The organism is Granulicatella sp. zg-ZJ, from assembly GCF_010892355.1.
Classification (GTDB): domain Bacteria; phylum Bacillota; class Bacilli; order Lactobacillales; family Aerococcaceae; genus WM01.
Genome location: NZ_WNJY01000010.1, coordinates 1 through 57,671, shown reverse-complemented (window position 1 = coordinate 57,671; position 57,671 = coordinate 1). Strand labels below are relative to the sequence as shown.

At 33.8% G+C, this 57,671-nt stretch carries 50 protein-coding genes; 14 read left to right on the top strand and 36 right to left on the bottom strand.

The features are described from left to right. Positions 1-135: 135 nt before the first annotated feature. From GMA11_RS04425 to GMA11_RS04410, 4 genes are all read right to left on the bottom strand, one after another. Complete coding sequence (locus GMA11_RS04425) at positions 136-3,714, bottom strand: Spy0128 family protein (protein ID WP_163546014.1); 3,579 nt, start codon at positions 3,712-3,714, stop codon at positions 136-138. Positions 3,715-3,900: 186 nt separating this feature from the next. Further along, a complete protein-coding gene (locus GMA11_RS04420) occupies positions 3,901-4,515 on the bottom strand; it encodes an Ig-like domain-containing protein (protein ID WP_163546013.1) in 615 nt (204 codons plus the stop codon). Positions 4,516-4,804: 289 nt separating this feature from the next. Beyond that, entirely contained in the window at positions 4,805-6,232 is a 1,428-nt protein-coding gene (locus GMA11_RS04415; protein WP_163546012.1) for a 6-phospho-beta-glucosidase, read from the bottom strand. 73 nt (positions 6,233-6,305) lie between these two features. Beyond that, on the bottom strand, positions 6,306-8,144 hold the full coding sequence (locus GMA11_RS04410; RefSeq protein WP_163546011.1) for a beta-glucoside-specific PTS transporter subunit IIABC: 1,839 nt from the start codon (positions 8,142-8,144) through the stop codon (positions 6,306-6,308). 182 nt (positions 8,145-8,326) lie between these two features. On the opposite strand from GMA11_RS04410, the gene GMA11_RS04405 reads away from it, so the two are divergent. Further along, the gene (locus tag GMA11_RS04405; protein ID WP_163546010.1) at positions 8,327-9,205 is read left to right on the top strand and encodes a MurR/RpiR family transcriptional regulator; all 879 of its coding nucleotides are present in this window, start codon (positions 8,327-8,329) and stop codon (positions 9,203-9,205) included. A 79-nt stretch (positions 9,206-9,284) separates the two neighbouring features. Here GMA11_RS04405 and GMA11_RS04400 read toward each other — a convergent pair whose 3' ends face one another. The 8 genes from GMA11_RS04400 to GMA11_RS09305 form a co-directional block, all read right to left on the bottom strand. Then, entirely contained in the window at positions 9,285-9,905 is a 621-nt protein-coding gene (locus tag GMA11_RS04400; protein ID WP_163546009.1) for a recombinase family protein, read from the bottom strand. A gap of 367 nt (positions 9,906-10,272) precedes the next feature. After that, positions 10,273-10,581, bottom strand: coding sequence for a branched-chain amino acid transporter permease (locus GMA11_RS04395; RefSeq protein ID WP_163546008.1), 309 nt, complete (start codon positions 10,579-10,581; stop codon positions 10,273-10,275). Then, positions 10,578-11,264 (bottom strand): AzlC family ABC transporter permease, encoded by a 687-nt coding sequence (locus GMA11_RS04390; protein WP_163546007.1) that lies wholly within the window; start codon positions 11,262-11,264, stop codon positions 10,578-10,580. The genes GMA11_RS04395 and GMA11_RS04390 overlap by 4 nt, the downstream gene beginning before the upstream one ends. Before the next feature lie 111 nt (positions 11,265-11,375). Further along, positions 11,376-12,167 (bottom strand): TIGR00282 family metallophosphoesterase, encoded by a 792-nt coding sequence (locus GMA11_RS04385; protein ID WP_163546006.1) that lies wholly within the window; start codon positions 12,165-12,167, stop codon positions 11,376-11,378. A 1-nt stretch (position 12,168) separates the two neighbouring features. Then, positions 12,169-12,711, bottom strand: coding sequence for a cysteine hydrolase family protein (locus GMA11_RS04380; RefSeq protein WP_163546005.1), 543 nt, complete (start codon positions 12,709-12,711; stop codon positions 12,169-12,171). Further along, positions 12,711-13,400, bottom strand: coding sequence for a 5'-methylthioadenosine/adenosylhomocysteine nucleosidase (locus tag GMA11_RS04375; protein ID WP_163546004.1), 690 nt, complete (start codon positions 13,398-13,400; stop codon positions 12,711-12,713). The genes GMA11_RS04380 and GMA11_RS04375 overlap by 1 nt, the downstream gene beginning before the upstream one ends. A 141-nt stretch (positions 13,401-13,541) precedes the next feature. Next, complete coding sequence (locus GMA11_RS04370) at positions 13,542-14,672, bottom strand: site-specific integrase (RefSeq protein WP_163546003.1); 1,131 nt, start codon at positions 14,670-14,672, stop codon at positions 13,542-13,544. Positions 14,673-14,829: 157 nt separating this feature from the next. Beyond that, complete coding sequence (locus GMA11_RS09305) at positions 14,830-15,495, bottom strand: helix-turn-helix domain-containing protein (protein WP_240332467.1); 666 nt, start codon at positions 15,493-15,495, stop codon at positions 14,830-14,832. 119 nt (positions 15,496-15,614) lie between these two features. Between GMA11_RS09305 and GMA11_RS04360 the strand changes: the two genes are divergently transcribed. The 9 genes from GMA11_RS04360 (at position 15,615) to GMA11_RS04320 (ending at position 21,210) form a co-directional block, all read left to right on the top strand. Then, a complete protein-coding gene (locus tag GMA11_RS04360; protein ID WP_163546002.1) occupies positions 15,615-15,821 on the top strand; it encodes a helix-turn-helix transcriptional regulator in 207 nt (68 codons plus the stop codon). Between the two features lie 180 nt (positions 15,822-16,001). Next, positions 16,002-16,598 (top strand): Rha family transcriptional regulator, encoded by a 597-nt coding sequence (locus GMA11_RS04355; RefSeq protein WP_163546001.1) that lies wholly within the window; start codon positions 16,002-16,004, stop codon positions 16,596-16,598. A gap of 13 nt (positions 16,599-16,611) precedes the next feature. Beyond that, positions 16,612-16,908: a hypothetical protein gene (locus tag GMA11_RS04350; protein ID WP_163546000.1), complete on the top strand. Its 297-nt coding sequence runs from the start codon at positions 16,612-16,614 to the stop codon at positions 16,906-16,908. 184 nt (positions 16,909-17,092) lie between these two features. Further along, positions 17,093-17,362 carry a hypothetical protein gene (locus tag GMA11_RS04345; RefSeq protein ID WP_163545999.1) on the top strand — a complete coding sequence of 90 codons (270 nt, stop codon included), beginning with the start codon at positions 17,093-17,095 and terminating at the stop codon, positions 17,360-17,362. Positions 17,363-17,375: 13 nt separating this feature from the next. Continuing rightward, a complete protein-coding gene (locus GMA11_RS04340) occupies positions 17,376-17,645 on the top strand; it encodes a hypothetical protein (protein ID WP_163545998.1) in 270 nt (89 codons plus the stop codon). A gap of 13 nt (positions 17,646-17,658) precedes the next feature. Then, complete coding sequence (locus tag GMA11_RS04335) at positions 17,659-18,090, top strand: hypothetical protein (RefSeq protein ID WP_163545997.1); 432 nt, start codon at positions 17,659-17,661, stop codon at positions 18,088-18,090. A 5-nt stretch (positions 18,091-18,095) separates the two neighbouring features. Continuing rightward, on the top strand, positions 18,096-18,329 hold the full coding sequence (locus GMA11_RS04330) for a hypothetical protein (RefSeq protein WP_163545996.1): 234 nt from the start codon (positions 18,096-18,098) through the stop codon (positions 18,327-18,329). 1 nt (position 18,330) lies between these two features. Beyond that, complete coding sequence (locus GMA11_RS04325; RefSeq protein WP_163545995.1) at positions 18,331-18,747, top strand: DUF4373 domain-containing protein; 417 nt, start codon at positions 18,331-18,333, stop codon at positions 18,745-18,747. A gap of 2,283 nt (positions 18,748-21,030) precedes the next feature. Beyond that, positions 21,031-21,210 carry a hypothetical protein gene (locus tag GMA11_RS04320; protein WP_163545994.1) on the top strand — a complete coding sequence of 60 codons (180 nt, stop codon included), beginning with the start codon at positions 21,031-21,033 and terminating at the stop codon, positions 21,208-21,210. A 376-nt stretch (positions 21,211-21,586) separates the two neighbouring features. Here GMA11_RS04320 and GMA11_RS04315 read toward each other — a convergent pair whose 3' ends face one another. Next, positions 21,587-21,856 (bottom strand): hypothetical protein, encoded by a 270-nt coding sequence (locus tag GMA11_RS04315; protein ID WP_163545993.1) that lies wholly within the window; start codon positions 21,854-21,856, stop codon positions 21,587-21,589. A gap of 158 nt (positions 21,857-22,014) precedes the next feature. On the opposite strand from GMA11_RS04315, the gene GMA11_RS04310 reads away from it, so the two are divergent. Together GMA11_RS04310 and GMA11_RS04305 are read left to right on the top strand one after the other, a co-directional pair. Next, complete coding sequence (locus GMA11_RS04310) at positions 22,015-22,887, top strand: cation diffusion facilitator family transporter (protein WP_163545992.1); 873 nt, start codon at positions 22,015-22,017, stop codon at positions 22,885-22,887. A 215-nt stretch (positions 22,888-23,102) separates the two neighbouring features. After that, positions 23,103-23,423 carry a hypothetical protein gene (locus GMA11_RS04305; protein WP_163545991.1) on the top strand — a complete coding sequence of 107 codons (321 nt, stop codon included), beginning with the start codon at positions 23,103-23,105 and terminating at the stop codon, positions 23,421-23,423. Positions 23,424-23,480: 57 nt separating this feature from the next. Here the strand turns inward: GMA11_RS04305 and GMA11_RS04300 are convergent, their stop codons facing one another. From GMA11_RS04300 to GMA11_RS04260, 9 genes are all read right to left on the bottom strand, one after another. Continuing rightward, complete coding sequence (locus tag GMA11_RS04300; protein ID WP_163545990.1) at positions 23,481-25,421, bottom strand: fructose-specific PTS transporter subunit EIIC; 1,941 nt, start codon at positions 25,419-25,421, stop codon at positions 23,481-23,483. 15 nt (positions 25,422-25,436) lie between these two features. Then, positions 25,437-26,357: a 1-phosphofructokinase gene (pfkB, locus tag GMA11_RS04295; protein ID WP_163545989.1), complete on the bottom strand. Its 921-nt coding sequence runs from the start codon at positions 26,355-26,357 to the stop codon at positions 25,437-25,439. A 1-nt stretch (position 26,358) separates the two neighbouring features. Further along, complete coding sequence (locus GMA11_RS04290; RefSeq protein WP_163545988.1) at positions 26,359-27,105, bottom strand: DeoR/GlpR family DNA-binding transcription regulator; 747 nt, start codon at positions 27,103-27,105, stop codon at positions 26,359-26,361. A 173-nt stretch (positions 27,106-27,278) separates the two neighbouring features. After that, positions 27,279-28,487 (bottom strand): ATP-binding protein, encoded by a 1,209-nt coding sequence (locus GMA11_RS04285; RefSeq protein ID WP_163545987.1) that lies wholly within the window; start codon positions 28,485-28,487, stop codon positions 27,279-27,281. Positions 28,488-28,681: 194 nt separating this feature from the next. Further along, on the bottom strand, positions 28,682-32,407 hold the full coding sequence (gene addA, locus GMA11_RS04280; RefSeq protein ID WP_163545986.1) for a helicase-exonuclease AddAB subunit AddA: 3,726 nt from the start codon (positions 32,405-32,407) through the stop codon (positions 28,682-28,684). Further along, positions 32,385-35,708, bottom strand: coding sequence for a PD-(D/E)XK nuclease family protein (locus tag GMA11_RS04275; protein ID WP_163545985.1), 3,324 nt, complete (start codon positions 35,706-35,708; stop codon positions 32,385-32,387). Before GMA11_RS04275 ends, addA begins: the two co-directional genes overlap by 23 nt. A 74-nt stretch (positions 35,709-35,782) precedes the next feature. Beyond that, positions 35,783-36,520 (bottom strand): amino acid ABC transporter ATP-binding protein, encoded by a 738-nt coding sequence (locus tag GMA11_RS04270; protein ID WP_163545984.1) that lies wholly within the window; start codon positions 36,518-36,520, stop codon positions 35,783-35,785. Positions 36,521-36,529: 9 nt separating this feature from the next. Then, the gene (locus GMA11_RS04265; RefSeq protein WP_163545983.1) at positions 36,530-38,113 is read right to left on the bottom strand and encodes an ABC transporter permease subunit; all 1,584 of its coding nucleotides are present in this window, start codon (positions 38,111-38,113) and stop codon (positions 36,530-36,532) included. Positions 38,114-38,545: 432 nt separating this feature from the next. After that, entirely contained in the window at positions 38,546-40,741 is a 2,196-nt protein-coding gene (locus GMA11_RS04260) for an LPXTG cell wall anchor domain-containing protein (protein WP_163545982.1), read from the bottom strand. A gap of 192 nt (positions 40,742-40,933) precedes the next feature. Between GMA11_RS04260 and GMA11_RS04255 the strand changes: the two genes are divergently transcribed. Further along, the gene (locus GMA11_RS04255; protein WP_163545981.1) at positions 40,934-41,254 is read left to right on the top strand and encodes a helix-turn-helix domain-containing protein; all 321 of its coding nucleotides are present in this window, start codon (positions 40,934-40,936) and stop codon (positions 41,252-41,254) included. A 79-nt stretch (positions 41,255-41,333) separates the two neighbouring features. Here the strand turns inward: GMA11_RS04255 and rpsI are convergent, their stop codons facing one another. From rpsI to secA, 14 genes are all read right to left on the bottom strand, one after another. After that, positions 41,334-41,726, bottom strand: coding sequence for a 30S ribosomal protein S9 (gene rpsI / locus GMA11_RS04250; protein ID WP_163545980.1), 393 nt, complete (start codon positions 41,724-41,726; stop codon positions 41,334-41,336). A 13-nt stretch (positions 41,727-41,739) separates the two neighbouring features. Then, positions 41,740-42,183 (bottom strand): 50S ribosomal protein L13, encoded by a 444-nt coding sequence (rplM, locus tag GMA11_RS04245; RefSeq protein WP_163545979.1) that lies wholly within the window; start codon positions 42,181-42,183, stop codon positions 41,740-41,742. A 224-nt stretch (positions 42,184-42,407) separates the two neighbouring features. After that, complete coding sequence (locus GMA11_RS04240) at positions 42,408-43,055, bottom strand: YitT family protein (RefSeq protein WP_163545978.1); 648 nt, start codon at positions 43,053-43,055, stop codon at positions 42,408-42,410. Positions 43,056-43,245: 190 nt separating this feature from the next. Continuing rightward, a complete protein-coding gene (gene uvrA, locus GMA11_RS04235) occupies positions 43,246-46,065 on the bottom strand; it encodes an excinuclease ABC subunit UvrA (protein WP_163545977.1) in 2,820 nt (939 codons plus the stop codon). 147 nt (positions 46,066-46,212) lie between these two features. Next, the gene (phoU, locus tag GMA11_RS04230) at positions 46,213-46,866 is read right to left on the bottom strand and encodes a phosphate signaling complex protein PhoU (protein WP_163545976.1); all 654 of its coding nucleotides are present in this window, start codon (positions 46,864-46,866) and stop codon (positions 46,213-46,215) included. 18 nt (positions 46,867-46,884) lie between these two features. Continuing rightward, complete coding sequence (gene pstB / locus GMA11_RS04225; protein WP_163545975.1) at positions 46,885-47,637, bottom strand: phosphate ABC transporter ATP-binding protein PstB; 753 nt, start codon at positions 47,635-47,637, stop codon at positions 46,885-46,887. A gap of 18 nt (positions 47,638-47,655) precedes the next feature. Further along, positions 47,656-48,411 carry a phosphate ABC transporter ATP-binding protein PstB gene (gene pstB / locus GMA11_RS04220; protein WP_163545974.1) on the bottom strand — a complete coding sequence of 252 codons (756 nt, stop codon included), beginning with the start codon at positions 48,409-48,411 and terminating at the stop codon, positions 47,656-47,658. Positions 48,412-48,425: 14 nt separating this feature from the next. Then, complete coding sequence (gene pstA / locus GMA11_RS04215) at positions 48,426-49,313, bottom strand: phosphate ABC transporter permease PstA (RefSeq protein ID WP_163545973.1); 888 nt, start codon at positions 49,311-49,313, stop codon at positions 48,426-48,428. 1 nt (position 49,314) lies between these two features. Then, entirely contained in the window at positions 49,315-50,214 is a 900-nt protein-coding gene (gene pstC / locus GMA11_RS04210; protein ID WP_163545972.1) for a phosphate ABC transporter permease subunit PstC, read from the bottom strand. Positions 50,215-50,232: 18 nt separating this feature from the next. Further along, positions 50,233-51,096, bottom strand: coding sequence for a phosphate ABC transporter substrate-binding protein PstS family protein (locus GMA11_RS04205; RefSeq protein WP_163545971.1), 864 nt, complete (start codon positions 51,094-51,096; stop codon positions 50,233-50,235). 339 nt (positions 51,097-51,435) lie between these two features. Further along, the gene (ftsX, locus tag GMA11_RS04200; RefSeq protein WP_163545970.1) at positions 51,436-52,317 is read right to left on the bottom strand and encodes a permease-like cell division protein FtsX; all 882 of its coding nucleotides are present in this window, start codon (positions 52,315-52,317) and stop codon (positions 51,436-51,438) included. Then, entirely contained in the window at positions 52,310-52,996 is a 687-nt protein-coding gene (gene ftsE / locus GMA11_RS04195; RefSeq protein ID WP_163545969.1) for a cell division ATP-binding protein FtsE, read from the bottom strand. The genes ftsX and ftsE overlap by 8 nt, the downstream gene beginning before the upstream one ends. Positions 52,997-53,261: 265 nt before the next feature. Then, positions 53,262-54,381 (bottom strand): peptide chain release factor 2 gene (prfB, locus tag GMA11_RS04190; RefSeq protein WP_163545968.1). Its coding sequence is split into 2 segments (ribosomal slippage): positions 53,262-54,320 and positions 54,322-54,381, totalling 1,119 coding nucleotides; the frame shifts between segments, so codons are not numbered across the junction. Positions 54,382-54,447: 66 nt separating this feature from the next. Then, complete coding sequence (gene secA / locus GMA11_RS04185; protein WP_163545967.1) at positions 54,448-56,814, bottom strand: preprotein translocase subunit SecA; 2,367 nt, start codon at positions 56,812-56,814, stop codon at positions 54,448-54,450. Positions 56,815-57,377: 563 nt separating this feature from the next. On the opposite strand from secA, the gene GMA11_RS04180 reads away from it, so the two are divergent. Next, positions 57,378-57,671, top strand: a 294-nt coding sequence (locus GMA11_RS04180; RefSeq protein ID WP_163545966.1) for a transposase, incomplete at its 3' end; no start/stop codon positions are given.

Genomic DNA, 57,671 nt, shown 5'->3' with positions numbered 1-57,671 from the left:
TTTGACGAAGAGCCTAATTAAAATAAAAAGTGTGAAACGCCTACCTGGTGTTTCACACTTTTTTAGTTCTGTTTTAGTAATAGTAAAACTGGCTACCACAATTTGACAAAAAATCTATTTTATTAAATGAATTTATCATGATTTTTGACGATACTGATACACAATACCTGATGTTAAAACTAAACTAAAACCAACTAACATCAATATAGATGACAAAATTGTGTTTGTTCCTGTTTTTGGTAAAACTGGTTTCTCGTTTTCACGAGATTGTGTAGTAGTTATTGTCATTGTTTTACTTGAATGTAGTTCTTTTGGTGGTACTGTTGGTGTATGATATGTATTTACAAATACTGGTTCATCTGATACTCCATTGTATAAAACAGTTGCTACTAATCTTCCAGCTTCTTCTGTCACTGTAATGGTAATAGCTATTTGTGTCATATCATAAGTAATATTTGCATTATCTCCAATAACTTCATTCATCACAAAATAATATGTACCTACTTTATCAAATGATAATGGTGTAAATGAAATCTTACCATCTTGTTTATTCGATACTTGTTCAATAACTGTATCATTTTGTTTTAAGACAAACATAAAATCTTGCCCATTTAACATTTTATTTTCTAAAACTTTTTTAGCTTTTAGCGTTACATCTACCGGTGTTGCTTTTGGCTCTGTATATATGTTTGTAAAGACTGGTATTGTTTCTGTTTCATCATATGTGACAGTTGCCACTAGTTGATTGTTGTCGCCTTTTGTTACTACGACTTTGACTTGTTTTTCTGTTGCGTCATAGGTGATATTGGCTTGCTTATCATTTTTCTCTGAAATTGTGTAAGTAAATGTTCCCTCGGCATCAAAATGTTGTGGAGTAAATGTAATCGTTCCATCTGCTTTGTTTGTCGCTGTGGCGATTACTGCATTATCTTTTTTCAACTCAAAGGTAAATTGATTGTCCACCAACACTTTACCTGTTAATTCTTTTTTAGCTTTTAGCGTTACATCAACTGGTGTTGCTTTTGGCTCTGTATATGTATTTGTAAAGACTGGTATTGTTTCTGTTTCATCATATGTGACAGTTGCCACTAGTTGATTGTTGTCGCCTTTTGTTACCACGACTTTGACTTGTTTTTCTGTGATGTCATACGTCACATTGGCTTGTTTATCATCTTTTTCTACGATTGTATAAGTAAATGTTCCTTCTACATCAAAACGTTGTGTATCGAATGTAATTGTGCCGTCTGCTTTGTTTGTCGCTGTGGCAACGACTGCATCACCGTTTTTCAATTCAAAGGTAAATTGATTATCCGTTAATGCTTTTCCTGTTAATTCTTTTTTAGCTTTTAGCGTTACATCTACCGGTGTTGCTTTTGGCTCTGTATATGTGTTTGTAAAGACTGGTATTGTTTCTGCTTCATCATATGTGACAGTTGCCACTAGTTGATTGTTGTCGCCTTTTGTTACCACGACTTTGACTTGTTTTTCTGTTGCGTCATAGGTGATATTGGCTTGCTTATCATTTTTCTCTGAAATTGTGTAAGTAAATGTTCCCTCGGCATCAAAATGTTGTGGAGTGAATGTAATCGTTCCGTCTGCTTTGTTTGTCGCTGTGGCAACGACTGCATCACCTTGTTTCAATTCAAAGGTAAATTGATTGTCCACCAACGCTTTGCCTGTTAGTTCTTTTTTAGCTTTTAGCGTTACATCTACCGGTGTTGCTTTTGGCTCTGTATATATGTTTGTAAAGACTGGTATTGTTTCTGTTTCATCATATGTGACAGTTGCCACTAGTTGATTGTTGTCGCCTTTTGTTACTACGACTTTGACTTGTTTTTCTGTTGCGTCATAGGTGATATTGGCTTGCTTATCATTTTTCTCTGAAATTGTGTAAGTAAATGTTCCCTCGGCATCAAAATGTTGTGGAGTGAATGTAATCGTTCCGTCTGCTTTGTTTGTCGCTGTGGCAACGACTGCATCACCTTGTTTCAATTCAAAGGTAAATTGATTGTCCACCAACACTTTGCCCGTTAGTTCTTTTTTAGCTTTTAGCGTCACATCAACTGGTGTTGCTTTTGGCTCTGTATATGTGTTTGTAAAGACTGGTATTGTTTCTGTTTCATCATAGGTTACTGTTGCCACTAGTTGATTGTTGTCACCTTTTGTTACCACGACTTTGACTTGTTTTTCTGTGATGTCATAGGTGATATTGGCTTGCTTGTCATTTTTCTCTGAAATTGTGTAAATAAATGTTCCTTCTGCATCAAAATGTTGTGGAGTAAATGTAATCGTGCCGTCTGCTTTGTTTGTCGCTGTGGCGATTACTGCATTATCTTTTTTCAACTCAAAGGTAAATTGATTGTCCACCAACGCTTTGCCTGTTAATTCTTTTTTAGCTTTTAGCGTTACATCAACTGGTGTTGCTTTTGGCTCTGTATATGTGTTTGTAAAGACTGGTATTGTTTCTGTTTCATCATATGTGACAGTTGCCACTAGTTGATTGTTGTCACCTTTTGTTACCACGACTTTGACTTGTTTTACTGTTGCGTCATAGGTGATATTGGCTTGCTTATCATTTTTCTCTGAAATTGTGTAAGTAAATGTTCCCTCGGCATCAAAACGTTGTGTATCGAATGTAATCGTGCCGTCTGCTTTGTTTGTCGCTGTGGCAACAACTTCATCACCTTTTTTCACTTCAAAGGTAAATTGATTGTCCACCAATGCTTTTCCTGTTAGTTCTTTTTTAGCTTTTAGCGTTACATCTACCGGTGTTGCTTTTGGCTCTGTATATGTGTTTGTAAAGACTGGTGTTGTTTCTGCTTCATCATATGTGACAGTTGCCACTAGTTGATTGTTGTCACCTTTTGTTACCACGACTTTGACTTGTTTTTCTGTTACATCATACGTCACATTGGCTTGTTTATCATCTTTTTCTACGATTGTATAAGTAAATGTTCCTTCTGCATCAAAATATTGTGGAGTAAATGTAATCGTGCCGTCTGCTTTGTTTGTCGCTGTGGCTACGACTGCATCACCGTTTTTCAATTCAAAGGTAAATTGATTGTCTGTTAATGCTTTTCCTGTTAGTTCTTTTTTAGCTTTTACCGTTACATCTACTGGTTTAACAGCAGTATCTTTTTTGTTAGAAATATTCAAACGAACAGGTGTTTTATCTATTTTCATTTCTGCACGCTTTGGATTGACATCTAAAATATATCCTGCTTTAGATTTTTTCTCAACGATAGTATATGTTCCTGGAACTAATTCTGGTGTAATCGCAACACCTTTACTATCTGTTGTGATTTCATAAGAAATAGAAGTATCATCTTCTTTTGTAACAACGAATACAACACCTTCTAATAATATTGTTGCATCATCAGCATCATACTTCGTGATTTTAATTTTTCCAGTTAAATCAGATTGTATGGTTGCACCAGCTTTTTGTATAGCAATTTGTTTTTGAGTATGTTGAGTAGCTGTATTATCTTTTCCTCTATAAGAGTCAAATGTTTTTTGAGCTTCTCCACCAACTAATAACGATACAGCATTGCTTATTTCTGTTTGATCTCCAGGATTTGTTGTACGATATTCTAAAAGATAGCTATTTGTACCAACAGCATTCCCTAAATTTAATTCAAATGCGGTTCCACCGTCTTTTATGGTTAATAAAGCGATTGTTCCAGCAGGTGCTGCGTCAAACTCCTCTTTATTCATTGTGATTGATATATTTTCTTCAGATGTGACATCTGGTAAAAAAGATTCTTGATTATCAAATATTACTTTTTTTAATACAAATGAATCTTTTAAATAGGTTGTTAATGTATTATCTTCAATATTGATATTGTCTTTTACCGTAACATTTGTATCTCTATAATCATATTTTTGACGATTGATACGTACTTACCAACCTAGTGTTTCTTCATTGCTATTATAACCAACTTTAAAAATACTTTCTCCAATTATTTTATAAGCATCTAAAGGATTTTCGACATAATTATATACCACCTCGTACGTTGAGCCGTCTGGAAATGTAAACTGATTACTTCCTTCTTGTAAACTCAATGTTGATTCTGCAGAAAATGCTCCTTTTACATTTGCTTCTTGTTCAATATTTTCATTAAAGGTCACTGTAATTTTTCCTGTATCTGAATCAGATACCATTGTCCCTAACTGAATATTCGTTTCTGGATGAATAAGTGGATATGAACCTGAAACTAAGTGAATATACTCAGGTACACTTACTGTAAAATAATCGCCAGATGCAAGTGTAGCACCTAATGAAGATAAATCATACTTACCTGTAAAAAACACTTTCGCATTTAGTGTTTTGGTAGTTCCTGTTTGTGTATTATTTGTTCCAGACAATGGTTTTGAACCAGAGCTGTCTTTTATAATTATATCGCTTAATGTCACTTGATTGGTTAAATCTCTTCCTGTTGCAAAAGCAGAAATACTCGGCATAAAAAGACTCAAAAATAGTATCATCAATGTGATATAATTGATTTGTTTTTTCATTTAATTGTGTTCCTCTCATTAGTTAATTCAATAAGTGTACCCACCCCCATAGGTACGCTTTTCTATTCTACTCTATTATCGTTTTCAATACAATAGTCAAACCAACAAAACCTCTCCTTCACATTAAATGTTATGTCTAAAACATAAGAAATTCCAAATCAAATAGTAAGAATGTATTTAAATCCGTATCTTTCTATTTATTAAAATTTATATCCTTTTTGTCCAATTTTTTTAACGAAAAGCAAAAGACAGTGAATAACTAAGTTTATCCACTGTTCAAATATTTGCTTTATAATACATCTCCGTTTGACGCAATTACTTGCTTGTACCAATCAAATGATTTTTTCGGTGTTCTTTTTAGCGTTCCATTTCCTGTATTGTCTTTATCTACATAAACAAATCCGTAACGTTTTTTCATTTCTCCAGTTGAAGCGGATACTAAATCAATCCAACCCCATGGCAAATAACCAATTAAATCAACACCGTCTAACTCAACAGCTTTTTTCATTTCTTTGATATGTTCACGTAAATAGTCAATGCGATAATCGTCTTCAATATGTCCATGTTCATCAACTGTGTCATTGGCACCTAGCCCATTTTCAACGATGAACAGTGGTTTGTTGTAACGCTCATACAATGCATTCATTGTGATACGCAAACCTACTGGGTCTATTTGCCAGCCCCATTCGCTTCGTTTCAAGTATGGATTAATCAGTGTTGGGAACACATTACCACTTGTTTTTTCTGAATTTTGTTCTAATGTTCCAGTTAAGCGTGACGAATAATAACTAAAACCAATATAGTCAACCGTGTTTTGTTTTAAAATCTCTAAATCATCAGATGCCATTTCCAACACAACACCATCTCGTTCCATTTGTTTTAATGCATAGTTCGGATAAGCCCCTCTTGATTGCACATCAACAAAGAAGAAATTATGTCTATTTTTTTCTGCCGCATCTAATACATCATTTGGATGACTTGTTTGTGCATAATATTGTCCAGCTGCAATCATGCAACCAATTTGCATATTTGGATTTATATCTTTTGCAACTTTTGTGACCAATGCACTTGCAACTAATTCATGATGAGCTGCTTGGTACAAGACCTGATTTTTGTTTTCGCCTGATTCAAAAGATATACCTGCTCCCATGAATGGTAAGTGCAATAACATGTTAATCTCATTAAAAGTCATCCAATATTTTACTTTTTGGCTAAAACGAGTAAACAGTGCTGTTGCATAGCGAACATAAAAATCAATCATTTTTCTGCTCTTCCAAGAACCGTATGTGTCTACTAAATGAAGCGGTACATCAAAATGGCAAATCGTTACAACCGGTTCAATACCATTTTCCAATAAAGTATCAATAATGTCCTCATAGAAAGCTAATCCCTCTTCATTTGGTTGCTCTTCTTCTCCAGTTGGAAAAATTCTTGCCCATGACACAGAAAAACGATATGCCTTAAATCCCATTTCTTTCATTAACTGAATGTCTTCTTTGTAATGTGTATACATATCAATGCCTTCTCTAGCAGGGAAATAGGTATCTTCTGGTACATCTTTATAGGATAGCTCTCCTCTCATCACAGGAAAACGATACTCACCTTGTGGAATGACATCCACACTCGCCAATCCTTTGCCACCTTTATCGTAGCCTCCTTCTACTTGATTGGCTGCCGTTGCACCACCCCATAAAAAATCTTTTCTTAACGCTACCATGATAATCTCCTTTATAAAATGGTTCCCATTTTTGAAATAGTCAAAAATGGGAACACGTATTTAGGGAAATTCCCTATTTATTGATTTTAAATAATTCCTCTCCTGCAAATACAGAAGTGTTCTCTGTTGGCGTAATTGACGTTACAGCTTCTTGATTTGTCACAAGAATAGGTGTTACACGTTCGTATCCTGCTGCATCAACTTTATCAAAATCAACTTCAACAAGTGGTGTACCCACAGCTACTGTTTGGCCTACTTTTGCCAATAGTTTGAAACCTTCACCTTTTAAATTCACTGTATCTAAACCAATGTGAATTAACAATTCAATACCATCAACTGTTTTTAATCCAATCGCATGTTTTGTATCAAAGATTGCAACAATCTCTCCATTAACTGGAGATAAAATTGTTGATTCTTCTGGAATAATCGCAACCCCTTGCCCTAACATACCAGAAGCAAATGTTGCATCACTCACGTCACTTAATGGTATAACTTTTCCTTTTACTGGAGAAACAATACGATCTGTTTGTAAATTTTCGCTTACTTTTTCAACTGATTCTTCTTTATACAAAACATACGTAATGATAAAAGATAATACCACAGATAATACTAAGCCTGCTAAAGCAACGTACAAGTAATACAATGTATTTTCACCGATATAACTTGTAATGGTTAATAAACCTGGTGAACCACCTGAGAAGTTACGTGCGTTCATAATACCTAAGAAGAAACCACCAATACCACCTGAAATCATTGTTGCGATTAAAGCTGCTTTGTTTTGTAATGTCACCCCGTATAAAGCAGGTTCAGTGATACCGAATATAGCTGTAATCCCTGCTGAAGATGCCAATGCTTTTTTGTTTACGTCTTTTGTTTTAAATGCAATCGCTAAAGCTGCCCCACCTTGTGAAACATTTGATGCAAGCATTCCTGGTTGTACGACTGTATCATACCCAATCGTCGCACGATTATTGATACCAATAGACACTAAACCATAGTGCGTTCCTGTCATAACTAAGAATGGAGAGAAAATACCTACAACTGTTGGTACAACCCATGGTCCAAATGTTTCTAAGAATTTAAAGAATGAACCTAACCATTGTCCAACAATCGCACCAATTGGTCCTAAAACTGTAAATGTCACAACAGATGTTACTAATGCTGTAATCAATGGAACAGAGAAAAACTTAATGGCTTTAGGTGAAATTTTATCCGCAAAGCGTTCCACATAACTCATGAATAATACCGATAAAATCACTGGAATAACTGTTGCTGAATAACCTACTGGTGTAATTGGTAAACCAAACAAATGAATACCCGCACCTGATTCTTTTGTTGCTGCTACTAAACCGACAAATGTTGGGTGTAATAAAAATGCTCCCATTAACATCCCTAAATATTGGTTTGTTTTAAATTGTCGAGCTGCTGTTCCACCTAAGAAAATTGGTAAGAAGTAAAATCCTGCATCTCCAATAAAGTTAAGAATTTGATAGTTTTGATCTTTTGTTGTCACTAATTTGAACACAACTAATAAAGATAAAACTGCTTTAATCATACCAGCTGCTGTAATAACTGGTAAAACTGGTGTAAAAATACCAGAAATCGTCGCCATCAATCTAGCACCGATTGTTTGTGATTGCGTAGTATCCACTTCTTTTTCTTCCTTAAAGCCACCTAACTCAACTAAAGGACGGTACACATTCGCAACATCACTACCGATAATGACTTGATATTGTCCACCACTTTGTACGACACCAACTACACCCGGTGTCTGTTTTAGAGCGTTTGTATTCGCTTTTTGTTCATCTACTAAAACAAATCTTAAACGTGTTGCACAATGTATTACACTTGACACATTTTCTTTGCCGCCGACTTCTCTCAAAATCGTTTGCGCTAAATCTTTATAATTCATAAAGCACCTCTTTGACAATAATATGTTTGATAAAAAGTTGTTGCTTTCTATCTTTACGAAAGTATGATAACATCAGAGATAAGAAAAAGAAACACAATGAAAGCACTTACGAACACCGTTCTTTTTTCTGCTTGTTTTTTGTGTTTTTATTGCGAACACTGTTCTCAAATTAAGGAGTTATCATGTTAATTAAAGAAAAACTAGAAAACTTAAAATTCACAAATAGTGAACAAATTATTGTAGACTATTTATTAAAAGAACAATTGAATATTCAATACAAATCAACTAGCCAAATTGCCAAAGAAACATATAGCTCAAAATCAACAATTGTGAAAGTGGCTCAAAGACTTCATTTTAATGGGTGGAGTGATTTTAAAGAAGCTTATTTAAATGAATTAAAATACTGGGAAAATCATCATTTTGAAATTGATGCGAACTATCCGTTCACAAAACAAGATAATCTTTTAAAGGTAGCTCAAAAAATTGCTTTATTGGAACAATCAGCCATTGAAGACACTTGTTCATTACTCGATTATGCCACTTTAAAACAAGCTGTATCTATCATACAAAAGGCAACCTACACACATTTATTCGCACTTTCTAATAATCTATTAATTTCTCAAGAATTTAAATACAACATGGCTCGTATTAAAAAGAGAGTGGATGTTCATACTGTTCAAGGTGAAGCAATGTTTGAAGCTACTCTTGCCAATAAAGAAGAATGTGCAATTATCATTAGTTATTCTGGGGAAACAGAAACTATTGTTAAAATTGCTCAACTATTACATCGGAAACAAGTTCCTATGATTGTCATCACCAATATTGGAGAAAGCAGTATTTCAAAACTAGCACATTGCGTCTTAAAAATGTCTACTAGAGAACGTTTGTATTCTAAAATTGCCACATATGCAAATGATGCTTCTATCACCTATTTACTCGATGTTTTATATTCATGTATTTTCCAATTAGATTATGAGAAAAACAGTGAATTAAGACGAGATACATCCATGATTTTTGAAGCAAGCAGACATACAAATTTCAGCCTTTTAAAAGAAAAATAAACAAATCTCACATATCTTGTACGTTTTGCTTAAAATAAAAGAGGTAAGTGGATACTAATGTACCCATTTACCTCTTTTGCTATCTATATTTATTCAATTCGTGTGCTTCCTCATATTCCTCTTGCAACCAATTATGAAATGTGGTCTTAGATACCCCTAATTGTTTTGCACCTTCTCGAATTGTGATTTCTTTTCTTTTCCACAAAGTATAAAATTCATGAAAATAACTTGGTCTTTTTTTCCTAGGTCTACCAAATTGTATTCCTTTTTTCTTTGCTTCTTCGATACCTTCCATTTGCCTTTGCTTTGTGTTTTCTCGTTCAACTTGAGCCACATAAGACAGTATTTGCAGTGCCAATCCAGAAATAAATTTACCTGTAATATTGTCAATTTCTGAGTTAGTATTCAATAATGGAAAATCTAAAACAGTAATATCAATTTCTTTTTCCTTAATTAAATAGCGCCACTGCTCAATGATTTCGTCATAATTTCTTCCTAGTCTATCTATTGACTTTATAACTAACTCATCCCCCTTTTGCATTCGTTTTACCATTCTTTTATACATAGGACGTTTAAAATCTTTTCCTGATAGCTTATCAATATAAATATATTTTCTATCTATTTTTTCTTTAAGCATCGCTGTCATTTGTCTATCTATATTTTGTTCTTTTGTGGATACCCGTACATAACCATACTTCATTGTTCTTCCTCCTAATGATAAGTCATGGCTCGTTTCTCCTTACTTCACATAACATTCCAAACAAATGTAGATACTTTACCAAGTATACATTTTACATAATCAGCTTAATAGTTGTTTTTGTAAGATACAGTAAGTATCCTACACTCTTAACTTTAATGATTGATAAGACTATGCTGTTTATATCTATTGGTTTTTATACCAAAAATTATGATTATTCGTTACATACTACCCTTTTCCCCCATTTATTTTTTGTATTTTTTACTCATTATGTGACAAAATGTTGTCTTGTGTTGCTAAGAGTCACTTACCATCATCTCGTCCTATGTTGGTCATTAAAATTAAGCACAAAATAATAAAGAACGCTTATTTAAATAAGCATCATAAATAAAATAGTTGGCACTAGTACACTTAATAGTACGTTTCTCTTCCAAAGGTGTAAAAGTACGACAACCCCACTCATTATACATACAGTCAACATTGTTTTTGTATCTGTATATAAATAATCTTTGACTGAATACAACACAAGTAGTGTCATGATTGCCTGTGGCAATACATCTTTTAAATATTCTAATAAGCTAGGTACTTTTTTCATTTTTGATAAGACAATAAATGGTATTGCACGAATAAAAAAAGTGACAAAACTAGCTATCATTATCCCCAGTAGTACATATATCATACCATATTTTCTCCTTGTTTTTTATCATAAAAAAGGACGAGTAAAAAAATAATACAGCATAAACTATATATCAAAAAATACTTTGTCCCGAATAGATATATCATTGCCAGACCTGTTACTCCCCCTATTAAAAAAGGCAATTTAGAAATTGATTGCTTCCACTGCTCAATGACAATCACAATGAATAAAGCCGTCATAGAAAATTCGACACCTTTCATATCAATAGGCAATGTATTCCCCAAAATACATCCTAATATTGTCCCACTAATCCAATAAATATGATTGAATAACGCAATATAAAAGGCAATATCTTGATGCTCATCTGTCAATTTGACACCGAGTAAGACAGAAAATGTTTCATCCGTTAATGAAAAAATCATGTATGGATATTTCCAACCCATTTTTTTGAATAACTCAACAAATCGAATACCGTAAAACAGATGCCTGCCATTGATAACAACAGTCATCAACGCAATGAACCATAATGGTGTTTGTGCTGCTAATAAAGACACTAATGCAAACTGCATAGAGCCTGCATAAATGACAATACTCATCAAAACTGCCCAATACCATTGAAATCCCGATTGTAACATCAACAAAGCAAATGCACTTCCAAGACATAAATACCCTAAGCAAATGGGTAAACTATGAAAAAATGCTTGCTTAAATGGTGTTTCTATCATGAAATCCTCCTTATCATCCCAAGAAAAAAGAGTAAGAGAGTAATATTAAGAAGTAAAAACACTCGTTTAACATTATTCTCTTATCCATAAATTTTAAATGTGTTGTTTCTATTATAATTGTCTATCTGGATTAATCATAATATTTTCAATTTTTTTCGCTTTACCACTCACATCGTCTAGTTCAATAAAACATGCCGATAAAATTTTTCGACCACTATCAATCACTTCGTGACGAGCTGGTAAATGTGTTTGAAATCGCTCGATAATATTTTCTCTTTTTAATCCTAAAATACCGTCATACGCTCCAGTCATACCCACGTCACTCAAATATGCTGTTCCATTCGGTAAAATACGTGCATCATTCGTTTGAACATGCGTATGTGTCCCAACAACAGCAGAGGCAAGACCGTCCATAAACCACCCCAATGCTTGTTTTTCACTTGTTACTTCTGCATGAAAATCAATAAAAATATGAGGAGTATATTTGCGACATTCTTCCACAATTTCTTTACCAATTTTAAATGGATCTTCTAAAGCGTTCATAAAAACTCTACCTTGAAGATTGATAATAGCCAATTTAAGTTGATTCACGCTAATAATCGTATAGCCTTTACCTGCGACAGCTTTAGGAAAATTAGCCGGCCTTACAAGTTTTGGCGCACGGTCAATAAAATCAAAAATATCTTTATTATCCCATGTGTGATTTCCCATTGTAATCACATCAATACCTGCTTGAAGTAATTGCTTATATATTTTTTCAGTAATACCTTTACCATGAGCTGCATTTTCTGCATTGGCAATGGTTACTTGAGGACGATATTTTTGTTTTAATTTTGGTAATGTTTCTTCAAGCATTTCACGACCAATATTTCCAACTATATCACCTATAAACAAAATTTTCATGCTATCCTCTTTCTATTGTTGCACCAAGTACTTTTTCAAAATGGTCTAATGCAAACCGATGTCCATCTTCATTAAAACTTGCGACGGCTTTTTCATGAATAACAATTTTATAGCCTAATTCATAAGCATCAATTGCTGTATGTAAAACACAAATATCTGTGCATACCCCACATAAATGGATAACTTCTATATGTCTTTCACGCAAACGATGATCTAACTCTGTCCCTGAAAAAGCAGAATAACGGCGTTTGGCCATTTGATAACATTCCGGATGAGCTTTTGCATATTGTTCCAGTTTTCCATATAATACTCTACCTTGTGTATCTTCAATATTATGTGGTGGGTATAATTTTGTTTCAGGATGATACACATCATTACGTTCATGTTTATCAATCGCAAAAATAACATAGTCTTGACGTTTATTAAAGGTCTTAACCAGTTCCATAATCTTTTCTTCAATCGCTTTCCCATTTTCCCCACATGTTAACGCCCCATTATCATCAATAAAATCATTCGTATAATCAATGACAATTAAACATTCCATTACATATCCTCCAACATCGCTAAGACCATTTGTGCTGATTTTTCACCTGCTGTAACAATAAATTCATCAAATGAAACAGGTGCTTCATTATCTGCATTATCTGAAATGGCACGTACCACAACAAATGGTACTCCTAATACATGACATGTTTGGGCAATAGATGCACCTTCCATTTCTGTACAAAGAGCATCTGGGAAATATTTTTGAATACGCGCAATACTTTCCGGAGCAGCTACAAATGTATCTGCCGATACAATCTCACCAACATTAGCTCGCAAAGATACTTTTTCGATTGCTTTTTGTGCGTGTGCCATTAACTGTTCATTCGCTTTGTAATATAATGGCATTTGAGGGATTTGTCCCACTTTATACCCAAATACCGTTGCATCTGCATCATGATAGGCTACTTGATTAGACACCACAACATCTCCAATGGATAAGCCTTTTTTCAGACTACCTGCCGAACCAGTGTTAATCACATAATCAACGTCAAATTGACTAATCAATAGTGTCGTTGCTATTGTTGAATTAACTTTTCCAATACCGGACTGTACTAGTACAATATCATGTTGATACAATTGACCCGTAATAAATGTTAAATGATAACATTGTTTTTCAACAATATCACTCATCTTTGTTTTTAACAAAACTGTTTCTTGTGCCATAGCACCAATAATTCCTATTTTCATCTATTCTCTACCTTTCCTATTTCGTAAATGCAACTTATAGTATTTAAAAATAAAATATGTTTAAAAACCTATTGTATCAAGGTTTCTAATCTTTTTTGTTTATATGGCAAAGCACTTTGACCAAGAAATGACTAAGACCATTCAAAAATTAATGTATTGTTGGAATTTTTCCGCCATGCTATCAAGCTGATTTTTAGTCACATGGGCATATATATCCATAGTTGTTTTTATATCAGAATGACCTAATCGGTTTTGAACCTCTTGGATACTTGCACCACTTTCAAATAATAAAGAACAATGTGTGTGTCTAAACCCATGCAATTTTATATATGGAATATTATTTTTTTGTGTAAACTTAGTCCACTTTGTACGGATAAACGCCGAACAGAGTATATTATTTTTGTTTGTTGTAAAACATAACTGGTTTTTGTCGCTTGTGTTGTAACCTAATATCAACATTTCTTTACGTTGCTGTATTTGCCAAAGTTTGATGATGTTAGCCGTTTTTTTATCAATAGTAATCGTTCGTTCGCTTGTCTTTGTTTTAGGGGAATGTATGACAAGTTTATCTTTTGTAAATGCTACCGTCTTGGATATATGAATAGTATTTTGGGTAAAATCTATATCCGACCAATTCAACGCTAGACACTCATTGATACGAATACCAGTGAATGCTAATATGCGAATGACTGTATATAGTTGTTTATCTTCTGAATGTTCTAAAGTATCTAAAATAGTTGCAAGTTCGCTCTTTTCATAATATACTTTATCTACAGTCTTTTTTGTTTTTTTTGGTATTTGAATGTTTGCCATAACATTATTTGTGATAATGTTTAATTTTATGGCGTATTCAAGTACCTTTTTTATATATACAACAATCGTAAAAAAATTAGCGTAATATTTTGATAATTCATTAACAAAGCGTTGGCAATAGGTCACGCTTATTTTTTTTATTTTTAAATGGGCAAAATGCGGTAGTATATGTAGTTCAAACCAATTTTCTACTGAATATAGCGTACTAGCTTTTACGGTGTTTTGGTAGCCCTCTAACCACAACTCGTAGACCTCTTGAAAGGTCACAACGTCATTACTCATCAAACCGTTTTGTTGTATATCTGTTTGTAATTTTGCTAATTCTAGCTTAGCGTCTTTCATGGTTTTAAACCCACGTCGTGTTGTGTGTCGTTGTTTATTTGTGATTGGGTCAATGCCAAGGTAAGCCTTAAACATATAAGCAGTAGAACCATCTTTTTTTGTGTATTTTTTTATCATTTTTTCTTTTCCTTTCTTACACAACCACAGTCAAAAAAGGATAAATAATAAAATTGCTTAATATAAAAAAATGAAAAAAAGTTGATAAGTAAGTTATTCCTCTATGGGTTTGTTGTCATCAAGGGTTAACGAATTAAGTTTATAATTCATATCAAAATTATCTTTTATTAGATAAATCAAAAAAGTTCATCATGTAGGGTTCTTCAAATTCCTCAGAAAGAACGGCATGCATATTTTGCCCTAATTCTATGATTGTTCTTTTTGTATTGTCTAATACTTGTTTTTGTTTGTCGTTAAGTCTTTTGTCGTGTTGTGTATCTTGTATAAACTTTAAAATAGGTAGTAGCTTGTCTTGTAACCTATTTAAAATAGTAAATTGTCCATGCCTTGTATATGCATGTACTTCTTCCTTTACTCTTTCTTTTAGTTTAGGCAATGATTTAAAAGATGTATGATTATTTGTCTTGCCAAAAATTTGGGTATATGCTGAATATTCTTTTTTAAACTCATCAAATACCTTTTGGCTAATGTAATCAAAATCAACATAATTAAAACCTATGCTTTTATAGAAATTTATTGTTGAATTTATTTCTTTTCTAGCTATTTCTAAGATATTACCGTATAGCAATTCATCAACGCTTATTTTATCAAGTTGTGCAATTTCTAAGAGATTTTTTTTATTTGGAAAGTTTCTACCTTTTTCCCAATTATTTACAGTGCCTTTACTAGTGTTGAAACGTTCACCGAATTGTTCCATAGTTTCCCCTAAGGATAGCCTTATTTGTTTTATTCGTAAGCCTACTTCTATATTACTCCTATTCATTTTTTACAGTACCTCCGTGTATATAATAACCTTTTTTTTAAAAAAAGTAAATGAAAGTATTGACAAAATGAAAAATAAATGTAAAATGTAGATGTATTCAAAAGTAAAGGAGCGTTTGTATGGATATTAAAAATAAGATAAAAGGTTACAGAAATATGTTAGGTTTAAATCAAAAACAAATGGGTGAAAAATTAGGGATAACAAAACAAGCATATCATAATAAAGAAGTCGGTAAGAATTATTTTAAAGACGAGGAAAAAATAATATTCAAAAACTTATTATTACCGTTATTCCCTAATATCACGCTTGAGGATATATTTTTTTAAAGAGAAGTATTCAAAAGTATTTTTACGGTTACAATTTATGTATCAAGGAGTTTAAAATAAAAAATGCACTCAAATTTTGGTCGAGGAGAGAATAAAGCGAGGTTGGATTTAAAATCCAAGCTATTTTACGGATTTTAAATCCGTAAAATAACCTAGAATAATTTTGAAAGGAGATAAAAAATGGAACTGGTCTATATAGACGGTAAGAAAGAGCCTTACACATTATCTAGTATCGTAGCCGATTGTGCAGACGTAAAACGACATACAGTAACACGAACGATACGAAAAAATATTGAACGTTTTGGAAAGGTTGGATTTAAAATCCAACCTATGAAAAGTGGGCAACATTCAAAAGATTATATTTTAAACGAACAACAAGCAACTTTATTAATAACATTTTTAAAGAACACCGAACAAGTAGCCGATTTTAAGGAAAAGCTAGTAAAAGCGTTTTTTGAATTAAGAAAAGAGGTAGAGAATTTCAAAATTTCTAGAGCATTAGAGAAACCTCAACGTAAAACGCTTATGGACGCTATAAAGAACTGGCGTTATAACAACCCATGGAGTTATAAAGCCGTGACGGACTTATTGCTAAAAAAGGTTACTGGATTGAATGCTAGGCAGCTAAGGGTAACAAGAAAAGGTAAAGGAACGGCTTTAGACTTGCTAAAAGCAGAAGAACTAAACATATATAGCAAGTATGAAAACTTAATCATTAGTTTAATTGAATTGAATACAGACTATGAAACAACTAAACAAATAGTATTAGGAGCATAAGGAGGTTCAAAAAATGAGTGCAACAACAAACGTTTTGCCATTGCAAGTCTATTTACCCGAGGAACAACAAAAAGCGTTGTACAGTTCATTTTTAGCGATTAACAGAAAAGCCATGCTACAAGCTAAAAGCGAGATATACAATCCAGCAGAACGATACGTCATACAAAAAGACTTAATGGAAAACTTCAACATTGGCGATAAGCAACTACAAGAATGGCGAAGATTAGGCTTAAAACGTATCAAGATAGGAAAAACGTATCGGTACGATATAGAAGATGTTTACAAAATCATTGAATTAACAAAAGAATAAAAAAGATTGCAACCACAGTCACAACCACAGTCAAAAAAGGATAAAAAAAGGCTTATGATAGCCCCACGCTACCATAAACCATGACACAAAAAAGAATATACCGTTGCGTATGACCTTTTTTGTGTATTGTAACAAATAAATCAAAGATGTACAAGTGCCACAATAAGAAAAGGAGAACAAAAACATGTTAACAGAAAGAGAAATGGACAAAATTATTCACCGTATCAGTAGTATCAGACTTCAACTAGAGATGTTTCAACACCTAGGAAACGCTATATCCTATGTTTCCATAAAAGAAACAGCAATGTTCGCATGTATGGCAGATAAGTTTTTCTCAACACAACACGAACAACTAACAAAATCTCTTGAGGAATTAGACACCATAATCCTTTATTTAAGCGATATGAACGATGAGGTATCCTTAAAAGAATACAGAGAACAAGAATTGTTATAAAGGAGATAAAAACATGCTAACAAAAGAAGAATTGAACGGTATCGTTTCACGGTTGGACGAAACAAAATTCATTGTAGAAATGAACAAACACATGGTCGATAGTTTAACCTATATATTTTTGAAAAATAAAGAAGTGTTTGCAAATTTATCACAACAGGTTATGGAAACACAATACGAACAACTAACGAAGATTGTTGATGTACTGGACAATATCGCACTTTGTTTGTCGGATATGTACGATAATGACCGATTAAACCAACATAGACAAAATAAAAGACTATAAACTGAGGTAAAACATGATAAATGAAAAATTAAACGATATAGACAAACATTATTTATTGATTGGTTTAGGCAAATGTGCCTTTATCAATGACGTTATAGACGAAGTGGAAAAAACAAAGCCATACAGTCAAAACTTAACCTATGCCGTTGCATTTAGATTATTAGAATTATTAGACGATAGATTAGCCAAGACATATACAAAAAAAGAACTGGAGTATATCCAAAAAGCAGACAGAGAAAAACAACAAAAACAAACAGACATAGCTGTTTTATCAAAACGTTATGGACAAAAACGAGCAACAAAAATTTATGACAACACATTTAATCATTGTTTTAACAAAGGGTATAGAAAGCCGAACAGTTTATCACAAGCAATCAAAATAATAGGCTATGACGTATACAACGACATCACAAGCAAGATGATGAAATCAAAAGAAAGAGGTTAACACAAATGACAAAAAAACGGAAAAAGAAATATGGCGAAAAACGTTTACTAAGGACAATGAAAAAAGATAAATACATCTCAAATGTTTTAAGAGAACTAGCAGACGATTTAGAAACATCAGAATACAACGACTTTGAACGATACGAGCCATACATACTCCATTTTAGAAATAGGGAAAATGATATAAGGGTACATTTAGAATTAACCACAATCACAACAGAAGATACGGAGGAAAAATAACATGGCTAGACCACTTGTACTCAACTTGAAATATTTTCCTTTAGATGTGAATTTCCTTAGCGATACGAAAATTAGAAGATTAAAAAGAGAATGTGGAACAAATGGTATTACTGTTTGGTTTGTGTTACTCACGATAATTTACGGAGATAAAGGGTACTATGTTGAATATGATGATAAATTAGATTTAGATATTTCAGAAGTGACCGATTTATCAGAAAAAGAAGTACATACAATCATTGAAACAACCATAAAAGTAAACTTATTTGATGAACAAATACACAAAGAGCATGGTATACTAACATCAAGAGGTGTTCAAAAAAGGTATATATGGAGTATGCAAGGTTTTAGACGGACTAAAATTTTTATAGAAGAACGACTAAATTTATTAAAGGATACGGACGTTGTTGAAACACTTTAAGAAATTGTATAATCATACAATTTTAACATTAGACAAATTCATACATAATAGCACCCTAAAACAAGTATTCTTTAGGGTGTTTTTTGTGTTGTCATTTGAACACTGTTAGGTGCTACATAACCAACCTTACGAAAATAAATTCATACCGTGAAAAAATATTCGTATACCTCGTGACGTTTTCTTCATGAGGGTAGCCACATTTTTGTGGGGAGGGGTAAGAAAATTATTGTAGAAAAAACTCTAGTTATTGCAAAATAAAATACAATAACTAGGGTTTTTTGCGTAAATAACTGGGGTTTTTGTATACAATAACTAGGGTTTTTGTAGTTTTTTGTGTAAATAACTGGGGTTTTTGCAATATAAATAAAAGAAAAGAAATAAAAGAAATAAAAGAAATAAAAGAAAATAAATAATAAAAAATAAAAAAAACAATCTCCAACGTCTTAAGACGTTGGAGTTATTTATTATTAGTTTATTTTAATAATATAAAAGGCACAACATCATAAACCTTTAGCAATTAACAATCTAAACGCTATTTTAACATTCAAGAATAACCTAGTGACTGTTTATATACCTAGAATTAAAAAAACGATAGCTAAATGACGTTTTTAGACAAGAAAGGTATAAATACATCAGACGATACAAAAATGCGTTGTAGGCATTATTTTTTAAGAATTAGGATAAAGGGTAAAATGCTCATGATGATTTAGGGTAGATATTTAGGCTTGAATACATAAAGGACGTCAAGCAAAGGGTAAGGGAAAAGGTTATATTTAACGTTTTGAAAAATTTGTAAATATGTTTTTATGCGATGTTTAGAAAACCCTTGTTTTTAAAAGGGTTCTAGCGACTGAAACATATTTAACACAATTTAAGATATGTAAAATATAATGCCCTTTTTTAGTGACTTTTCAACCCTAGAAAGATTTGGGTTTTTGTCATTTGAAATGACAAAAATATATAGACAAGGACGACCTATGGACGAAAAACTAGGGATAACAAAACAAGCATATCATCACGCTAGCAACATGGTTATGTTTGTATGTGAGAATAGGCTAACGACTAAATCTATTGCTAGAATTAAAAAAACAATAGCTAAATGCTATTTTCAGACAAGAAAGGTATAAATGCATTAGGCGATGTAAAAATGCGTTGTAGGTATTATTTTTTAATGATTTGAATAATTAACTAAGCTAGCTAGGGTTGCCGTTAGATTAAGTAATTCATTTAATTGTCTAACGGTTCATGTTTTAGGTTGATATAGACAAGTATATGAATACTAAAAAAACATTGTGTATCATCTTCAAAGACTGCTTTTTTATGTTGTATAAATCAAATGTTTTAGAATGAATATTTTTAATAATATACATTTTGTGTTGGGTGTGTTTTACATCATTAACTGTCATGTAGATAATAAGGGAAAGAAACATAAACGATAGATTAAATACAATAGGATAACGTGATTGTGTGCGTGTTTGACGTACAGTTATACGCATTGTGTATTGAATTGCTCTTATAATGCGTCTGTAAGCATGGCATGCGTTGCTATACGCTATAAAAAACTTTATAGATAGCCCCACTCAAAATTTTTCGTAATTATTTTCCACAGTGGGAGCGGTGAGGGGTCATGCCTGTTCAAAAATTCAAAAAAATTCTCGTGAGGGGGGGAGCGTGTTCAGTAGGAAATGTAAAACTTATGAAAACATACCAACAAAAGCATAATAACCCTTTTTTAAGTATCAATTAAACATAATGAATAATATGTTAATTGGGGATATGCCATACTCTAAAAAGGTTTTTAAATAAAGGTTTTTGAGGGAGTTCGTGAATTAAACAGAATATAAGATATGTTTAACTCAAGCTATGAAAGCAAGCGTAGCAAGGGTTTTGAAATTGCTACATTATGTTGAATTGGAGTGTAAAAAGTGCTAGAAACGTTATTATATCAACGTTTGTACCATTTGATTTTTTAGTAAAAAAATACATGTAAAAAAAGTGGTAAAAATGACACGACAATCAGCATATGCCCCCCACTCTAAAAAAAGTGTAAAGCGACCTATTGAAAACCGAGGAATAGGGCTTTTTCCAAGTGGGCGACCTTTTTTTAAAAAGGGGGTGAAAAATCATAAGTGTAAGGCTCTTTTATCGTCTATATAAACCATTTTCATTTTTTGAAACAGTGGTAAAGCACTTATGACAGCACATAAAGGCGTTTAAAGGTTGAACGTATGAGATTATGGTATAATAGGAGCATGAAAAAATAATATAAAATGAGGTGGTTGCATGGATACATTAGAAGTATTGTACTTGAAATATCGGCGTGAGGAAGAAGACATATTCTTCAATATGCAATTATTAAAAGATAAGCGTATTTGTGGGCGTTATGAAGTTATACAAGAAGTATTGAATATCTTGCAACCAATCATTAGAGAACGAGCAAACACAAAAGATATAGCTGTTTGATGATACAGTAACAGAGAACGAACAAAGAGAAAACAAACAACACAATAGCAAGCACTAAAGCATAAGCAAACCTATGTATACAGTCGCTCGTTATTGTGTTCTTTGTTTAATGCCCCATACTAAAATAATAAAAAAGCATGTGCTTATAGACCACGACTAGCCTTTCCTTGTACAAATACCCCTTTAAAATAAAAAACCTCATGCGTGAACATGAGGGCTTTTATATGTGTTATTATCCTTTTTTGACTGTGGTTGTGTGTATTGTTTTTGACCAAGAAATGACCAAGAGTTTATATAAAATGTAATTTTTTATGTGGGTTATCAATAGTGATAAACGTTGATATAACGCTATTTGTAAAACATTGTAAAATGTTATTTATTTCAAAATCGTAAATGCAACATATAAAACAATACATAATAAAATACTGACAATAACGATGCCCCAATTTAAAAATCGGTTCATATCATTTAATCGATTGATTTTATATTGTTCTCTTTCTCTTTGTTCTTGCTCTTTAAGATGTGCTTGGTACATCTCATCTAATAACTGTCTATCTTCTGGTGTTAATGTTTCAGGATCTTTGAAAAGCGTTTTTTCTTCTAGCTCTCGTTTTTTCCCATGATTTTTTTCCATACGTGATGCCAATATCATCACCTCACTGTTATGAATATTCTTTATTATAACATACTTTAAACAGATACTAAAACTATTCAAAAACAAGAAATTTTGATATAATAAAGACATCATTTAAAGCTACTAGAAATCACGTGGTTTCTAGTTTTTTCATGTAGAAAGGGATAAGTATGCAACTTAAAAACGACCATTTAACCCTCGCTGAACGAGGGACACTTATTAGTATCATTATCTATACAGTTATTGCATCACTAAAAATTATTCTCGGTACTCTTTTCAAATCATCGGCACTTTCCGCTGACGGTTGGAACAACTTTACCGACGTATTATCCTCCGTTGCCGTTTTTTTCGGTATCCGATTGGCAAAACAACCTGCCGATGAAGAACATCAATACGGACACTGGAAAGTAGAAGGTATTTCTAGTTTAATGAGTTCTTTTATTATGTGTTTTATCGGATTACAAGTATTATTCTCCTCTTTCACATCACTAGTTCAACAAGAAGAACCTAATTTTGATTTAAGCCTAGCAGCCATTGGCATATTCGCCAGTGCCTTAATGTTTGCAACTTATTTTTATAATCATCGCCTTGCAAACCGTATTCAATCCATGGGATTAAAAGCCGTTGCACAAAATAACTTAGCTGATGCATTTACCAGTTTATCAACCGCTATTTCTATTTTCTTTGCGGTTTTGTTTAAATGGTATTGGATTGATAGTATCATGGCGATTTTTGTATCTGCCTTTATTTTAAATACCGCTTTTTCCGTCTTTAAAGAAAGTGCCTTCGCTCTGTCTGATGGCTTTGATACCGAACAATTAGAACCATTTAGAAAACTCATTTTATCTCACCCCGAAATACATGACGTCCGCTCCATAAAAGCACGTCATTACGGAGCAAATATTTATGTTGACGTCACAGTTTTAATGAATGCACACTTAACGGTAAAAGAAAGTCATGATGTGACTGAAACCATAGAAAAAGAATTAAGTGAACAATTTGGTGTAACCTTTACCGATGTTCACGTTGAACCTTATGAATAAAAACAACGATGAAAAACTCTCTTAAAAAATATGAGTTTATCAAATGTTCCAATATTATCAAACTAGACCTCATAAAAAGCGTATTGCTCTAAAATCTTTATGATAGAAAGCAATACGCTTTCTATCATTTAAATAAAAACAAAAAACTCACTATTTCCACTCTATATATTCATATATTAAGTGTATAATAAATATAAGAAAGTGAGGAAATGACTATGAAAACAAAAAAATATGTTTTACTTACCTGTCTTTGTCTGCCGTTTCTTTTTCAACATAAAATAGAAGCAGCAACAAAACCTACCGGACAAACCATACACTTAAAAACAGGACAAACAATTTCCTATGACAATCATGCTATAAACGGTGGCATTCACTTAACAGAAAAAGAAAAAAGCCTTGTTGACAGTGTGACATTATATACACCATTACACAAAGGTACTTTTTATCACTACGGGCTATACAGTTCTATTCGTCTATTTTTCGATACAATGAACCTTGAACTAGGGCCTCAAAAAATAGGATTTTTTACGCATTAATCATAAATAAACGCTACCCATGGAAACGAATGTTTCCGTGGGTAGCGTTATGTTTTACTATGCTTTCTTTTTACCTACAAATACAATCAATAAAATTGCACCTAATAATGAACCAATAATCCATGCTGCAAAAAATCCAAACGGATTGATAATACCATTTGTCATTAAAGCAAAGAATCCACCATGTGGTACACGGCTACTTGCACCTAATAACATACTTAATGCACCGGCAACACCACTTGAAAGAGCTAGAGCAGGTATAACTTTAGCTGGATTTGATGCCGCAAATGGAATAGCACCTTCTGTAATAAACGCCATACCCATGACACAGTTTACTAATGCACTATCACGTTGAGATTCTTCCCATAAATCTTTTTTGATTAAAGCAGAGAAGAAAATTGCCATTGGCGGTACCATACCACCAACCATAACAGCTGCCATTACATCTGAACCAGCACCAGCCGCTGCTGTCGTTACTAAAGCTGTTCCAGTAGCATATGCTGCTTTATTGATTGGGCCACCCATATCAATCGCCATCATACCACCGACAACAAATCCAACAACCATTTTTAATTCTGTCGGAATAGAATCAATAAATGTTGTTAAACCATTTGTAATAGCTGCCATTGGTGCATTTAATACTAAAATCATTAAAAGTCCCATAATCAGTGTTCCAAAAATAGGGAATAAGAAAATTGGTTTTAAACCTTCCAATGATTTTGGTAACCATGCAAATGCTTTACGCAAGAATATAATAATACCACCTGCTAAGAAACCGGCAACTAATGCACCTAAAAAACCAGACGGTTGAATATGTGATGCTTCTACCAATCCATTGGAATCAGATAACACACCCGGATTCGCTAAAATACCACCCATAAAACCAACAACTAAACCTGGACGGTCGGCAATAGAATGACCAATAAAACCAGCTAAAACTGGTAACATCATTGCAAATGACAATTTACCTAATGTGAAAATAAATTGAGCAGCTACATTGTAAGACGCATCTTTTGGATCAAACGCATTGATACCCCAGAAGAACGAAATCGCAATAAAAATACCACCTGCTACAACGAATGGTAACATATGAGAAATACCATTCATCAAATGCTTATACGCTTTACGCCCTAAACTTTCATTGACAACATCTTGTCCCATTGTTTCACGAATATCTTCTGCTTTATAAATTGGTGCATCTGCCTTCATCGCACGCTCTACCAATTCATCCGCTTTATGAATACCGTCCGCTACTTTTGTTACGATGACAGGTTTACCATTAAAACGAGCCATTTCTACATTTTTATCAGCCGCAACGATAATCGCTGTCGCTTCTTCAATATCTTTTGCTGTTAAACGATTACCAATACCACCTTGGCCATTTGTTTCAACTTTAATCTTGATGCCTGCTTTTTTACCTGCTTGTTCCAATTTTTCTGCTGCCATAAAAGTATGTGCAATACCAGTTGGACAAGCTGTAACAGCTAAAACATACGCATCTGTTTTTGATGCTTCCTCTACCATTTCAGGTGCTTCTTCTGGTTTTTCTTCAAACTGCTCAATCACAGAAATAACTTCTTCTGGAGATTGTGCATTTAATAAAGCTGTTTTTGCATCCATATTCATCAATACTTTTGATAAACTTGCTAAAGCTTTCAAGTGTTCGCCACCTGCACCTTCTGGAGCAGCAATCATAAACACTAATTTAGCAGGTTGACCGTCAAATGATTCCCAGTTAATCCCTTGTGAAGAACGTCCAAAAACAATCGCTGGTTTTTGAATAGAAACATGTTGTGCATGAGGAATCGCAATTTCATCTCCCACACCTGTTGTGGATTGTGCTTCACGCTTTTTCAAGTTTTCTACATACCCCTCAACATCACTTACACCTCCAACTTGTGCAAAGCGATTTGCTAAAACGGATAATGTTTCTTCTTTTGTTGTTGATTGCAAGTCTAATGTCATTGCATCTTTTATAAATAATTCTGATAATCTCATATATATTCCTTTCTACTATTGTATTTTAGTCACTGTTATTTGTGGTAATAATGTATCAATCAATTCTAATGTAGCAATACCTACCGAAAATGCTGTTGCACTTCCCGTAGCTGCACCTTGTTTAAGTGCAGTCATATAATCTCCTGTTTGTAAGTAAGAGGACATAAATCCTGCCAACATAGAATCCCCTGCTCCTACCGAGTTCACAACCGTCCCTTTAGGTACATTAGCCGTGAAAATCTGACCGTCTGTTGTGACTAACAAAGAACCCTCTTTCCCACGAGAAACAAGTACATTTTTTGCACCTTGTTTTTGTAATTGTCTTGCATAGTGGATAATTTGTTCTTCACTATCAATCACAACATCAAACAATTCACCTAATTCATGATGATTTGGCTTAATAATAAATGGTTCATACGGCAAACATTGTGTTAATAATTCTTTTGTTGTATCTAGTACTAATTTTGTACCTTTTTCTTGACATAGTTTAGCAATCATCACATAATGTTCACTTGTCATGCCCGGTGCTTTATTCCCTGCTAAAAAGACTGTGTCTTCATTCGTCAAGACATTTTCAAAATACGTGTACAATTCTTCAAATTTCTCCTTTGAAACGTATGCACCATTCGCATTGATTTCTGTTTCTTCTTGACTTTTTAATTTCACATTGATACGTGTAATACCGTCTATCTCAATACGTTTCACTATAATATTGTCTTTTTCTAATTCTGACTGAATATACGTTCCTGAAAAGCCACCTAAAAATGCGACTGCTGTATTCACAAATCCTAAACGTTTTAAAATAACAGACATATTGATACCTTTGCCACCGGCAACGTAATTTTCTCCTAGGGAGCGGTTTAAATCGCCCAAGGTAACACTCGGTACATTTATCACTAAATCAACGGCTGGATTAAATGTAATCGTATAAAGCATGTTATCCCTCCTTCACTGTATAAATATTGTGGTAACGCTGATATTTTTTAGGACAACTATCGACAACCAACAAAGTATCTTCAAACGTCGCAAATTGATGAAATGATTTTTTATCGAATTTTGATGAATCGGATACAATAATTGTTTGATTGGCATGATTTTTCACGAGCTGTTTAATCATTGCCTCTTCTGAATCGGGCGTTGAGAAACCAAACGAAAAATCAATACCATTTGTTCCTAAAATAGCCATATCGAATTGATATTGTTGTAATTGCTGTAACGCCACACTCCCAATAATAGCTTGTGTCGTTTGTTTTAATTGACCTCCAACTAATAACGTTGGAATACCATATTCTAACAAAGCACTCACATGATGTACCCCATTGGTAATCACTTCATGCTTTGTTGCACTTAAAAAAGGAATAATATTGTGTGTTGTTGATCCCGCATCTAAATAAATTCTTTTTACTTGCGATAAAAAGTGCGTTGCAACATATTTACCAATCGCTTGTTTTTCCTTTGTATACCACGCTAATTTATCGGTCAGTAAACTTTCTTCACTAGACGGCGTTAAACATTCTGCTCCACCATGTACTCGCTTTAGTTTTCTCTTTTCTTCAAGATACTGTAAATCTCGTCGAATGGTTGCCTGTGAACTTTTTAATGTTTCCACAAATTCAAGTACCGTGACACTCTTTTGATGTGCTAATAAGTCTAAAATCAAACGATGTCTTTCCGTTGCCAACATAAAACAGCCCTCCCTTTCCTATGCACCACCTATTATAACGATTTCTCAATCAAAATCAATCATTTTCAGTCATTTATAATCATTATTTTGACAAAAAATAAGGAAAGATAATGAGATTGTCTTTCCTTATTTATGTATTCTATTCAAAATACTTATTTATCATAAAAACATGCTTATTCACACAACCAATCAATAATATTCTTTTTTTCTATTCCGTTATAATTGGCACTTGGTTGTATTGTATCCATTGTTAATAAATATTTTGGAAATTGATCATTGATTTCTCTTAATGGACGTAGCTCCCGTTCAAGTGTTTCGGGTGCTAAAGTTGTTTCACTGACTTGATAATAAGCATACGTTCCTTTATCTGTGATAACCACAAAATCCACTTCATATTTCCCAACATTTCCAACATATACCTTCGCATATTTTCTACGCAATTCTAAATACACAATATTTTCTAAAAGATGTCCAAAATCTTCCTGATGATCTGGTAATAATAGATGTCGAAATCCTAAATCGACAGTGTAATATTTTTCTAGACGTTGCAATAACTCTCGCCCTTTTACATCAAAGCGTGGAACAGCATAAAAAAGTAGACTATCTGTTAATGCTTCAAGATAATTTTCTAAAGAACTATGAGAAATCGTCACATGTTGACTTATCAATGTATTTTTTATTTTATTGGTTGATACTAAGCTTCCAACATTACTCAACAATGTTCGAATAATTCTTTCTAATAATGACGTATTAGGATTTCCTATACGTGATACAATATCATTCACTAAAACAGAATGATAAATACCTCTTAAATATTCCACACGTTCTAAAAAGTTTTCTGTTTGCAAAAGATATGGAAAAGCACTAAATGCGTATTGATTAAAAGCATCTGATAGTACAATATGGTCTTGTTTATTTGACAATCCTTGTATGTACTCTGAAAAAGATAGTGGTAGAACTTCTAATTCAACATAACGTCCTGTTAAATTAGTTGCTAACTGACTACTCATAAAATAGGCATTTGAACCTGTCATATAAATATCCACATTAGGTTTAATAAACAAACTATCTACTACTAATTCAAAATTAGGTACATGTTGAATTTCATCTAAAAAAATATAACATTTTTTATTCTCTATCAAACGCTCTTGAATATACGCATACAATCGTTTAAAATCACGCAATTCATAAAAACTTAAATCTTCAAAATTCACAGAAATAATTTGTTCTTCGAAAACACCACTTTCCATTAAATTTTTTTTGAAAAGTGTAAACAAAACAGATTTCCCAGCACGTCTAACGCCACTCACAATTTTAATGATTGGTTTATCTTTATGTCTTTGTAAAAATTCAAGATACATAGGTCTTGATACAAATTCCATATAATCACCTCAAGATGATTATACATCAAAACACGATTATTTTCAAAAATTTGAAAATAATCGTGTTTCAAGATATAAATTTCTATTTTTTTGTAAATAACCTATTTTTAATAATGCTATTTCCAAAAATTTAAAAATAAATAACACACCCCGCCAGCTATGCCTAACAGCATAGCTGGCGGGTTATATCTAAGTTAATCAACTAAAACATTTTCTCCAATACTTAATAAACATAAATATTTTTTTGTAACCGGCTTATGTAAAATAGAGGTTAAGGCTGTCGCATAAACATTCATTTGTTGACGATAACGATTCATAATGGTTTCTACCGTTATATTTTGTCCAATATAGTCTGTTTTAAAATCATACAAAATAATCTCATCGTCGTATTCTATATAGCCGTCAACAACCCCATGTATCAACACTTTTTCATCTGTTTTTTCCATACTTTGAAACAGAAGATGTGCATTGACCGCTAACGAAAACGGCACTTCTCGGTGTAATAATCTCTGTTGTTTCAGCATTAACTGCCCTAAATCCGTTGAGAAGAAACGCAAAATATTATAACGATTTATTTTTTCAGCAACCTCTTGTGTCATTAGCCCTTTTGAAACGAATTGATTAATATGTGTATCAATCGTCTGCATTGTAACAGTCTGTTCTAAAGATATTGTTTGCATAACTAAATGAACAGCCGTTCCTATCATTGTATTTGTTACCGTATCTTCCTTCATGAACATGGGTACCATTAAATCATCACTAACATAGCGATTACCTTGACCTAAAGGTTGCATCTCAAGCAAATCTGGATCTTCTACCATACGCTTCAATTCAGATACTGATTGATAGGTTGTCGTTTGCACTTGAGCCATATATGGATACACATGCTCAATCGTTTGAATAATATCTTGCATATCCTCCGAATGAGATACGTCTATTACCTGCTCCTGCACCCATTCAGTCACTGTTTTTATATCAGACACTTCGGATTGGTTTATCATTAAATCCTGTTCTTTAAAAAATTGAATGGTAAAACGAATCGGTGATTGTAACAGTACAGTTGGATATGTATAGACTGGTAAATAATTATTTTCTGCCATACGATGACGCACTAGTGCCATATTTATCCAAGATAATGCACTCTGACTAGATAAACGACTTCCCGAAGGTAACACAACTTCATTATAACTAGCAATACCGGATAATTTTTCCCAATAATCTTTTTCATTGACACAATTTCCAACTAAATATAATTTTTCTTTTGCTCTTGTTAATGCCACATATAATTTACGCATTTCTTCTGCCAATAATTTTTTCTCTTTATATCGGCTCATGCCAAAACGAGCAAGTGTCGGAAATTGAAATTTTTTCTCAATATCAAAATAGTCTGTACCAATACCATATTTTTCGGTAAAGACATAGCTGGATTGACTATCTCTTTTATTAAACGATTTATTCAAGTCTAATACAAACACGACTGGAAATTCTAAACCTTTACTTGCATGAATGGTCATCAACTTAACAACATTTTCATTTCCAGTAGACAAAGATGCTTCGGATAAATCTTTATCTTTTTCTTGCATTTTTTCAATAAACTGAACAAATTGGAACAATCCTTTAAATGCCGTTTGCTCATATTCCCTTGCCCGTTCATATAAAGCATGTAAATTCGCTTGTCTTTGTCGACCAGACGGCAAACCTAATACATAGTCTAAAAAATATGTTTCTTGATAAATATGCCAAATTAACGACACTAAAGACTCTTTTGTTGCCATAAATCTCCATGTATTTAATCGTTCCATAAACCGTACTAATTTCTTATAAATCGCTTCATGAAAAGCATTTTGAGGTAATGAGCCACGCTCAAAATCAGCAACAAAAGATTGAACAGCTTCATAATATCCACTGGTACGTTGATTGATACGAATAGCTGCTAAGTCATTTTCATCTAATGCAACCAATGGAGAACGTAAAACAGAAACAAGTGGAATATCTTGATGCGGATTATCAATTATTTTTAACAATGACATCATAATCATAATTTCTGTTCGTTGGAAATAAGTTTCTGCTTCATCAATCTGAATCGGAATATGATACCGATTAAAAATTTCTTGAATGACAACATTATTTTTCTTTGTCGGCACTAATAACACAATATCAGCATACGTAATCGGACGTTGCTTAAATTTACCATTTTCTTTTTCTGTACTTTGAACTAAAAATGTTGATTGTATCAATCGCTCTATTTCCTTGGCAACCATCACGATTTCACCTTCTGTTTTTGTATCAATTTTAAACATTTCTGATACATCCATATCCAGTTCTTGTTCTTGATGTGTTTCTTTTTCATATAACAAAACAGAAAGTTCATATCCACTACCATCTGCATAAGCCTGACTTCCTTGAACAAGCATGGCATCATCGTCGTACGCCATATCTCCAACTTGTTGATCCATAATTTGTTGAAAAATAAAATTCGTAGCATGTAAAACTTCCCCTCTTGAACGGAAATTTTCTGCTAAAATAATACGTTTTCCACCTTGTTCATTTCCAAAAGCAAGATATTTTTCTAAAAATAAACTCGGATCAGCTAAACGGAAAGAATAAATAGACTGCTTGACATCACCTACCATAAACATATTTTTCCCGTTGGTTAAATACGATAAAATAGTTTCTTGTAAACGATTGACGTCTTGATACTCATCTACCATAATTTCTTCAAATAATTCTTGATATTCTAAAGCTACCGGACTAATATGTCGGTTTCCATTATGCATCGGTGCTAAAATAGACAATGTAATATGTTCTAAATCACTAAATTCAAGCACATTATACTCTTTCTTTTCTTGTGCATACGCCTTTGAAAATAAGGTCACAACATCAATCATTTCATCAATATACGGCAAAATCTTATGCAATAAATCAAGGTGAACCTGCTCTTGACAATAAAAAACAGCTTCAATCATATTCTCTACCGTTTTTTTCGCTTTATCACGATATACTTTAGCCTGTTCCGAAAATTCTTTTACATCGCTATCTTTTTTGATAGACGGAAAACGTAAAAATTCAATTTGTTTTATTGCCGCATAGACACTATCATAATCCTTATTTTCAACTAAACTATTTAAAACATACTCTATCAACACTTTTTCATCAGAGAGTAAACATGTGACTTTATCCAAACGTTCATCCCCATTTAAGCATTGTATCCCTTGCTCTAATTGAAAAACCGCATCCTCTAACATAGAAATAACATAAGGCTTAATAAGTGATTGAAATAAAACACTGTCTGTTAAATTATCCATATTATATAAAGACGCTAAGCGTTTCAACCATTCATCTGGATTGGCATTTGCTCTTGAAAAATCATACAACGAAAAAATAAGATCTGTTAGTTTATCATCATACTTATCACTTGAGTAAGCTTTTGCCAACTGTCTAAATGACTGTCTATCATAGAGCTTTTCTTTTAACTCATGCCATACTTTTTCTTTTAAAAGCATGATTTCTGTTTCATCTGTCATCAATCTAAAAACAGGATCCATATCCACACTAGCAAAATGTTTACGAATCACTTTTAAACAAAACGCGTGAATGGTGCTTATATTTGCTTGTGGCAACAATCTTAATTGCATTTGTAAATGACGCTTTGTATCGACATCTGTTTCAATATTGATAACATTTTTTAATTCTTTTTCGATACGCTCACGCATTTCTTTAGCGGCTAATTCTGTATAGGTCACGACAAGCAATTCTTCTATTTTCGTTCCACGTCTTAATTTTTCAACAATACGCTTCGTTAAAACGGTTGTTTTCCCCGAGCCAGCAGATGCTGAAACTAAAATATGACTACCCGTTTCATAAATTGCCTCCCATTGCGAATCTGTAAAGGTTACATTAGTTGGTTTGACTGGTATCATCTGCATTCACTCCCTTTTCTTTCATTGCTTGTAACACATCTTCTACTGACAATAATTTTCGATATTGATTTTCTGGTAAAGTAGCATCAAATAAAGAAATACTTCTAAACTCATTTAAAGACGGTGTAAATGGTTCATCTTTAATAGGTGATAAAGGAATATCACCAGCTAAAATGCGTTGCCCAGCTTGTTTTATTTTCCATATTAAAAAGTCAAAAAAAGTATCTAGTGATTCTATTGTTGGCATAGTTTTTGTTTTATTAAATGTATTTGATTTTGTTAAACCGACCTTATAAAACATCGATACATCTGGGATTTTTTCCACATCTTCTACAGATAATGATAAAATACCATTAAATTTTTCTTGCGTATATGCCAAATCCGTCATATCGAATGCTTTGGTTTTCACTCTTTCATAAGGATAGCCTACATGATAATAAAAAGCACCCATCGTTTTTGTGTTTTCTAAATGCAACTGCTTTTTATTTTGTTCGAGCACATATAAATAGGTTATCAATTGTAACGATAATCCCTCATAAAAACGGCTTAAATCAAATTGTTTTGCACTTGATTTATAATCAACAACACTTAAATAATCCCCATTGACAACATCAATCCGGTCTATTTTCCCTCGTAAAGACAGCGTATAATCCGATAACAAATCAATTTTTGGTAAAATCAGTCCTGTCGACCCTTTTGTGTCAAAAACTTGTTCCGTCGCAATAACACGTGTATTGGTCTGCTTTTTAGCTTGATATAATTGTTGCATCACGTGTGTCAACGTATCCGTTAATAATTCTTTTGAAAAAGCCATACTTTTCGTCATTTGAAACAATCGGTACTGTGGTTTATCAAAAACAGTCGTCAATGCACGATCAATCAATGTATCAATCTCTTGTTCGTACTGCTCCACTTGTTCAAAAAATATATCCAACGTATCATGAAAAACATTCCCTACATCTGCCGGTGTTAAAGACAACACAGGTCTTTCTTTTAACTTTAAGCCATACTGTAAAAAATGACTGTACGGATCTTTGAAATAACTTTCTAATTGAGAAACAGATAAGTATAAATGCCCTTGATATAACTCTAAAGCATTCTTTAAATGAACCGGAACATTGCGATACTCAAAACTCTTCATCAATGGCTTAAATACTTCATGATAAGGCGTCGTTTGTTGCATAAATGCAATTAAGTATCTATCTATTAAAGATAAAGTACTATCCGTATCATAATGTGTTCGTATTTGTTTCATTAAATAACGTATCACTTGTTTGCTTTTTCCTAATAATTGAGGCGTCATTCGTGTATCAAAACGCTTTTCTAACATTTCTATATATGTCGATTTTTGCTCATGTGTTTTTGGATAAAATAAATATAATTGTTCTGTTACACTCGCCAATAATTGATACACAACAAAAGGTTCTACCATTGTGCGATCAAGCGTATCTAATTGTAAATAATGCCCCGGTGCTAACACTTGCGTTAACCGATGTCTTTCTTCGTCTGATAACAATGTTTTATTATCATATATTTTTGGAAATTGACTAGACGTTGCTCCTAAAACAAAAATCATTTTTTTAGTCGTGGCACGTCTACCGTCTAAACTTGAAATAGTGACCGTATCCAATGTAGGAGGTACTAAACTATACTCCGCCTCTTCAAAGCCACTCGATAATACCGTATAAAATGTTTGTAAATCAAATGGTATATTTCCTAGAACCATCACAAATTCATCTAATAATTGGATAAACGTCTGCCATGCCTGTTCATGTTGACGTGCTTTTTCCAACTGTCCTTGAGCAATGAAATCATCTCGCCACTGCTTTATTTTTGAAACTACTCCATGCTCCTTACAAAGCATGTATAAAGCAACTGCTGCATCTTTCATCGTACTTGCCTGCTCTAATGTTTCAATATACGGAAGCAATATACCGACAATACGTTCTCTTATATGTTCATACTTCCATTGTTCCTTATCCTCAATCCACCAACGTTTTCCGACATAACCATTTGCTAATAAATCATTTTCAAACACATCAATATCGTCTTGCGCACCTATCTCTAATAAATCTGATCGCAATAATCGCATCATATCCGCATATTGCCAATTTCGTTTTTGAATGGCATATAAAGATGCTAAAAATTCTGAAATAGGATGTGATGCCATGGTATCAGCATTATCAATAAAATAAGGTATTTGGCTTTCATGACACAAAGGTTTTAAAATCATTTCATAATCTTCAACTTGTCGCATCAAAATACTAAAATCTTTATAACGATAGTGCTTTGTCGCAACCAATCTACTTATCTGATTGATAACGGCTGTTACTTCTTCTTGTTTAGTGTCATACTCTTGAATAAATAAAGCGTCTTGTTTTATTACATCATTATCTTTTCTTTCAACTGACTGAAAGGCTTCTTCCCAAAAAGAAACTATTTTCTGCATATTTTCACTATAACGCTCATATCCTTTTGTGACATCAACTTCTGAAATACGTACACTATTTTCTTGTGCTAATTGAATTAATCTTTCTCTTGTTATCATTGGAATAAGCGTTAATGGTGTTTTTTCCTTTGCTTTTTTGGATAGAGGCAATGTTACTGATACCTTGTATGTTTTTTTCATTAAAGCAAGGATAATTTGTTGTTCCTTTGCAGAGAAACGTTCAAAACCGTCAATATAAATGGCTGTATTTGATAAATCCATTGTATAAATATGCTCGGCTAATTGGGTATATAAATCTTCTTTCTCAATATACTTACCTATTAATTTTTCATTAAATGCTCGATACAAAAGCATTAGTTCTTGCATCTTCACATACATATTTTCTTGGCTTTCTGTTGTATCACTCGGTTTTTCTTTAAAAAAGGTATAAAAATCTTCTTGTGAAATGGCACCCGAACGAAATTCTAAAAATAAATCTGTTAACTGCTTAATAAACCCTTGTTTATTAATTTGTGTACGATAAAAAACCAATTCAGATTGTTTTTCCAATAAAACATGACGAACAAGCATACTTAACCCAATTTTACTTAATTGCTGTTTCACAAGAACACCCGTGTCTTTCAATAAATACCATGCCAATCTTGAAAAACTATAAATTTGTATATCAATACTACCACTTATATCCTCATGATGTAATTGCGTTAAAACATTCATTTCTGAGTCGAATTTAATATGCTCAGGTACAAGATAAAATACTTGTTTTACTTGTTTTTGTTCAAGCAACGCTTTCATATCTGCTACACACCACGCTTGCTTATTCGTTAAAATATTTCCTAAAACAAACTGTAACATCCACGCACCTTCTTTCTCTATTTATATTATACGCAAAAAGAACAGAAATCTCATAAATTTCTGTTCTTTTTTGTTTATTTTTGTAAAATACGACTTAAAAAGGCACGTGTACGATCTTCTTTTGGATGATTAAAAATATCTTCTGGTGAACCTTCTTCTGCAATAACACCTTTATCCATGAAAACAACATGGTCCGAAACTTCTCTTGCAAAATCCATTTCATGCGTTACAACTAACATTGTCATCCCAGAATTAGCCAAATCTTTCATAACACGTAATACTTCTCCAACCATTTCCGGATCAAGTGCTGATGTTGGTTCATCAAACAATAACACATCAGGCTCCATTGCCAACGCTCTGGCAATCGCCACACGTTGCTTTTGTCCCCCAGATAATTGTGACGGACGAGCATTCACGTACTCCGCCATACCAACTTGTTGTAAGTAATGCAATACTAACTGTTTTGCATCTTCCTCTGTTTTTTTCAAAACTTTTATAGGTCCAACTGTGCAATTGTCTAATACATTTAAATTTTCAAATAAATTAAACTGTTGAAATACCATACCTAAATGTGTACGATATTTAAACACATCATGTGCCCCATCTAAAATATTTTCACCTAAATAATAAATGTCACCAGCTGTTGGCGTTTCTAGTAAATTGATACAGCGTAATAGGGTTGATTTCCCAGAACCACTTGAACCAATCAAAGTAACAACTTGTCCTTTTTTTACTGTAAAGTTAATATCTGATAAAACTTCTCTTTCACCAAAACTTTTATTTAAATGTCTAATTTCAATAACTGTTTCCATATTTTCTACCTACTCTTTCTCTTGTGCTTTTGACACTTGCATTTGATTTCCGCTTGCTAAAGAATAGCTTTGCTTACCAGATAAACGTTTTTCTAACCAACGTAAAATACGTGTAATCACAAATGTCATAATAAAGTAGAAAATACATGTTACTAAAAATGTTTGGAAAAATTGATAATTTGTTGCCGCAATAGATTTTGTCACAAAGAACAATTCTGATACACCAATGACGTTCAATACAGATGTATCTTTTACATTGATAACAAACTCATTCCCCGTAGCTGGTAAAATATTGCGCAACACTTGTGGTAATACGATATATTTCATTGCTTGTAAATGTGTCATACCAATCGCTTGACACGCTTCAAATTGACCTTTGTCAATGGATAAAATACCACCACGCACCACTTCAGACATATAGGCACCGGTGTTAATTGACACAATCAATAATGCCGCAAATGTTTTATCCATATCTAAATGGAACAATAATGCTGACCCATAATAGACAACCATTGCCTGTACAATCATCGGTGTTCCACGGAAAATTTCAACATACGCATTCAATAACCAATTCACAACTTTTAAGAACACACGATATGCACCTTTTTTATCTGATAAAGGCACTGTACGAATCACGCCAATCAATAAACCAATCAATAAACCAACAATAGTCCCAATGAGTGAAATATATAATGTCACACCCATACCTGCAAATAATTGTGGATAATATTTTTGGAAAATAACACCCATTTCTTCTAAGAAATGTCCCGTTGTTTGTTCTGACGGACCACGTGATGCTTTATCCATCAATTCATCACGTTCACTCGTTGAAATTTCTGAAAGAACTGTGTTAATTTGTTCTTTTAATGGACTACCTTTTTTAACTCCAATTGCTGTTTGTACTTCTTCTGGCTTTGTTACAAATCCTTTTCCAAAAGCAAACTCAATCATTTTTAAATCTTTACTTGCGGCTACCACTTCATTGGCAACAGCTTTTTCAGATACATACGCATCTATTTTCCCACTTTCTAACGCAACACGCATAGCAGAAAAATCAGACATTGCTTCTTGTTTAACAGCACCTTTTAATTGATCAATCATATCATAGTGGAATGTGCCTAATTGTGCGGTTACTCTAGCACCAGCAAAATCATCTATGGAAGATGTATTCGCATAAGCACCGTCTTTTCTAACAATCATCATAAAGACCGATTCATAATAAGGCCCCGTAAAATCAATTTGTTGTGCTCTTTCTTCTGTGGGGGACATTCCCGCAATAATCGCATCAATTTTACCGGATTGCAATGACGGAATAAGACCGTCCCATTCCAATTTTACAATAACTAATTTACGATTTAATTTATCTGCAATTTTTTGTGCGATAGACACATCATACCCACCGGCATATTCTCCGTCTTCTATCGGAGCAGTTCCCTCACCAGCTTCACTTTGTGTCCAGTTGAAAGGTGCATAGTTTGCCTCCATCCCAACACGAAATTCTTCTCTTGTATCATTTGATGTGTTATTCCCAGTACATGCTGCTAAAATAAACATCAAAAATGGAATTATCCATAATCTTCTCAATCTGTTCATACGATATACCTCTTTTTATATAATATTGTGCAAATTTCTTTAAAACGTGTTTATAAATGAAGTCATTTATAAACACTACATCTTATCTGCACCTATTATCATATACCTAAGAGCAACAATCGTGCTGAAAACAAACGTTCGTGACGCAGGCATACAGCACCTCCTTAAATATAAAATAATGATTAGATATTGTTCTAATCATTTTGTCATTTTACTATATCCTATTTGCATGAAATTGTCAAAGAAATTTACAAAACTTTTCAACAAATGCCTTATAAACAGGAAAAACAAGCAATAAAAATCATTAAATATATATAATAAAAAATTACATCAACAGAATTTTTATATATAAAAGTAGCGAATGGTTAATGCCATTCGCTACTGAATTTTCTTTATTACATTATTGAAGAAAAGACAAAGATTTAATAAAAACTATTTTTCTTTACGTCTACGTGCTACAATACCTGCACCAAATAAGGATAATACACCAGCTAATAATGTATGTGAAGCAGATGTTCCTGTATGTGGTAATCGTTTATTAGCAAATGTTGCACGTGTTAAAGGTTCTTTATTATATACTTTTTCAGATTTTGATTCTAATGCTGCATCACTATTTTCATCTGGTTTCACAGTCGGACTAAAGTTTGGTCTAGTCAAACGGTTAATATCCAATGTTGGTAATGCATCTACCGTTGGGAATGTATTTGGTACGCCATTTATACCTTTACCATTTTCTCTTAATTTAATCTCTTTTTGTAGATGATATAAATTACTAATACGGTTGTATTCATCCTCTGCTTTTTTCAATTCTTCTTTAGCATCAGCTAGTTCTTTTTGAGCTTGTTCTTTGTTTTGTTTAGCTGTATTTAGCTCTTCTTGAGCATGTGTTAATCTATCTTGTAATACTTGTGGATCTACCGATAAATCTTCTTTTTCTTTATTTGCTTTTTCTAATGCTTTTGTAGCATCCCCAATTTTTTTATTTAAATCGTTCACACGATGTTGTGCATTATCAACACCTTCTTGTGCTGTTTTAACTGCATTTGTTTTTGTGATAACATCACGTTTTGCATCTTCAACACGTTTTCTAGCTGCAACTTTAACTGGGTCTTTTGCATCTAATTCTTTTTTCTCGGCTTGTAATTTTGTAAGTTCACCTTGTAAATCGGTTACTTTTTTATTTTGATTTTCTAATGTTGTAGAAAGTTGTTTTGCTTCTTCTTTTAATGTTGCCAATTCTTCACGTAAAGCAGTTGTATCGCTAGCCACTTTTGTTTCTGTCACATAGCGGAATGTTGTATCTGGTAAAAACTTCAACTGTTTACCATTAAAGCGAAGTTTTAAGCCTGTTGATTGACTTCCCACTTCTTGTAAAGCTGACAAATCGCTTGTTTGTGACACACCATCAAATGATACCCCATATCTTGTAAATCTTTTTTCTGCCTTGTCAAGAGCTATCCCCATTACAAACTCACCATTAGCCGATAAAATATTTTTGGCATGACCATAATTATGTCCCACATTTGTATATTCTGAAAACCAAATTAACACTGCACGATAAGCGACTTCTTGATCAGATAAATATTTATCATTTAACATAGCCATTTGAGTAACATTTTCATACACCAATTCAGAAGGTCTTCCGCCTGGATAATCTGTTTGGTGAAATTTACCTTTATTAGCTACTTCATCAGCATGATAATTAGCAAAATCTTGATATTTTGGATTTTTAGAAACAGTTACTTGGCCTTTCAATCCATTAATGCGTTTTAACTCATTAATATAATTTGCAGCATACTCCATAATTTTTTGAATATTTGGTGTGTATGCCTTACCTTCTTCTACTACAACTGTTTCTGTTTTTTGACCATCATAAGCTATTTCTTCCATAACTGAATTTTTTTTACGAAGTCCATCATAATAATCTTTCCAATTATTACTGTCTTTCTCTTCCTGCTTTGTTTCTTTTGCATTATCAATTTCACGTTGTTTTGCTGCAATTTCTTGATTTTTAGCAGTTAAGTCCGCTTGTGCTTTGTTACGCTCTTGTTCTGCTGTTGCTTTTTCTTGCTCTTTAGCTTTTATTTTTTGTGCATTTTCCTCAGCACCTGCAGATGGTTGTTTCTCTGCTTCTGCTAATGCTGTTTGCGCATCTTCTTGTTCTTTTTTAGCGTTATCCAATGCTGTTTGTGCTTCTTCTTTGTTAGTATTTGCTGCTGATACATCTTGTTGTGCTTGCTCTAATTCTTTTTCAGCTTGTTCTTTTTTAGCTGTTTCTTCTTCAATCGTTTTTTCAATTTTTGGCAATTCTTCATCTTTATGTTCAGCACGCGTAATGGCAGCTTGTGCAGCATCGACATCGTTTTGTTTATTTGTTTCGGCTTCTTCTGCTGCTTTAACCGCATTTTGCTTGTCATCTACGTTTGTTTTAGCCTCATTTTTAGCCTTTTCTGCACTGTCGACCTCAGCTTGAGTAATCTCTTTGTCTTTATTTTCAGATACAGCAGGTTTTACTGTTTCCTCCGGTGTCCCTTCTTCCGCTTGTACTACACTCGATTGAAAACTAACTCCAGCAAATGTCGCAAGCGCTATTGTTGATGTTGCTATTGTTTTAATTGATTTTTTCATAATATTCCTCCTTTCAATTCATCACAGGATTTAAAACTAATTTCTTTTATAGAATATGATTTCTACGCCATATATTTTACTATATTATAGGATTATAAGTCAATAATACCCCGTAAATATGGACTTTATTTCATCGATTATCTTTTTTTATTAACTATCCTAAATATATTAGGATAAGAGAGGTAGATATACATGAATACACTAGGGGAACATATTGCAAAAAGAGTTAAAGAACTAAGACAAAAAGCCGGGATGACACAACAAGAGTTAGCTACAAAAGCAGACATAGATTGGTCCACATTCAATAGAATAGAAAGAGGTAAAAATAAAAATATACAAGTAAATACACTAGATAAAATTATTAAAGCATTGGAAATTGACTACCCTGAATTTTTTACGTTCACAGGTAGCAAGCATATAAAGAACCGTATTATTTCTAAAATTATGCTTTTAGATGATACGAATAAAATTTTACACATTTTTGAAGACATATTAAATTGGAAAAACCATTAAATAAGACTTTTCGGCTCTATCATATATTCAATATAAAAACAGGACTTTTCTGTACGACAGAAAAGTCCTGTAATAACGATTAACGTTTTGAGAATTGGCTTGCTTTACGAGCAGCTTTAAGACCTGGTTTTTTACGTTCTTTCATACGTGGGTCACGTGTTAATAAGCCAGCAGCTTTTAACACACCACGGAAATCTGGGTCTACTTGTAATAATGCACGAGAAATACCGTGACGAGCAGCACCAGCTTGACCAGTGAAACCACCACCGTTTACGTTTACGTAAACGTCGTAGTTACCTAATGTTTGTGTTAAGTTTAATGGTTGTTTTACAACTTCATGTAAGTATGCAAATGGAATGTAGTCTTCAATATCTTTTTTGTTGAAAACAATTTTTCCTGTACCCGGTACTAAACGTACACGAGCAGTTGAATGTTTACGGCGACCTGTGCCGATATATTGAACTTGTGCCAATGTAATATCCTCCTTAGATTAAGTTAGTAATGTCTAATACTTCTGGTTTTTGTGCAGCATGTGGATGCTCTGAACCACCGTATACGTTTAATTTTGTAAACTGTCTACGACCTAAAGAGTTCTTTTGTAACATACCTTTAACTGATAATTCTACTAAACGACGAGAATCGTTTGCACGTAACTCACCAGCTGTACGAGCTTTCAATCCACCTGGGTGGTTTGAGTGACGGTAGTAAATTTTATCTGTTGCTTTTTTACCTGTTAATTTTACTTTATCAGCATTGATAACAATCACAAAATCACCTGTATCAACGTGTGGTGTATATTGTGGTTTCATTTTTCCGCGTAAAACGTCTGCTACAACTGTTGAAAGACGTCCTAAAGGAACATCTGTTGCATCAATCACATACCATTTACGTTCTACTTCACCTGGCTTAGCCATATATGTTGTACGCATTATTTTTCCTCCAAATTCTGTTTCCTTGTTTGATACATAATAAGTTTCCGGGGCTCATCATGGGGCAAACAATACCGTATTTAATCATATATTATCGCATGTTATTTGTCAATGACTATCTTACTTTTTTCTTGTTGTTTTCTTTGCTTTTTTATAGAAAAGGCATAAAAGTACCTCTTAGTCAAAAACCATTTGACTAAGAGGAAATCACTGTATCTTATACACTACTCAAAACGAATCGCATGGAAAATATTTCTCTGCTCAAGTCTATTTAAAAAGAACTGTGTAACTGGTGCTAAACAAATCATATTGATCAATGTTCCCTCACGAATAACCAAACTTGAACCAAATGTTAACATAAATAAAACCGCCAACAACAATGTAATCACATCTACCCATTGACGTACTTTTCGAAACGTTACACCATACTTATCTGCAATCACTTTACACGCAGCTTCCAATGGAAAAACAACTAAGTCTAAGCGAATAATAGCAGCTACTGCAAAACCAGATAGCACCACACCAGAAACAAACACTAGTACACGTAAAAAATAATGGTCTAGTGTTATCGGTGTTAAGACACGGTAAATCATTAAATTTACAACAATTCCTAAAATATATGCTGCCCCTACTTGTAACCATTGACGCCAGTGAAAATCACGACGTTGCAATAATAATTGAATAAACACGCACACGATATTGATACTCATTAAAACGGTACCGACTTCTACACTTGTTACAGTAGCAAGTGCACTACTTAAAGAATTGACACTCCCAAACCCTATATCTGCCTTTAATGTCAAGCTAACCCCCACAGCAGCAAGCATCATAAAAATCGTCGTTAATACAAAATTTGTCCCGATTTTTCTCATCTATTTTCTAACTCCTCTTATAAAATAAATATAGTATATATAAAAAAAGTCATTTTGAAAAGTGTTTTGAAAAGAAAATGAAAACAAATCATTTTAAATATGCTGCCCCCTTTTTTTGAAAAGTATTTTATATAACTTAAAAAGCTTGAAATTGACCAGCGATTTCAAGCTTTTTACATCTTCACTCATTCTACGATAATAAAGGTTTTAAATATTGTCCTGTGTAGCTTTCTTTGCAGAGTGCTACTTCTTCTGGAGTACCCGTTACTAAAATGGTACCTCCACCAGCACCACCCTCTGGACCTAAATCAATGATATAATCGGCTGTTTTTATAACATCTAAATTATGTTCGATAACGATAACTGTATTTCCCGCATCAACTAATCGATTTAGTACTGTCATCAATCGTTTAATATCATCTACATGCAAGCCCGTCGTTGGCTCATCTAAAATATAAACCGTTTTTCCAGTTGCTACACGTTGTAATTCACTTGCTAATTTCATACGCTGTGCTTCTCCACCAGATAAGGTTAATGCCGATTGCCCTAATCGAACATAGCCTAAACCAACATCAACAATCGTTTGTAATTTACGTCTAATTTTTGGTACGGCACTAAAAAATACTAATGCTTCTTCAATCGTCATATCTAACACTTCTGCGATATTTTTCCCTTTATAAGTCACTTCCAATGTTTCAGAGTTATAACGTTTTCCATGGCACACTTCACAAGGCACATATACATCAGATAAAAAGTGCATTTCAATTTTTAAAATACCGTCGCCTTTACATGCTTCACAACGTCCACCCTTAACATTGAAGCTAAATCGTCCTTTTTTATATCCTCTTACCTTAGCTTCATTTGTCATGGCAAACACATCACGAATATCATCAAATACGCTTGTATAAGTTGCTGGATTACTTCGTGGTGTACGTCCAATAGGGCTTTGGTCAATATCAATGATTTTATCCAATCCCTCAAAACCTGAAATAGACTTGAAGTCCCCTGGTCTTTCTTTAGAACGACCTAATTCTCGCATCAATGCTTTTTTCAAAATACTATTTACGAGCGAACTTTTTCCAGAACCTGAAACACCTGTAACAGCCGTTAAACGACCTATTGGAAAATCAACAGACACATTTTTTAAATTGTTTTCCTTAGCACCTGTTACTTTTATCCAACCTTTATCTTCAGAACGACGTTCCTTTGGCACCGGAATTTTTTTCACACCAGATAAATATTGCCCAGTCAATGAGTTTTCATTACTCATCACCTCTTCAGGCGTTCCCGCAGCAATCACTTGCCCACCATGCTCTCCCGCAAAAGGTCCCATATCAATCAAATAATCCGCCTGCTTCATCGTATCCTCATCATGCTCGACAACTACTAATGTATTCCCCAAATCTCGCATTTTGTGTAAAGAACTAATCAAACGGTCATTGTCACGCTGATGCAACCCAATAGACGGCTCGTCAAGAACATACAAAACACCAGATAAATTAGACCCAATCTGTGTTGCAAGACGTATACGTTGTGCCTCTCCACCAGATAAAGTTCCTGCCGTACGACTTAGCGTTAAATACGTTAATCCAACATTGCGTAAAAACGTTAAACGGTCATTAATTTCTTTCAAAATAGGTTTAGCAATCATGTCATCAGCAGGAGAAAAACGTAATTGTTCAAAAAACGATAAACTATCTTCAATAGATAAATCAGTCACATCAGAAATACTTTGCCCTGCAATTTTTACGGACAATGCTTCTTTATTTAGACGTTGCCCCTTACAAGTTGGACAACGTAACTCTGTCATATACAAAGTCATTTGCTCCCTTGTATAATCACTAGCCGTTTCATGATAACGTCTTTTAATATTATTTAAAACTCCTTCAAACACGATGTCCACATCACGAACACCACCAAACTCATTTTCATAATGAAAATGGAATGTCTTTCCTTTAGACCCATTTAAAACACTATCTTGATGTTCACTAGACAAATCTTTAAATGGAACGTCCATTGGAATATTTGATTGTGTACAAAATTGTTCTAACATTGTTGGGTAATAATTTGAACTAATTGGATTCCACGCATGAATAGCACCCTCTTTTAAGGTTAACGATTTATCCGGAATCACTAAATCAACATCGACAGATAATGTGCTTCCTAATCCGTCACATGCCGAACACGAACCAAATGGTGCATTAAATGAAAATAATCGAGGCTCTAATTCTCCAACAGTAAATCCACAATACGGACAAGAATGATGCTCACTAAAAAGCATGTCTTCGCCATCAATCACATTCACAAGTACATATCCGTCCGCTATTTTTAAAGCTGTTTCAATAGACTCGAACAAACGAGAACGACTTTCTTCTTTTACCATTAGTCTATCAACAATCACTTCAATCGTATGTTTTTTGTTTTTATCTAGTTCAATCTCTTCTCCTAAATCAAACATATCACCATTGACACGAACACGAATATAACCATCTTTTTTTAATTGCTCAAACACTTTTTTATGCTGCCCTTTTTTTGCAGAAATAACAGGTGCCAATACTTGCAGTTTCGTTCTTTCTGGCAAGCTCATAACCGTATCAACCATTTGTTCAACTGTTTGACTTGAAATGGGTGTGCTATCGTTTGGACAAATCGGTTTCCCAACACGTGCAAATAACAATCTTAAATAGTCATTAATTTCCGTAACAGTTCCAACTGTTGAACGTGGATTTTTACTCGTCGTTTTTTGATCAATTGATACAGCTGGACTAAGTCCCTCAATGCTATCAACATCAGGTTTATCCATTTGACCTAAAAATTGTCGAGCGTAACTCGATAAACTCTCAACATAGCGTCTTTGGCCTTCTGCATATAATGTATCAAAGGCTAAAGAACTTTTACCCGACCCGGATAAACCCGTAATCACGACAAATTGATTTCTTGGTATATCTACTGAAATATCTTTTAAATTATGGGTTCTTGCCCCATTTACACGAATCACATCTTTTGACATACTAATCTCCACTCACTTATTTTATCTTTATCCTAAAACAGATTTTAGGATAAAGAGTCGCATGTTTATTCTACCACCATTGTTGACAAATTGTCAACAAGGGTGGCTTGTATAAAAAGGACTAAGCAAACTTAGCCCTTTTGTTATTTAATTTAATTCTGTTAGTTTACCAGTGACAGTATAAACAATGCGTTCACAAATATTAGTAATATAGTCACCTATACGTTCCAAATAGCCTGCCACTTGCACATATTCCATACCACCTGTAACAGTTTCTGGATTTTCCAAAATACCTTGTGTTGATTTATGAACAACTTTTGTTAAATAATCATCGACTTTCTCGTCCTCTTCTGCAACACGTTTTGCTTCTTCCACATCAAGACTGACGTACGCTTTTAGTACACGCGTCATCATACTTTCAACAACTAATGCCATTTCTTCTAATAGTTTTTCAATTTCTAAAATACGATTATTGCCTTTTACTGCAATCGTTGCTTGGGCAATACTAACCGCATGGTCGCCTATACGCTCTAAATCACTTGATGCTTTCATTACAGCAACAATATTTCTTAAATCAGATGCCACCGGTTGTTGTAAAGCAATCAATGTAAAGCAGCCTTTTTCTAATTGTACTTCTGCTTTATTGATATATTTATCTGCTTTAATAACTTGTTCTGCTAACTCAACATCATGTTTGACAAAGGCACTCACAGCATTTGTGACAGCTACGTTAACATCACTACCCATTTCTAAAAATTCATCATATAGCTCACTTAACTCTTCATCAAAAAATCTTCTCATTTATTATGCTCCTTTCTATTAACCAAATCTTCCTGAAATATAATCATCTGTACGTTTATCACTTGGATTACTAAAAATATGTGCTGTTTTATCAAATTCAATCACTTTTCCAGACAAGAAAAAAGCAGTATTGTCAGAAATGCGACTAGCCTGTTGCATATTATGTGTCACAATAACAATCGTATAATCAGATTTTAAATCATAAATTAAATTTTCGATCTTACCAGACGATACTGGATCTAGCGCAGATGTTGGCTCATCCATTAAAATCACTTCTGGTTTCACAGCTAAAACACGTGCAATACACAAACGTTGTTGTTGTCCTCCGGACATACCCGCTGCATTATCTTGAAGTCTATCTTTGACAGCTTCCCATAAATCCGCTTGTTTTAAACTTGTTTCAACAAGTTCATCTAATATTTGTTTATCACGTATACCATGTATTCTCGGACCAAATGCAACATTATCATAAATCGAAAATGGAAATGGGTTAGGTTGTTGAAAGACCATGCCTACTTTCTTTCTTAATTGTACCAAATCTGTTGTTGGACTAAAAATATTCTGTCCATCTACTTTGATTTCACCCGTTATCGTCACATTTGGCATTAAATCGTTCATACGGTTTAAACTACGTAAAAAAGTCGATTTTCCACATCCACTCGGTCCAATGAGTGCATTGACAGTATGTTCTTGAAATGCTAAATTCACATCAAATAACGCTTGTTTTTGCCCATAAAATAAATTGATATTAGTTGCCTCAATAATTGCCATATAGACCTCTTTCTGTATTTATCCAAATCTTCCTGAAATATATTCTTCTGTTTTTTGATGTGTTGGATTTCTAAAGATTTTAGATGTTTTATCAAATTCAATCACTTCTCCAGATAAGAAGAAAGCTGTTTCTGTTGAGATACGTGCCGCTTGTTGCATATTGTGTGTCACAATAATAATGGTATACATATCTTTTAATTCTGCTAAAACATCTTCGATTGCACCAGAAGATACAGGATCTAATGCCGATGTTGGCTCATCCATTAGCAAGACATCTGGTTTCATTGCTAACGCTCTAGCAATGCACAAACGCTGTTGTTGCCCTCCTGATAATGCCAACGCACTTTTATTTAATTCATCTTTAACATCATTCCAAAGAGATGCTTGTATTAAAGATGTTTCCACAATTTCATCTAGTTCTTGCTTATTTGTCATACCGTGACGTTTTAATGGAAATGCGATATTATCGTAAATTGAGCGACTAAATGGGTTTGGTCTTTGAAAAACCATTCCAATATTTTTACGCAACGCATACACATCTTCTTTAGGTGTGTTGATATTACGTCCATTATAAAAAATTTCTCCTTCGATACGGCACGCAACAATTTCACGGTTAATTAAATTTAATGCTCTTAAATAGGTCGACTTTCCACATCCACTTGGGCCAATCAATGCTGTAATCTCATTTTTCTTAAAAGCTAAACTGACATTTTTTATTGCTTGATTTTGCCCATAAAATATATTCAAGTCTTTTGTTTCAATCGTTATACTCATTATTATTTCACCTACTATTTTGCTGATGTCATTTTTTTGTATAAATACTGTCCAAAACGACGAGCTACAAAGTTAAAAATTAAAATAAATAATATTAAGACTGCCGCTGTCCCATTTGACACAGCTTGTGCATCGGGTACCACTGCTTCACTATTCACTTTCCAAATATGAACAGCTAATGTTTCAGCTTGTCTAAACATATTTAATGGACTTCTCGGACTAAATGGATTCCAGTTTGTAAAATCTAGTGCCGGTGCACTTTGCCCTGCTGTAAACAGCAACGCTGCTGCTTCTCCAAAAATACGACCAGCAGATAAAATAATCCCTGTTAAAATCCCTGGTAAAGCTGCCGGTACAACAACAAAAATCGTTGTTTCCCATTTTGTTAACCCTAATCCCAATCCTGCTTGACGTTGGTCGTGCGAAATATTTCTTAAAGATTGTTCCATGACACGAACAAGAATAGGCAAGTTAAAAATCGTTAATGTTAAAGCTCCCGACAAAATAGAATACTTAAATTTCATAGCTGTTACAAATAACAACATACCAAACAAACCTACAACAATAGACGGTAAAGAAGACAACACATCTACTGATAGTCGTATAAATTCCGTTGTTTTATTTTTAGGAGCATATTCCGATAAATAAATAGCCGCTCCTAACGAAATAGGGGTACTAATCAATAAAGTTAAGACAAGTAAATAAAACGAATTCCATAATTCTGGCAAAATACCGCCACCTGCTTTGATAGATTCTGGATTACTTGTTAAAAAACGCCAATTCACATGTTCAATACCGTGAATGAGAACATATCCAACCAAACTGGCTAAAATCAAACAAATCACTCCTGCGATACTATATAACACAATCGTTGCGATTTTATCTTGTTGTTTTGCGTTCATCTTAACGTCCTTTCTTGTCAATGCGTTTTACAATAGCTATAAAAATAATTGACATCATCAATAGCAATAAAGCTAAAGACCATAATACATTATTTTCTAAACTACCAAAAATCGTGTTTCCCATACTCAAAGTTAAAATACTCGTAATGGTTGATGCCGGCGTCACTAAAGACTTTGGAATAACAGCTGTATTTCCAATAACCATTTGAACCGCAAGAGCTTCACCAAAAGCACGTGTCATACCCATTACGAGAGCTGTTAAAATACCACTTTTAGCACTTCGTAATACAACGTGATAAATCATTTGCCAGCGTGTTGCGCCTAACCCTAAAGCACCTTGTCTATAATAGTCTGGCACTGCATTTAATGCATCCACTGTTAAACTCGTTACTGTCGGTAAAATCATGACAGACAATACAAAAGCAGATGACAAAATACCAAACCCTGTCCCACCAAACGAGCGAACAAAAGGTACAATAACACTCAAGCCAATCAATCCATAAACAACAGACGGAATACCTACTAATAATTCAATGACAGGTTGCAGAAATTTTTTCCCAAACTTTGGTGAAATTTCTACCATAAATACGGCTGCGCCAATCGCAAATGGTGCAGCGATTAAAATCGCTAGTAAAGTTGCACTGACAGAACCAATAATCATTGGTAATGCACCAACATAAGCTTGTCCATTAGCATCTGTTGATGAGGGTAACCATTTTGTTTTAAATAGAAAATCAACTGGGGATACACCATCTACAAAAAATGTAGACAACCCTCGTTGTGCAACCATTAAAATAATGGTAAAAACAACAATTCCCATTAAAAGCGTACATAAAAATGTTATTGTTTTACCAATTTTTTCAAGAGTACGTTTTGGAATTCTCTTTTTTGTTTGTTGCATTGCTTATCTCCTAGTTTATTATTTTACACGAATATTTCCTTTGACATCTCTATCTATTGTCATTGTCTTAACGGGAATATACCCTAATTGTGACACAATATTATCTTGAACATCATCACTTAACATGTACTCAAGAAATGTTTTTGTAATCACATCTTTTTCACGTTTTGTATACATATGTTCATACGCCCATATTTTCCATTTATTCGTTTCAACATTTTCTCGAGTTGGCTCAACCCCGTCAATAGACAGGGCTTGATAATCATCACTAAAATAAGAAAAAGATACATAACTAATCGCACCTTTTGTGTCTTTGACAAGTTTTTTTACCGTTCCAGAATTATCTTGCTCTTGTGCGACAATCGGCTCTTGATTATTTAACCCATACTTTTCAAATGTCGCACGGCTACCAGAACCACTAGCTCTATTGATAACGATAATGGGCATATTTTGCCCACCAACCTCTTGCCAGTTTCTTATTTTTCCTGTAAAAATATCAATCAGTTGCTGATGCGTGATATCACGTACACCTGATTCTTTATTAGCAATCACACCTATACCTACCACCGCAACTTTATGGTCTTGTAATTCATATTTATCGACATCAATCTTTTTTTCTTCAGCAAATGTATCTGAATTACCAATTTCAACTGTCCCCATCACAATTTGACTTAATCCTTGCCCAGAGCCGCCACCTTGTACATTGATGAGTACATTAGGATATTGCATTTGAAATTGCTCTGCGGCAACTTCCACAAGCGGTTGTAACGCAGACGATCCTACTGCTGTGATAGATCCATTCATACTTGTAATAGATGTTTGACACCCACTTAATACGAAACAAATACATATCATCATCAAAAAAATTGCTTTTTTTCTCATGTTAATAGCATACCTCATTTATTTTGTTTTTGTTCCTAGCTGAATTGTAGCATATTTAAATTTCATTAGAAACCAAAAAACTAAATTAAAGCCTTTTCTTGAAAAAAAAGTAAATATCTCATAAAAATACTATCTTTTTCAAACAAATAGTACCCTGTTAAAGAAAAACGCATCTATCATAAATCGTACTAGTGAATAAAATCCACCAATCACCATTTTGTATATAAAAATGGATAAGCCTTTATAACACTATACACAACTATTCTTAGTGTTAAACGTGGATAAAACACAACCCCCACTCATGTTGAACCTATCAACATGAGTGGGGGGTCCCCTATATTATTTTTTCAAGAATCGGCGAATGGATACAATAGATCCAAAAGCACCAATTAAAATACCTAATGCAGCTAGACCTGCCGCTAAATATAAAGCATACGGATTTGGTGGTAATAAACTATAATGTGTTGTAATTAACTGCGGTTCAATAATCGCATATAGCGTTGTATAACCTAGATAAATTAACCCCACTGGTAAAACACTACCTAATAATCCAATAAATGCTCCCTCTAATAAGAACGGCCAACGAATAAACCATTTAGTCGCTCCAACTAGACGCATAATTTCAATTTCCGTTTGACGTGATAAAATTGTTGCACGAATGGTATTCATAATTAACATCACAGCAATCAGCACAAGACTGACAATCAAAATACCACCCCAAAATTGCATACCTTTTGAAAAGGCTACAAGCACTTCTGTGATTTCGCCACCGTCATTTGCCTTGTACACATATTTCAACTCTCGAATTTTATTGGTCACATCTTTAATATTTGACGATTGGTCAACCATAACAATATACGCATCTCTTAAAGGATTGGAATCCTCTTTAAACAATGAAAAAGAAGGATACTTTTGGATAATTTCAGAAAGTTGTTCATCTTTACTAGAATAAATAACCGTTTGAACATGCGGTACAGCTTTTAATTGTCTTTCAAGCGCTTGTTCATCTTCCTTTGTCGCAGCTAAGTCTACGAATACTTTTACTTCTAATGAATTCGTTGCATCTTGCGCCATATCACTTACATTTAACAAAACAGAAGCAAAAATACCTACTAAAAGTAATGTTAAACCTACTGTAATAATTGACAATAAACTTCTCACAAAGTTACGACTAACACTTTGCAACGCTTCTTTTATATGTCTAAAAAACATTCTAATCATCGTATCCGTATTCTCCTTCCTGTTCGTCACGAACAAGACGTCCGTTTTCGATTGCTAATACACGATGTTTAATATTATTCACAATAGAACGACTGTGCGTTGCCATGATAACCGTTGTACCATTTGCACTAATACGCTCTAAAATGTTCATAATTTCTAACGCTGTATCCGGATCTAAGTTCCCTGTTGGCTCATCGGCAATAAGAACACCCGGCATATTCGCAATCGCACGTGCAATCGCAATACGTTGTTGCTCTCCTCCAGATAATTCATTTGGAAACATTCTTACTTTATGCTTTAACCCTACTAAATCAAGCACTTCTAAAACACGTTTACGAATGACACTCGGACGTTTTCCAATAACTTCCATAGCATACGCAATATTTTCATACACCGTTTTTTTCTCTAATAATTTAAAATCTTGGAAAACAACTCCAACATAACGTCTTAAATGTGGTAACTCTCTTTGTTTAATGGTACTTAAATCAAATTTACCCACCTTAATATCGCCTGACGTTAAACGTTCATCACAATACATCATCTTAATGAATGTTGATTTTCCTGCGCCACTAGGTCCTACAATATATACAAACTCTCCAGGATTTATATTGACAGACAAATCACTAATCGCTGTCACGCCGTTCGGGTAACGCTTGCTAACATTTCTCATTTCAATCATTTTATTCACCCACTTACAAATTGTCTCTATCGAGCGCTTGAGTATTATACCATACTTTATAATTGGATTTAATGTTATTTAAGTTACATTTATATTACGAAAAACACGATTTAAAGAAAATAAACGAACATTACTTGTTAAAAAAGACAAAAAACAGACAATATAAACAAAAATACGAGCAATAATCTACTAGAAAATCAAAAAGACTTGAACAGATTACTTCCAAGTCTTTTTACTATTTTTCCAATGTCAAAAATAGAAACATTTACTCCATTTCACTCGGCTCTTGCAAACTCAACTTCAAATACGCATCAATAAACGCATCTAAATCACCGTCCATAACAGCTTGTGTTTGCCCCACTGAAAAATTCGTACGATGATCTTTCACCATTGAATAAGGATGAAACACATACGAACGAATTTGTGACCCCCATCCAATCTCTTTTTGCTCTCCACGGATGGTATCTAACTCAGCAAGACGCTTTTCTTCCTCTAATTGATATAATTTCGCTTTTAACATTCTCATCGCTTGGTCTTTATTTTGAAATTGGGAACGTTGTGATTGACTCTGCACAACAATACCTGTTGGAATATGCGTAATACGTATAGCAGAAGACGTTTTATTAACGTGCTGACCACCTGCACCACTGGCTCTATATGTATCAATGCGTAAATCTTCAGTACTAATCTCTACTTCCACATCATCATCAATCTCAGGCATCACATCGACCGAGGCAAACGACGTATGTCGTTTTTTGGCAGCATCAAACGGTGAAATACGCACTAAACGATGCACACCTTTTTCGGCTTTTAAATAACCATAGGCATTTATTCCTTTAATCAATAAAGACACACTTTTAATACCAGCTTCCTCACCGTCTTGATAATCCAACGTTTCCACTTGGAACCCTTTCTTATCTGCCCAACGTGTATACATACGTAATAGCATACTTCCCCAGTCTTGTGACTCTGTTCCGCCTGCACCGGGATGAATTTCAAGAATGGCATTACGCTTATCATGCTCGCCATCTAAAAGCATTTGTAACTCATACGCCATGAGTGCCTCTTGTAATTGACGCACTTGCTCTTGTAGCTCCTGCTCGTACAACTCATCTGGTTCCATTTTCACTAAATCATACAAATCAACAACATCTTGATAGTGTTGATATAGTTGATGATATGTATCATAGGCTTGCTTTTTTTGATTTAAACTATCAATTATTTTTTTAGCCTTTTCATTATCGTCCCAAAAATCAGGCGCCAACATTTGATGCTCATAGTCGGCAATATCAACTTCTAACCGTTCTAAGTCAAAGAGAGTGCCCAAATGTTACTAATTGATTATTGGCTTTTTCAATAAACTGCTTGATTTCTACTAGTTCCATATTTTCTTCCTTACTCTAATTTATAACGAAACCAAACAAGGCTAATAGCCTTGTTTGGTTTTGTCATTATACACTTGCTCTTAAATTTGATTTCAAGATAATGCGTGTTGTTTCAAACTCAATAGTTTTAATCATCGCATTAAATCTTTCAAAACCTTCATTTTGGTATTCTGTTAACGGATTTGTTTGTGCGTATGAACGTAAACCAACACCTTGACGTAAATGATCCATTTCATCAATATGGCTTGTCCATTCTTGGTCAACAACACGTAAAATGACAAGTTTTTCAAATTGTAATAAATATTCTGGAGATTGTAGTTGATCTACTTTTTCTTGATAAACAGTCATGGCACGTTCATTTAAGTACGCTTCAATTTCTGCGGCTGTTTTACCCTCTAAATCAGATAATGTGATTGTATCAGGATGAACAAGAACATTTCCTGCAAACATTAAGATACCGTCTAAATCCCAATCTTTTTTATCTGCACTTGTACGAGCTTCTACCTCGTGATGAATTGTATTTTGAATCATACCTTTCACAATATCAGATAAACTCTCTGTTTCATCAATCACTTGTTGACGTTGAGAATACATAATTTCACGTTGTTCACGCATAACGTCGTCATACTCCAAAACACTCTTACGTGAATCATAGTTATTTCCTTCAACACGACGTTGTGCTGACTCAACTTGACGAGAGAACATTTTACTTTGAATAGACATGTCTTCATCTTCACCAGCTGATTTCGTCATGTTTACTAACACTTCACGCATTCTATCGCTACCAAAACGTTTCAACAAATCATCTTCAAACGACAAGTAGAATTGGCTAGCACCAACGTCCCCTTGACGACCTGAACGTCCACGTAACTGATTATCAATACGACGTGACTCATGACGCTCTGTCCCAATCACGCATAAACCACCCAATTCTTTAACACCTTTACCTAACTTAATGTCCGTTCCACGTCCTGCCATGTTTGTCGCAATCGTTACAGCACCACGTTGCCCTGCACTTGTAATAATCTCAGCTTCTTTAGCATGGTTTTTCGCATTTAACACTTCATGAGGAATACCCTCAGCAACCAATAAATTAGATAATAATTCTGATGTTTCAACAGCTACTGTACCAACCAAGATTGGTTGCCCTTTTTCATGACGTTCTTTAATATCTTTTACAACAGCTTTAAATTTTGTATGTAATGTTGGATATAACAAATCTGGTGAATCAATACGTGCAATCGGTTTGTTTGTTGGAATACATACAACTTGCATATTATAAATTTCACGTAATTCCTCTTCTTCCGTTTTCGCAGTACCCGTACAGCCGGCTAATTTTTTATACATACGGAAGTAATTTTGGAATGTAATAGTTGCCATTGTTTTTGATTCATTTTGAATCGTTACACCCTCTTTAGCTTCAATTGCTTGGTGTAATCCGTCAGAGTAACGACGACCATCCATAACACGACCAGTAAATGGGTCAACGATTTTTACTTCGTCATTGTCTACCACATAATCAATATCTAATGACATGATGTAGTTCGCACGTAAAGATTGGTCAATGTGATGCACCAATAATGTATTTGATACATCATATAAATTTTCCAAATGGAATACACGCTCAGCGCGCTCAATACCTTCATCTGTTAGCACAATCGTTTTTGTTGGCAAATCAATCGTATAGTGCTCTTCTTCTTTTAATCCTTTTACAAAAAAGTCTGCTCTTAAATACAAAGCATTTGATTTTTCGGCTTCACCAGAAATAATCAATGGCGTACGAGCTTCGTCAATTAAGATTGAGTCTACTTCATCGACAATCGCATAGTTTAATGGACGTTGTACCATGTTTGCTTTTTCCGTAACCATGTTATCACGTAAGTAGTCGAATCCTAATTCATTGTTTGTACTATATGTAATATCACACGCATACGCTTCACGTTTTTCAGCAGGTGTTTTACTGTTCAAGTTTAACCCAACAGTTAGACCTAAAAACTCGTATAATTCACCCATTTCTTTTGCATCACGTCCAGATAAGTATTCATTAACCGTCACAACGTGAACCCCTAAACCAGAAATGGCATTCAAATATACCGGCATTGTCGCTGTCAATGTTTTACCTTCACCTGTTTTCATTTCCGCAATATTACCTTCATGCAATGTTACACCACCCATAACCTGTACTTTATATGGGTACAAACCTAAAACACGTCTAGCTGCTTCACGAACAACGGCAAATGCTTCAGGAAGCATTTTATCTAAATCTTCCCCTTTTGCGTAACGCTCTTTAAATTCTTCTGTTTTTTGACGTAAGTCTTCGTCTGTTTTTGCTTCCATTTCATCAGCATAACTAAATACTTTATCTGCAATTTTTTCTAGACGTTTCAACTCACGTTTTTCATTTTCAACTAATTTTTTCAACAAATTCGCCACGGTTTCTTATCTCCTTATAAATTCTTATATCTATGATGTCATTTCACATGCCAATATCGACACTTTAACTAGTACATCATATCATTTTTTTTGTAATATTTAAACCCTTTTATACCACAAATTGATATATAACCGTTTTCTAAAGACAAAAATCAATCTTTCGCACCATTCTTTATCTTTATTCGGCTATTTTTGAAAACACATTTGCATCATTGAATAAGCATTATTGTAAAAATCCAATACATAAAACAGTTCAACGTTGAACATTGCACAACGGATTGTTCTGACTGCTGTTAGAAGCTCATGCGGGGGATAAAAGTTTGGTTGTATAATTTTTAGGGTTGATGGCATAAGCCACCAACCCTCAGACTGTTGACAAAGTAAGAGTGTCAACAGTCTTTTTTCGTATCAGACGTTAAGTTGTACGGCTTATCACGATGTACACGATACATCGCTCGTTCTCTACTACGTGCGAGAACGAAGCCATTCGTACCACAACGTCTGATACGATAATAACGCTTAAAAGTGGTATAATAGAGATAAGAAAAAGGAGGGAACAATTTATGTTTTATAAAGAAAATCATCCGAATGACGAAATCATATTAAACACATTGTCCGAATTAGTACCAAAAGACCATTTACTACGTAAAATTGATAAATCAATTGATTTCAACTTTATTTATGAGATTACTTCTCCTTATTATAGCCATACGAATGGTCGCAATAGTTTAGACCCTGTTGTTTTATTTAAATTGGTCTTTTTAAAAGATATTTATGGCATTAAATCCATGCGGGAAACCATTAAACGTGTCGAAACGGATGTAGCGTTTAGATGGTTTTTAAACCTCCCTTTCTCT

Excerpts from the sequence above, each read along its gene's own strand:
- GMA11_RS04380 (WP_163546005.1), bottom strand. The coding sequence starts at position 12,711 with ATGGAATGTTTAATTGTCATTGATTATACGAATGATTTTATTGATGAT.
- GMA11_RS04370 (WP_163546003.1), bottom strand. The coding sequence starts at position 14,672 with ATGATAAAAAAATACACAAAAAAAGATGGTTCTACTGCTTATATGTTT.
- uvrA (WP_163545977.1), bottom strand. The coding sequence starts at position 46,065 with ATGTCAAAAGATGTGATTCGTGTAAATGGGGCAAGAACCCATAATTTA.
- GMA11_RS04265 (WP_163545983.1), bottom strand. The coding sequence starts at position 38,113 with ATGAACAGATTGAGAAGATTATGGATAATTCCATTTTTGATGTTTATT.
- GMA11_RS04300 (WP_163545990.1), bottom strand. The coding sequence starts at position 25,421 with ATGAGATTATCAGAATTATTTATAAAAGATGCAATGACATTAGACTTG.
- phoU (WP_163545976.1), bottom strand. The coding sequence starts at position 46,866 with ATGAGAAGATTTTTTGATGAAGAGTTAAGTGAGCTATATGATGAATTT.
- GMA11_RS04355 (WP_163546001.1), top strand. The coding sequence starts at position 16,002 with ATGGAACTGGTCTATATAGACGGTAAGAAAGAGCCTTACACATTATCT.
- GMA11_RS04405 (WP_163546010.1), top strand. The coding sequence starts at position 8,327 with ATGTTAATTAAAGAAAAACTAGAAAACTTAAAATTCACAAATAGTGAA.
- GMA11_RS04395 (WP_163546008.1), bottom strand. The coding sequence starts at position 10,581 with ATGATATATGTACTACTGGGGATAATGATAGCTAGTTTTGTCACTTTT.
- GMA11_RS04325 (WP_163545995.1), top strand. The coding sequence starts at position 18,331 with ATGGCTAGACCACTTGTACTCAACTTGAAATATTTTCCTTTAGATGTG.
- pfkB (WP_163545989.1), bottom strand. The coding sequence starts at position 26,357 with ATGCTTTATACGATTACATTTAATCCAGCCGTTGATTTAGTGATAAAT.
- GMA11_RS04350 (WP_163546000.1), top strand. The coding sequence starts at position 16,612 with ATGAGTGCAACAACAAACGTTTTGCCATTGCAAGTCTATTTACCCGAG.
- GMA11_RS04360 (WP_163546002.1), top strand. The coding sequence starts at position 15,615 with ATGGATATTAAAAATAAGATAAAAGGTTACAGAAATATGTTAGGTTTA.
- GMA11_RS04305 (WP_163545991.1), top strand. The coding sequence starts at position 23,103 with ATGAAAACAAAAAAATATGTTTTACTTACCTGTCTTTGTCTGCCGTTT.
- GMA11_RS04375 (WP_163546004.1), bottom strand. The coding sequence starts at position 13,400 with ATGAAAATAGGAATTATTGGTGCTATGGCACAAGAAACAGTTTTGTTA.
- GMA11_RS09305 (WP_240332467.1), bottom strand. The coding sequence starts at position 15,495 with ATGAATAGGAGTAATATAGAAGTAGGCTTACGAATAAAACAAATAAGG.
- pstB (WP_163545974.1), bottom strand. The coding sequence starts at position 48,411 with ATGAGTATAACGATTGAAACAAAAGACTTGAATATATTTTATGGGCAA.
- ftsX (WP_163545970.1), bottom strand. The coding sequence starts at position 52,317 with ATGATTAGAATGTTTTTTAGACATATAAAAGAAGCGTTGCAAAGTGTT.
- GMA11_RS04275 (WP_163545985.1), bottom strand. The coding sequence starts at position 35,708 with ATGTTACAGTTTGTTTTAGGAAATATTTTAACGAATAAGCAAGCGTGG.
- ftsE (WP_163545969.1), bottom strand. The coding sequence starts at position 52,996 with ATGATTGAAATGAGAAATGTTAGCAAGCGTTACCCGAACGGCGTGACA.
- GMA11_RS04290 (WP_163545988.1), bottom strand. The coding sequence starts at position 27,105 with ATGTTGGCAACGGAAAGACATCGTTTGATTTTAGACTTATTAGCACAT.
- GMA11_RS04270 (WP_163545984.1), bottom strand. The coding sequence starts at position 36,520 with ATGGAAACAGTTATTGAAATTAGACATTTAAATAAAAGTTTTGGTGAA.
- GMA11_RS04410 (WP_163546011.1), bottom strand. The coding sequence starts at position 8,144 with ATGAATTATAAAGATTTAGCGCAAACGATTTTGAGAGAAGTCGGCGGC.
- GMA11_RS04320 (WP_163545994.1), top strand. The coding sequence starts at position 21,031 with ATGGATACATTAGAAGTATTGTACTTGAAATATCGGCGTGAGGAAGAA.
- GMA11_RS04205 (WP_163545971.1), bottom strand. The coding sequence starts at position 51,096 with ATGAGAAAAAAAGCAATTTTTTTGATGATGATATGTATTTGTTTCGTA.
- GMA11_RS04345 (WP_163545999.1), top strand. The coding sequence starts at position 17,093 with ATGTTAACAGAAAGAGAAATGGACAAAATTATTCACCGTATCAGTAGT.
- GMA11_RS04285 (WP_163545987.1), bottom strand. The coding sequence starts at position 28,487 with ATGGAATTTGTATCAAGACCTATGTATCTTGAATTTTTACAAAGACAT.
- pstA (WP_163545973.1), bottom strand. The coding sequence starts at position 49,313 with ATGAACGCAAAACAACAAGATAAAATCGCAACGATTGTGTTATATAGT.
- GMA11_RS04330 (WP_163545996.1), top strand. The coding sequence starts at position 18,096 with ATGACAAAAAAACGGAAAAAGAAATATGGCGAAAAACGTTTACTAAGG.
- GMA11_RS04415 (WP_163546012.1), bottom strand. The coding sequence starts at position 6,232 with ATGGTAGCGTTAAGAAAAGATTTTTTATGGGGTGGTGCAACGGCAGCC.
- GMA11_RS04240 (WP_163545978.1), bottom strand. The coding sequence starts at position 43,055 with ATGAGAAAAATCGGGACAAATTTTGTATTAACGACGATTTTTATGATG.
- GMA11_RS04420 (WP_163546013.1), bottom strand. The coding sequence starts at position 4,515 with ATGAAAAAACAAATCAATTATATCACATTGATGATACTATTTTTGAGT.
- GMA11_RS04260 (WP_163545982.1), bottom strand. The coding sequence starts at position 40,741 with ATGAAAAAATCAATTAAAACAATAGCAACATCAACAATAGCGCTTGCG.
- rplM (WP_163545979.1), bottom strand. The coding sequence starts at position 42,183 with ATGCGTACAACATATATGGCTAAGCCAGGTGAAGTAGAACGTAAATGG.
- GMA11_RS04390 (WP_163546007.1), bottom strand. The coding sequence starts at position 11,264 with ATGATAGAAACACCATTTAAGCAAGCATTTTTTCATAGTTTACCCATT.
- pstB (WP_163545975.1), bottom strand. The coding sequence starts at position 47,637 with ATGGCAATTATTGAGGCAACTAATATCAATTTATTTTATGGGCAAAAA.
- GMA11_RS04255 (WP_163545981.1), top strand. The coding sequence starts at position 40,934 with ATGAATACACTAGGGGAACATATTGCAAAAAGAGTTAAAGAACTAAGA.
- GMA11_RS04340 (WP_163545998.1), top strand. The coding sequence starts at position 17,376 with ATGCTAACAAAAGAAGAATTGAACGGTATCGTTTCACGGTTGGACGAA.
- GMA11_RS04310 (WP_163545992.1), top strand. The coding sequence starts at position 22,015 with ATGCAACTTAAAAACGACCATTTAACCCTCGCTGAACGAGGGACACTT.
- GMA11_RS04400 (WP_163546009.1), bottom strand. The coding sequence starts at position 9,905 with ATGAAGTATGGTTATGTACGGGTATCCACAAAAGAACAAAATATAGAT.
- pstC (WP_163545972.1), bottom strand. The coding sequence starts at position 50,214 with ATGCAACAAACAAAAAAGAGAATTCCAAAACGTACTCTTGAAAAAATT.
- GMA11_RS04385 (WP_163546006.1), bottom strand. The coding sequence starts at position 12,167 with ATGAAAATTTTGTTTATAGGTGATATAGTTGGAAATATTGGTCGTGAA.
- GMA11_RS04425 (WP_163546014.1), bottom strand. The coding sequence starts at position 3,714 with ATGAATAAAGAGGAGTTTGACGCAGCACCTGCTGGAACAATCGCTTTA.
- addA (WP_163545986.1), bottom strand. The coding sequence starts at position 32,407 with ATGATACCAGTCAAACCAACTAATGTAACCTTTACAGATTCGCAATGG.
- GMA11_RS04335 (WP_163545997.1), top strand. The coding sequence starts at position 17,659 with ATGATAAATGAAAAATTAAACGATATAGACAAACATTATTTATTGATT.